This window comes from Streptomyces sp. NPDC005728, assembly GCF_040630895.1.
In the GTDB taxonomy this organism is placed as follows: domain Bacteria; phylum Actinomycetota; class Actinomycetes; order Streptomycetales; family Streptomycetaceae; genus Streptomyces.
Genome location: NZ_JBEXYL010000002.1, coordinates 273,310 through 317,636, shown reverse-complemented (window position 1 = coordinate 317,636; position 44,327 = coordinate 273,310). Strand labels below are relative to the sequence as shown.

General features: G+C 69.3%; 34 protein-coding genes. 14 read left to right on the top strand and 20 right to left on the bottom strand.

What is annotated here, in order from left to right:
* Window positions 1–291: 291 nt before the first annotated feature.
* The 3 genes from ABZ471_RS03160 to thyX all read right to left on the bottom strand — a co-directional run bounded on the left by ABZ471_RS03160 (window position 292) and on the right by thyX (window position 3,985).
* Window positions 292–1,977: a ribonuclease J gene (locus ABZ471_RS03160; protein ID WP_359061788.1), complete on the bottom strand. Its 1,686-nt coding sequence runs from the start codon at window positions 1,975–1,977 to the stop codon at window positions 292–294.
* 156 nt (window positions 1,978–2,133) lie between these two features.
* A complete protein-coding gene (gene dapA / locus ABZ471_RS03155) occupies window positions 2,134–3,033 on the bottom strand; it encodes a 4-hydroxy-tetrahydrodipicolinate synthase (RefSeq protein ID WP_359061786.1) in 900 nt (299 codons plus the stop codon).
* Window positions 3,034–3,244: 211 nt separating this feature from the next.
* Entirely contained in the window at window positions 3,245–3,985 is a 741-nt protein-coding gene (gene thyX, locus ABZ471_RS03150) for an FAD-dependent thymidylate synthase (protein ID WP_359061784.1), read from the bottom strand.
* A 176-nt stretch (window positions 3,986–4,161) separates the two neighbouring features.
* Here thyX and ABZ471_RS03145 point away from each other — a divergent pair, with 176 nt between their 5' ends.
* A complete protein-coding gene (locus tag ABZ471_RS03145) occupies window positions 4,162–4,398 on the top strand; it encodes a hypothetical protein (RefSeq protein ID WP_359061782.1) in 237 nt (78 codons plus the stop codon).
* A 90-nt stretch (window positions 4,399–4,488) separates the two neighbouring features.
* Window positions 4,489–5,043: a hypothetical protein gene (locus ABZ471_RS03140; RefSeq protein WP_359061780.1), complete on the top strand. Its 555-nt coding sequence runs from the start codon at window positions 4,489–4,491 to the stop codon at window positions 5,041–5,043.
* 70 nt (window positions 5,044–5,113) lie between these two features.
* On the opposite strand, the gene ABZ471_RS03135 is transcribed toward ABZ471_RS03140, so the two are convergent.
* From ABZ471_RS03135 to rpsO, 5 genes are all read right to left on the bottom strand, one after another.
* Window positions 5,114–5,566, bottom strand: coding sequence for a hypothetical protein (locus ABZ471_RS03135; RefSeq protein WP_359061778.1), 453 nt, complete (start codon window positions 5,564–5,566; stop codon window positions 5,114–5,116).
* Between the two features lie 13 nt (window positions 5,567–5,579).
* The gene (dapB, locus tag ABZ471_RS03130) at window positions 5,580–6,332 is read right to left on the bottom strand and encodes a 4-hydroxy-tetrahydrodipicolinate reductase (protein WP_359061776.1); all 753 of its coding nucleotides are present in this window, start codon (window positions 6,330–6,332) and stop codon (window positions 5,580–5,582) included.
* Between the two features lie 26 nt (window positions 6,333–6,358).
* Window positions 6,359–7,738 (bottom strand): pitrilysin family protein, encoded by a 1,380-nt coding sequence (locus tag ABZ471_RS03125; RefSeq protein ID WP_359061774.1) that lies wholly within the window; start codon window positions 7,736–7,738, stop codon window positions 6,359–6,361.
* Window positions 7,735–9,957 (bottom strand): polyribonucleotide nucleotidyltransferase, encoded by a 2,223-nt coding sequence (locus ABZ471_RS03120; protein ID WP_359061772.1) that lies wholly within the window; start codon window positions 9,955–9,957, stop codon window positions 7,735–7,737. Before ABZ471_RS03120 ends, ABZ471_RS03125 begins: the two co-directional genes overlap by 4 nt.
* A 347-nt stretch (window positions 9,958–10,304) precedes the next feature.
* Window positions 10,305–10,592 carry a 30S ribosomal protein S15 gene (gene rpsO, locus ABZ471_RS03115; protein ID WP_089098391.1) on the bottom strand — a complete coding sequence of 96 codons (288 nt, stop codon included), beginning with the start codon at window positions 10,590–10,592 and terminating at the stop codon, window positions 10,305–10,307.
* Between the two features lie 272 nt (window positions 10,593–10,864).
* Between rpsO and ABZ471_RS03110 the strand changes: the two genes are divergently transcribed.
* A complete protein-coding gene (locus tag ABZ471_RS03110) occupies window positions 10,865–11,158 on the top strand; it encodes a DUF397 domain-containing protein (protein WP_359061769.1) in 294 nt (97 codons plus the stop codon).
* A 100-nt stretch (window positions 11,159–11,258) separates the two neighbouring features.
* Here ABZ471_RS03110 and eccD read toward each other — a convergent pair whose 3' ends face one another.
* Window positions 11,259–12,758, bottom strand: coding sequence for a type VII secretion integral membrane protein EccD (gene eccD, locus ABZ471_RS03105; protein WP_359061804.1), 1,500 nt, complete (start codon window positions 12,756–12,758; stop codon window positions 11,259–11,261).
* Between the two features lie 311 nt (window positions 12,759–13,069).
* Here eccD and eccCa point away from each other — a divergent pair, with 311 nt between their 5' ends.
* On the top strand, window positions 13,070–17,035 hold the full coding sequence (eccCa, locus tag ABZ471_RS03100; RefSeq protein WP_359061767.1) for a type VII secretion protein EccCa: 3,966 nt from the start codon (window positions 13,070–13,072) through the stop codon (window positions 17,033–17,035).
* An 82-nt stretch (window positions 17,036–17,117) separates the two neighbouring features.
* Here the strand turns inward: eccCa and ABZ471_RS03095 are convergent, their stop codons facing one another.
* The 8 genes from ABZ471_RS03095 to ABZ471_RS03060 all read right to left on the bottom strand — a co-directional run bounded on the left by ABZ471_RS03095 (window position 17,118) and on the right by ABZ471_RS03060 (window position 26,933).
* The gene (locus ABZ471_RS03095) at window positions 17,118–19,211 is read right to left on the bottom strand and encodes a PQQ-binding-like beta-propeller repeat protein (RefSeq protein WP_359061765.1); all 2,094 of its coding nucleotides are present in this window, start codon (window positions 19,209–19,211) and stop codon (window positions 17,118–17,120) included.
* 62 nt (window positions 19,212–19,273) lie between these two features.
* Window positions 19,274–21,502 (bottom strand): serine/threonine-protein kinase, encoded by a 2,229-nt coding sequence (locus tag ABZ471_RS03090; protein WP_359061763.1) that lies wholly within the window; start codon window positions 21,500–21,502, stop codon window positions 19,274–19,276.
* Between the two features lie 8 nt (window positions 21,503–21,510).
* Window positions 21,511–22,461 carry a serine/threonine protein kinase gene (locus ABZ471_RS03085; protein WP_359061760.1) on the bottom strand — a complete coding sequence of 317 codons (951 nt, stop codon included), beginning with the start codon at window positions 22,459–22,461 and terminating at the stop codon, window positions 21,511–21,513.
* Window positions 22,462–22,572: 111 nt separating this feature from the next.
* Entirely contained in the window at window positions 22,573–22,875 is a 303-nt protein-coding gene (locus ABZ471_RS03080; RefSeq protein WP_359061758.1) for a WXG100 family type VII secretion target, read from the bottom strand.
* A 38-nt stretch (window positions 22,876–22,913) separates the two neighbouring features.
* Window positions 22,914–23,255 (bottom strand): WXG100 family type VII secretion target, encoded by a 342-nt coding sequence (locus tag ABZ471_RS03075; RefSeq protein ID WP_359061756.1) that lies wholly within the window; start codon window positions 23,253–23,255, stop codon window positions 22,914–22,916.
* 110 nt (window positions 23,256–23,365) lie between these two features.
* On the bottom strand, window positions 23,366–24,463 hold the full coding sequence (locus ABZ471_RS03070; protein ID WP_359061802.1) for a S8 family serine peptidase: 1,098 nt from the start codon (window positions 24,461–24,463) through the stop codon (window positions 23,366–23,368).
* Window positions 24,464–24,657: 194 nt separating this feature from the next.
* A complete protein-coding gene (locus tag ABZ471_RS03065; protein ID WP_359061754.1) occupies window positions 24,658–26,481 on the bottom strand; it encodes a hypothetical protein in 1,824 nt (607 codons plus the stop codon).
* Window positions 26,478–26,933: a hypothetical protein gene (locus ABZ471_RS03060; protein ID WP_359061752.1), complete on the bottom strand. Its 456-nt coding sequence runs from the start codon at window positions 26,931–26,933 to the stop codon at window positions 26,478–26,480. The genes ABZ471_RS03065 and ABZ471_RS03060 overlap by 4 nt, the downstream gene beginning before the upstream one ends.
* Window positions 26,934–27,441: 508 nt before the next feature.
* Between ABZ471_RS03060 and ABZ471_RS03055 the strand changes: the two genes are divergently transcribed.
* The 7 genes from ABZ471_RS03055 (at window position 27,442) to ABZ471_RS03025 (ending at window position 35,067) form a co-directional block, all read left to right on the top strand.
* Window positions 27,442–27,912 (top strand): hypothetical protein, encoded by a 471-nt coding sequence (locus tag ABZ471_RS03055; RefSeq protein WP_359061750.1) that lies wholly within the window; start codon window positions 27,442–27,444, stop codon window positions 27,910–27,912.
* Window positions 27,913–27,923: 11 nt separating this feature from the next.
* Window positions 27,924–30,185 (top strand): DUF6571 family protein, encoded by a 2,262-nt coding sequence (locus ABZ471_RS03050; protein WP_359061748.1) that lies wholly within the window; start codon window positions 27,924–27,926, stop codon window positions 30,183–30,185.
* A 3-nt stretch (window positions 30,186–30,188) separates the two neighbouring features.
* Complete coding sequence (locus tag ABZ471_RS03045) at window positions 30,189–30,815, top strand: hypothetical protein (protein ID WP_359061746.1); 627 nt, start codon at window positions 30,189–30,191, stop codon at window positions 30,813–30,815.
* Window positions 30,816–30,997: 182 nt separating this feature from the next.
* Window positions 30,998–31,507, top strand: coding sequence for a hypothetical protein (locus ABZ471_RS03040; protein WP_359061744.1), 510 nt, complete (start codon window positions 30,998–31,000; stop codon window positions 31,505–31,507).
* A gap of 76 nt (window positions 31,508–31,583) precedes the next feature.
* On the top strand, window positions 31,584–33,884 hold the full coding sequence (locus ABZ471_RS03035; RefSeq protein WP_359061742.1) for a hypothetical protein: 2,301 nt from the start codon (window positions 31,584–31,586) through the stop codon (window positions 33,882–33,884).
* 36 nt (window positions 33,885–33,920) lie between these two features.
* Window positions 33,921–34,442, top strand: a complete 522-nt coding sequence (locus tag ABZ471_RS03030; RefSeq protein ID WP_359061740.1) for a hypothetical protein — start codon at window positions 33,921–33,923, stop codon at window positions 34,440–34,442.
* On the top strand, window positions 34,429–35,067 hold the full coding sequence (locus tag ABZ471_RS03025) for a hypothetical protein (protein WP_359061738.1): 639 nt from the start codon (window positions 34,429–34,431) through the stop codon (window positions 35,065–35,067). Before ABZ471_RS03030 ends, ABZ471_RS03025 begins: the two co-directional genes overlap by 14 nt.
* A 7-nt stretch (window positions 35,068–35,074) precedes the next feature.
* Here ABZ471_RS03025 and ABZ471_RS03020 read toward each other — a convergent pair whose 3' ends face one another.
* The 3 genes from ABZ471_RS03020 to eccB are packed head-to-tail and all read right to left on the bottom strand — an operon-like array spanning window position 35,075 to window position 38,480.
* Window positions 35,075–35,674 (bottom strand): hypothetical protein, encoded by a 600-nt coding sequence (locus ABZ471_RS03020; protein WP_359061736.1) that lies wholly within the window; start codon window positions 35,672–35,674, stop codon window positions 35,075–35,077.
* Window positions 35,671–36,939, bottom strand: coding sequence for a type VII secretion-associated serine protease mycosin (gene mycP / locus ABZ471_RS03015; RefSeq protein WP_359061734.1), 1,269 nt, complete (start codon window positions 36,937–36,939; stop codon window positions 35,671–35,673). Before mycP ends, ABZ471_RS03020 begins: the two co-directional genes overlap by 4 nt.
* Window positions 36,940–36,950: 11 nt before the next feature.
* A complete protein-coding gene (eccB, locus tag ABZ471_RS03010; protein WP_359061732.1) occupies window positions 36,951–38,480 on the bottom strand; it encodes a type VII secretion protein EccB in 1,530 nt (509 codons plus the stop codon).
* Between the two features lie 197 nt (window positions 38,481–38,677).
* Here eccB and eccE point away from each other — a divergent pair, with 197 nt between their 5' ends.
* From eccE to ABZ471_RS02995, 3 genes are all read left to right on the top strand, one after another.
* Window positions 38,678–40,015 carry a type VII secretion protein EccE gene (eccE, locus tag ABZ471_RS03005; protein WP_359061730.1) on the top strand — a complete coding sequence of 446 codons (1,338 nt, stop codon included), beginning with the start codon at window positions 38,678–38,680 and terminating at the stop codon, window positions 40,013–40,015.
* A gap of 14 nt (window positions 40,016–40,029) precedes the next feature.
* On the top strand, window positions 40,030–40,794 hold the full coding sequence (locus tag ABZ471_RS03000; RefSeq protein ID WP_359061728.1) for a hypothetical protein: 765 nt from the start codon (window positions 40,030–40,032) through the stop codon (window positions 40,792–40,794).
* Window positions 40,795–41,129: 335 nt separating this feature from the next.
* Window positions 41,130–44,327 (top strand): SCO5717 family growth-regulating ATPase (locus tag ABZ471_RS02995; protein WP_359061800.1); only part of this gene is annotated, 3,198 nt, incomplete at its 3' end.

Below are 44,327 nucleotides of genomic sequence, written 5' to 3'. Positions count from 1 at the left end.
ACTCACCCTCTCGGGCTTTCCTCCGGGCTTCCCTTCGGTGTTTCCGACTCTATCAGATCTTTTCTCGATCCGATTTCCTCGGTGCTTTCCAGGTTTTCGCTTTCGCGCTTCCCTTTCCGGCGGTTCCGACTTTATCAGAAGTTCTGAGCCGGATTTCCCACCCGCTCCGGGGACCGTCGTCCAGCGTATGAAGCACTGGGGTTCCCGGTTGGGCGGAGCCGTAAACGTACTGGAGCGGGGCGCCCCGATGCAAATCGAGGTGCCCCGCTCCCAGTTCGCGCGGACGAGGTGTCAGACCTCCACCACGACCGGCAGGATCATCGGCCTGCGGCGATACGTGTCGGAGACCCACTTGCCGAGCGTACGCCGAATGAGTTGCTGCAGCTGGTGGGGTTCCACCACGCCGTCCTGGGCCGAGCGCTCCAGGACCTCCGTGATCCTCGGGATGACGTCGGCGAAGGCCGCGTCCTCGATGCCGGAACCCCGGGCCTGGACGTGCGGGCCGCCCGTGATCTTGCCGGTCGAGGAGTCCACGACCACGAAGACCGAGATGATGCCCTCGTCACCGAGGATCTTGCGGTCCTTCAGAGCCGGCTCGCCCACATCGCCGACGGAGAGGCCGTCGACGTAGACGTAACCCGCCTGGACCTTGCCCGAGATCTTCGCCTTGCCCTCGATCAGGTCGACCACCACGCCGTCCTCGGCGATGACGATCCGGTCGTGCGGGACACCCGTCATCGCGCCCAGCTCGGCGTTGGCGCGCAGATGGCGCCATTCACCGTGGACCGGCATCAGGTTCCTCGGGCGGCAGATGTTGTAGAAGTACAGCAGCTCGCCCGCGGAGGCGTGTCCGGAGACATGCACCTTGGCGTTGCCCTTGTGGACGACATTGGCGCCCCAGCGGGTCAGGCCGTTGATCACGCGGTAGACCGCGTTCTCGTTTCCGGGGATGAGTGACGAGGCCAGGATGACCGTGTCGCCGTCGACGATGCGGATCTGGTGGTCGCGGTTGGCCATGCGGGACAGGGCCGCCATCGGCTCGCCCTGGGAACCCGTGCAGACCAGGACCACCTCGCTGTCCGGCAGGTCGTCCAGCGTCTTGACGTCGACCACCAGGCCCGGCGGGACCTTCAGGTAGCCGAGGTCGCGGGCGATGCCCATGTTGCGGACCATGGAGCGGCCGACGAAGGCGACCCGGCGGCCGTACTCGTGCGCCGCGTCCAGGATCTGCTGGATGCGGTGGACGTGGCTGGCGAAGCTCGCCACGATGATCCGCTTGCGGGCGCCGGCGAAGACCTGGCGCAGGACGTTGGAGATGTCGCGCTCGGGCGGGACGAAGCCCGGGACCTCGGCGTTCGTCGAGTCGGCGAGAAGGAGGTCGATGCCCTCCTCGCTCAGCCGCGCGAACGCGTGCAGGTCGGTGAGGCGGTTGTCCAGCGGGAGCTGATCCATCTTGAAGTCGCCGGTGTGTACCGCCATGCCGGCCGGGGTGCGGATGGCGACCGCCAGGGCGTCCGGGATGGAGTGGTTGACCGCGACGAACTCGCAGTCGAAGGGGCCGATGCGCTCGCGGTTCCCCTCGGCCACCTCCAGGGTGTACGGGCGGATCCGGTGCTCCTGGAGCTTGGCCTCGATGAGGGCGAGGGTCAGCTTGGAGCCGATCAGCGGGATGTCCGGCTTCTCGCGGAGCAGGAACGGGACGCCGCCGATGTGGTCCTCGTGGCCGTGCGTGAGGACGATGCCCTCGATGTCGTCGAGACGGTCCCGGATGGACGAGAAGTCCGGCAGGATCAGGTCGATTCCGGGCTGCTCCTCCTCGGGGAAGAGCACTCCGCAGTCGACGATCAGCAGGCGGCCTCCGTACTCGAAGACCGTCATGTTCCGGCCGATCTCGCCGAGACCGCCGAGCGGGGTGACCCTCAGGCCGCCTTCGGGGAGCGGCGGGGGCGAGCCGAGTTCAGGATGCGGATGACTCAAAAGACTCTCCTCACCATGCACGCCACGTACCGGTCGGGCACGTGGCGCGCATGACGTTCGTGCAGAAGCAATTGTCGTTGTGGGGTGCGGGCACCGGTGGCCCGCATATGCAGTTGTCTGTTCAGTTGTGAAGCTCGGGTGGTGCCAAGTCTGTTGTCAGAGCTGTACCCCGCCGGCGGCAAGATCGATCTTGAGCTGGGCGATCTCCTCCGGCGAGCACTCGACCATGGGGGCGCGCAGGGGGCCTGCGGGCAGGCCCTGGAGGGCGAGGGCGGCCTTGGTGGTCATGACGCCCTGGGTGCGGAACATGCCGGTGTAGACCGGGAGCAGCTTCTGGTGGATCTCGGTGGCCTTGACGACGTCGCCCGAGGTGTACGCGTCGACGAGGGCGCGCAGGTCGGGGGTGACGACGTGGCCGACGACCGAGACGAAGCCGACCGCGCCCACGGAGAGCAGGGGCAGGTTCAGCATGTCGTCGCCGGAGTACCAGGCGAGGCCGGACCGGGCGATGGCCCAGCTGGCGCGGCCCAGGTCGCCCTTGGCGTCCTTGTTGGCGACGATCCGGGGGTGCTCGGCGAGGCGGACGAGCGTCTCGGTGTTGATCGGAACGCCGCTGCGGCCGGGGATGTCGTAGAGCATGACCGGCAGCCCGGTGGCGTCCGCGACGGTCGTGAAGTGCCGGTACAGGCCCTCCTGCGGGGGCTTGTTGTAGTACGGCGTGACGACCAGCAGGCCGTGTGCGCCGACGCGCTCGGCTTCGCGGGCCAGCTCGGTGCTGTGGTGCGTGTCGTTGGTGCCGACTCCGGCCACGATGTGGGCGCGGTCGCCGACCGCCTCCAGTACGGCTCGTACGAGGTCCGATTTCTCCGCGTCACTGGTGGTGGGGGACTCGCCGGTGGTGCCGTTGATGATCAGGCCGTCGTTGCCTGCGTCCACCAGGTGGGCGGCGAGCCGCTGCGCGCCGTCGAGGTCGAGTGCGCCGTCCGCCGTGAAGGGCGTGACCATGGCGGTGAGGACCCGCCCGAAGGGGGTCTGCGGAGTCGAGGTCGGAGCCATGGGTAACACGCTACTCGGTGCTCCATACGTGGTCTGCCCTCGGGGTGCCGGGAAAGTCTGGACAAATATGGATCCCGGCACTGCCTGCTCGGGGGTTCAGGCAGTGCCGGGTCCGTTTGATCAGGCTAGATGAACTTCTCTAAATGCCGCAATACGGACACTTCGCCTGGCTGATGCGTACATCCGTTCCGCGCGGGCGAACAGGCCTTCGTTACGGGGCCACACGGCCGTTCGCATTGAAGGCTGCGTAGGTGAGCGGCATGAGCCGAGCCCACTCCTCCTCCATCCGCTCCCCGACCATCTCGATCTCCCGCTGCGGGAAGGACGGCACCCTGGCCAGCTCGTGCTGGGTGCGCAGGCCGAGGAAGTGCATCAGGGAGCGGGCGTTGCAGGTGGCGTACATCGACGAGTAGAGGCCGACGGGGAGCACGGAACGGGCGACCTCGCGGGCGACACCGGCGCCCAGCATCTCCTGGTACGCCTGGTAGGCCTGCAGGTACGAGTCCTCCATGACGCGGCCGACCAGCTCCTGCTGGGCCTGGGTGCCTTCGACGAAGACGTACTTGCCGGGGCGGCCCTCCTGGACCAGCTTGCGGGACTCGTCCGGGACGTAGAAGACCGGCTGAAGCTCCCGGTAGCGACCCGACTCCTCGTTGTAGGACCAGCCGACCCTGTGCCGCATGAACTCGCGGAAGACGAAGATCGGGGCGCTGATGAAGAAGGTCATCGAATTGTGCTCGAACGGGCTGCCGTGCCGGTCGCGCATCAGGTAGTTGATCAGGCCCTTGGAACGCTCCGGATCCTTGTTCAGCTCGTCAAGGGACTGCTCCCCGACCGTCGACACACGGGCCGCGAAGAGGACGTCGGAGTCCGCTGCGCTGTGTTTGACCAGTTCGACGGTGACATCACTACGCAAGTCGATCTTGAACTCGTCGTCGGGGGTGGGGGTCACGATGCGGCGGGTCCTTCCCAATCTCGTCTCTTGGCGACGCCACTCTACGGCCCACCAAACGGGGCGTTCACCGTCGTGCCCGAATGAAATCGGTGAAACCGGGCACCGATTGCGACGTTCGTACGTCTGTGTTGGTGAGACACACCCACTCGATCCCCGAAGGGAGACCTACCCCCATGTTCCGTCGGCGTGAGCCCGTGCCCTTCGCCTTCCTGGCCGAGGCTGACAGGTTCCGCAGCAATGTCACTCCCCCGCCCCGTCGGCGTGCGTCCGCCGGTCAGATAGCCGGGCGCTGGCTGCTCGGCCTCACCGTCGTCGCCGGGCTCGTCGGCTCGGTGATCCTCGGCATGCCCGCGCTGTCCACGCCGTCCAGTACGCCGGCCCAGCAGTCCCAGGCTTCGCAGGGGCACTGACTCTTCCGGCCGCCCTAGGGTGGTGAGCCGGAATCCGGCCGGATAGCCTCACCGGGCACAGCCCACGCAAGGATTGAGTGAGGACCAGCCGTGCCCCTGCCCTTCCTGACGGCCGACCGCACCTTCGACGCGGCATCCGAGAGCCCTCTGCCCTACGACGACCTGGAGCGCTGGCGGCGCCCCTACCGGCCCGGGCCCTGGCGGGTGGGCGGAGCGGCGCTGGGGCTGCTGCTCTCCTCGTTCGTGCTGTTCGCGGCCGTCCTCATCGCCCTGACCGGCAAGGTGTCCTCCGCCGGTGTCGTCTTCGGCCTGGCGCTCGCGGTCATCGTCAGCGCGCTGCGGATGCTGCGCATGGGTGTGTGGGTGAGCGCGCACGGGATGCGCCAGGTGGGCTTCCTGCAGACGCGTACAGTGCCTTGGGCGCGGGTGCTCTCGGTGCGCACGGCACAGCAGCCGGTGCGCTGGCTCGGCCTGCCGCGCACGGTGCAGGGACAGGCCCTGGCGCTCGTCCGCAAGGACCGGGCCCCCGAGGACACGCCGCCGCTGCTGACCACGCACGGCCTGGACTTCCTGAACCGTCCGGTGGCCTTCGACCGGGCTGCGGACACGGTGGAGGCGTGGGCCGCGGAGTACCGGCGCGGCTGATCGCCGTAGGCAAGCCGAAGGGGCCGGTCCGCTGGGACCGGCCCCTTCGTCGTACCGGCTCGGGCGCGGCTCAGGCCTGGACGGGCCTGCCGTCGTGCAGCGCAATGGCCCGTTGCATCGCCTTGCGGGCGCGCGGGGTGTCCCGGGCGTCGTGGTAGGCGACGGCGAGCCGGAACCAGCTGCGCCAGTCGTCCGGGGCCGCCTCCGTCTCGGCCTTGCGCTTGGCGAACACCTCGTCCGCCGAGTCGCGGTCGATACGGCCGCCCGGGGTGCGCTTCAGCTCGTCGACGGGCAGGCCGCCCTCGGCGTCGAGCTCGGTGGCGAGCTGGTTGGCCTTGCGGACGAACTGGGTGTTCTTCCAGAGGAACCACAGGCCGATGACCGGCAGGATGAGCACCGCGACCCCGAAGGTGACGGTGAGGAGCGTGCCGGACTGGATGAGCATGACGCCGCGGCTGCCGACCAGGACGAAGTAGAAGACCAGGACGGCGGCCGTGACGAGGTAGGTGATCTTCGCGCGCATGACGTCTTCCGGCTCAGCTCAGGTCCAGGAAGTGCTCCAGGCCGAAGGTCAGGCCCGGAGTGGACACCACGCGGCGGGCGCCGAGCAGGATGCCCGGCATGAAGCTGCTGTGGTGCAGGGAGTCGTGGCGGATGGTGAGGGTCTCGCCCTCGCCGCCGAGCAGCACCTCCTGGTGGGCCAGGAGGCCGCGCAGGCGGACGGCGTGGACGGGGACGCCGTCCACGTCCGCCCCGCGGGCGCCGTCCAGGGCGGTGACCGTCGCGTCCGGCGCCGGGGCCGTGCCGGCCTGGCGGCGGGCCTCGGCGATGAGCTGGGCGGTGCGCGTGGCAGTGCCGGACGGGGCGTCCACCTTGTTCGGGTGGTGCAGCTCGACGACCTCGACCGACTCGAAGTACGGCGCGGCGATCTGCGCGAACTTCATGGTCAGCACGGCGCCGATGGAGAAGTTCGGGGCGATGAGCACGCCCGTCTCCGGGGACTGGGCCAGCCAGCCCTTCAGTTGCGCGAGGCGCTCGTCGGTCCAGCCCGTCGTACCGACGACCGCGTGGATGCCGTGGCGCACGCAGAAGTCGAGGTTGCCCATGACGGAGGCCGGGGTGGTCAGCTCGACGGCGACCTGGGCGCCGGTCTCCGCCAGGGACTCCAGCTTGTCGCCCCGGCCGAGGGCGGCGACCAGTTCCAGGTCCTCGGCGGCCTCGACCGCCCGTACCGCCTCGGACCCGATCCGGCCCTTGGCGCCGAGGACCGCCACGCGCAGCTTGCTCATGTTCCTGCTTCCTAACCGGTGGTGTTTCAGGCGACGGCGTCGTGCAGCCGGGCGGCCTGCTTGTCCTTGAGCGGGCCGATGACCGACAGCGACGGGCGCTGTCCCAGGATGTCGCGGGCGACCGAGCGGACCTCGTCCGGGGTGACCGCCGCTATCCGGGCCAGCATGTCGTCGACGGACATCTGCTCGCCCCAGCACAGTTCGCTCTTGCCGATACGGTTCATCAGCGCGCCCGTGTCCTCGAGTCCCAGGACGGTGGAGCCCTGGAGCTGGCCGACGGCGCGGCCGATCTCGTCGTCGGTGAGGCCGTTGGCCGCAACGTGGTCGAGCTCGTCCCGGCAGATCTTCAGCACGTCGTGCACCTGGCTGGGGCGGCAGCCGGCGTAGACGCCGAAGAGGCCGCAGTCGGCGAAGCCGGAGGTGTACGAGTACACGCTGTAGGCGAGGCCGCGCTTCTCCCGGACCTCCTGGAAGAGGCGGGACGACATGCCGCCGCCGAGGGCGGTGTTGAGCACGCCCATGGCCCAGCGCCGGTCGTCCGTGCGGGCCAGGCCCGGCATGCCGAGGACGACGTGCGCCTGCTCGGTCTTGCGGGCGAGCAGCTCCACCTTGCCGGCCGTGCGGATCGTACGTCGCCCGTCGCGCGGGGCGATGGGCTGCGCGTCGAGGTTCTTGAAGGCGTCCGCCTTCTCGAAGGCCGCCCGGACCTGTCGTACGACCTTGTTGTGGTCGATGTTGCCGGCGCAGGCGACCACGAGGTGGGTCGGGTCGTAGTGCTTCCTGTAGAACCGGCGGATCCGGTCGGCGGTGAGGGCGTTGACCGTGTCGACCGTGCCGAGGACGGGGCGGCCGAGGGCGTTGTCGCCGAACATCGTGTGCGCGAACAGGTCGTGCACGCAGTCGCCCGGGTCGTCCTCGGTCATCGCGATCTCTTCGAGGATCGCGCCGCGCTCGACGTTGACGTCCTCTTCGAGGATCAGCGAGCCGGTCAGCATGTCGCAGACCACGTCGATGGCGAGCGGCAGGTCGGTGTCGAGCACGCGCGCGTAGTAGCACGTGTACTCCTTGGCCGTGAACGCGTTCATCTCGCCGCCGACCGCGTCGACGGCGGAGGAGATGTCCAGCGCCGACCTGCGGTCGGTGCCCTTGAAGAGCAGGTGCTCCAGGTAGTGCGTGGCGCCGTTCAGGGCCGGCGTCTCGTCGCGGGAGCCGACGTGCGCCCAGATGCCGAAGGTCGCCGAGCGCACGGAGGGCAGGGTCTCGGTGACGATGCGCAGACCGCCCGGGAGGGTGGTCTTGCGGACCGTACCGATGCCGCCCGTGCCCTTGACGAGGGTTTGGGTACGGGCAACGGCCCGCGCCTCCGAAGAGGTGCGGGCCGTCGCCTTGGAGCTACGGGACGTCACTGTTCGGCGTCGTCCTTCTGCGTCTCGTCAGAGCCTTCCTCGCCCTCGATCACGGGGATCAGGGAGAGCTTGCCGCGCGAGTCGATCTCGGCGATCTCGACCTGGACCTTCTGGCCCACGCCGACGACGTCCTCGACGTTCTCCACGCGCTTGCCGCCGGCCAGCTTGCGGATCTGCGAGATGTGCAGCAGACCGTCCTTGCCGGGCAGCAGGGAGACGAACGCACCGAAGGTGGTCGTCTTCACGACCGTACCGAGGTAGCGCTCGCCGACCTCGGGCATCGTCGGGTTGGCGATGCTGTTGATCGTGGCGCGGGCGGCCTCGGCGGACGGGCCGTCGGCGGCACCGATGTAGATCGTGCCGTCGTCCTCGATGGTGATCTCGGCGCCCGTGTCCTCCTGGATCTGGTTGATCATCTTGCCCTTGGGGCCGATGACCTCACCGATCTTGTCGACCGGGATCTTCACGGTGATGATCCGCGGCGCGTTGGGGGACATCTCGTCCGGGGTGTCGATCGCTTCCATCATCACGTCGAGGATGTGGAGGCGGGCGTCACGGGCCTGCTTGAGGGCCGCGGCCAGGACGGAGGCCGGGATGCCGTCCAGCTTGGTGTCGAGCTGGAGCGCGGTCACGAACTCCTTCGTACCGGCGACCTTGAAGTCCATGTCACCGAAGGCGTCCTCCGCACCGAGGATGTCGGTGAGGGTGACGTAGTGCGTCTCGCCGTCGATCTCCTGGGAGATCAGGCCCATGGCGATACCGGCGACCGGGGCCTTCAGAGGCACACCGGCGTTCAGCAGCGACATGGTGGAGGCGCAGACCGAGCCCATGGACGTCGAGCCGTTCGAGCTGAGCGCCTCGGAGACCTGGCGGATCGCGTAGGGGAACTCCTCGCGGGTCGGCAGGACCGGGACCAGGGCGCGCTCGGCGAGGGCGCCGTGGCCGATCTCGCGGCGCTTCGGGGAGCCGACGCGGCCGGTCTCGCCGGTGGAGTACGGCGGGAAGTTGTAGTTGTGCATGTAGCGCTTGCGGGTCACCGGGGAGAGGGTGTCCAGCTGCTGCTCCATGCGGAGCATGTTGAGGGTGGTGACGCCCAGGATCTGGGTCTCGCCACGCTCGAACACGGCGGAACCGTGCACCCGCGGGATGGCCTCGACCTCGGCGGCGAGCGTACGGATGTCCGTGACGCCGCGGCCGTCGATGCGCTTCTTCTCCTTGATGACGCGCTCACGGACCAGGGTCTTGGTCAGCGAGCGGTACGCGGCGGAGATCTCCTTCTCGCGGCCCTCGAACTCCGGCAGGAGCTTCTCGGCGGCCAGACCCTTGACGCGGTCCAGCTCGGCCTCGCGCTCCTGCTTGCCCGCGATGGTCAGCGCGGAGGCCAGCTCCGGGCGGACGGCGGCGGTCAGCGCCTCCAGGACGTCGTCCTGGTAGTCGAGGAAGATCGGGAACTCGCCGGTCGGCTTGGCGGCCTTCGAAGCGAGGTCGGCCTGAGCCTTGCACAGGACCTTGATGAAGGGCTTCGCGGCCTCCAGACCGGCGGCGACGACCTCCTCGGTCGGCGCCTCGGAACCGCCCTTGACCAGCTGGATGGTCTTGTCGGTGGCCTCGGCCTCGACCATCATGATCGCGACGTCGCCGTCCTCCAGGACGCGACCGGCGACGACCATGTCGAAGACGGCGTCCTCGAGCTCGGTGTGCGTCGGGAACGCGACCCACTGGCCGTTGATCAGCGCGACGCGGACGCCGCCGATCGGGCCGGAGAAGGGCAGACCGGCCAGCTGCGTGGACGCGGACGCGGCGTTGATCGCCACGACGTCGTACAGGTGGTCGGGGTTGAGCGCCATGATCGTCGCGACGACCTGGATCTCGTTGCGCAGGCCCTTCTTGAAGGACGGGCGCAGCGGGCGGTCGATCAGACGGCAGGTGAGGATGGCGTCCTCGGAGGGACGGCCCTCACGGCGGAAGAAGCTGCCGGGGATCTTGCCGGCGGCGTACATCCGCTCCTCGACGTCCACCGTCAGGGGGAAGAAGTCGAGCTGGTCCTTGGGGTTCTTGGAGGCGGTGGTGGCCGACAGCACCATGGTGTCGTCGTCCAGGTACGCCACGGCGGAGCCGGCGGCCTGCTTGGCCAGGCGGCCCGTCTCGAAGCGGATGGTACGGGTGCCGAAGGCGCCGTTGTCGATGACGGCCTCGGCGTAGTGGGTCTCGTTCTCCACTAGCGTTTTCTCCTCGTCTTCGTCCCTCGGCTGCCCGTGTGGCAGGGGGACGGTTGTGGAGAAGCGCGCCGTGCGGTGCGGGCCGGTCTTCGATCGAAGCACCCGGGGCTCGCTTCCCCCCGGGGGCCACTACCGAGGACCGGCGGCGGCTAGGTGCACCTCTCCTCGTTCTTTGTCGTGCTGTGTCGTCCGTAATGCGTTGTGCTACCACACTACAAAGCGTGAGTGACACTCCGCACGTTTCCGCACGGACGACGAGGGCTTCCCCGCATAGGGCGGGGCTTCCCTGAATACGGCAAAGGGAGCGGTCCCCGAGTCCTCCCGGGAACCGCTCCCCTCACGGCGTCCTACTTGGCGCCCGCCGCACCGCGGCGGATGCCCAGGCGGTCGACCAGCGCACGGAAGCGCTGGATGTCCTTCTTCGCCAGGTACTGCAGCAGGCGACGGCGCTGACCGACCAGGATCAGCAGACCACGGCGGGAGTGGTGGTCGTGCTTGTGGACCTTGAGGTGCTCCGTCAGGTCGGAGATCCGACGCGACAGCATGGCGACCTGGACCTCGGGGGAGCCGGTGTCGCCCTCCTTGGTACCGAACTCGGTGATGATCTGCTTCTTCGTAGCGGCGTCGAGCGACACGCGTACTCCTCGTAGTCTCTGAGTGGCCACCGAGTGCCCCCGGTCTTTGTCTCGGGGGAGCTTCCGTTACTCGGGAGGCGGGGATCCGCTGGGCGCGGCCACCAGAGCCCTGTCGCAGGGTTCCGGGGGTGCGTACACAAACGGCCGTCACACAGCGTACCAGGCAGTGGCGGGCGCCCTCTCCCGGGTTCCGGAACACCCCGGGCCCGGGAAAGGCAGCCACTAGGGTGAACGTGCTGATCGCAGGTACGTCGGGAAGGGGTCGCTGCGGGATGGCGGAGACGGAAGCGGAGATCAAGGCGCGCAAGGAGCGGGAGCGCGACGAGCTGTACGGGCTCGACATCTCGGGCGTCGAGTGGCACTGCGCGCCGGGCACCGAGGAGCACGAGGAGCGGGTCGAGATCGCGTACCTCCCGGAAGGGGCGGTGGCGATGCGGTCCTCCCTCGACCCGGACACGGTGCTGCGGTACACGGAGGCGGAGTGGCGGGCCTTCGTGCTGGGGGCGCGGGACGGGGAGTTCGATCTGAAGCCCATGCCGCACAACGGAGGGCTTGACGGGCAGTGAGCGATGACTGAGCCCCGGCTCCGCGTGGAGCCGGGGCTCAGTCGTGCCCGAGCGGGTCACTTGCTCACCCGAGTGGGTTACCTGGTCTTACCCGAGTGGGTTACTTGCTGGTCATCGCCCGCGCAGTCGCGTACACGTCGAACACGGCGAGGGTCAGCGGGATCAGCGTCAGCAGCACGAAGCCCTCGCAGATCTCCAGGAAGCGGCCCCAGAAGGGGGTCAGGCCGCCACGCGGCAGGATCAGACCCAGCGCCGTGACCAGGGTGGTGGCCGCAGCGATCACGACGATCAGCCAGATGGTCCGGATGTCCAGGTCGGTGCGGTCGCCGGCCAGTGCCGCGCGCATCACCGACTGAGGCGGGTTGAGGGCGAGGCCGAGACCAAGCAGCACCAGGGCGCCGAGGCCCGCCGCCAGGACGGAGGCGACCTGGGCGGTGTAACGGAACAGGGTTGCCCGCATGAGCATCGCCACGCCGGTGGCGAGGGCGAGCAACTGGGCCCAGATGTCGTCGGAGAAGCCGAGCACCGCCGCGGCGCCGCCGGCGAGGAGGGCGCAGCCGCCGACGAGGCCGACGAGAAGTTCGTGGCCGCGTCGGGCCTGCGCCTCGATGCGCTCGGTGTCCACGGGCTCCGGTGCCGCGGAGTCGGTGCCGTAGCCGGAACGGGGGGCGCTGCTCGGGGCCTCGAAGCCGATCGGCAGCCTGGCGAAGCGCATCGACATCCCCGGCAGGAAGGCAAGGCCGCCGACGGCGATGGGGGCGCACAGGCCGGCCATCTCGGTCGGGGCCCAGTGGACCAGGGTCGCGACGAAGACGACGACCACGGCGACGGCCGAGGCGAACACGAACGCGACGAACGGGCCGTCGCCGTGCGGGGAGCACAGGGCGAGGATCAGGGCAGCGACGAGGACGGCCGCACAGGCCAGCAGGAACTGGAGTCTGCCGATGCCCTGTCCGTCGGTCAGCGGCAGCAGTCCGCTGCCGGCGACGCCCACGTTGGGCAGTGCCCCGAGGCCGAGGGCGACGGCCGAGCCGCGGTCGTCGTACACGCGCGCCCGGACCGCGGACAGCACGACCAGGAGGACGCCGGTGACGGCGGCGAGGATGCCGGCCAGGCCGTGCATGTCGTGGCGCGGGTCGGCGGTCCAGGCGACGAACGCGAGCAGGGCCGGAAGCACCCCGCCGCCGACGAGGCCCGCGGCCCGGGTCAGGTCGCCGCTCCACAGCGTGTGCTGCTTGGTGACGGCGGACGCGACGGCCTCGGCGACGTCGTCGAAGACGGCCGGTGGCAGGGAGTCCGCGAAGGGGCGCAGGGTGAGGAGTTCACCGTCGAGAATGCGCTGGGCGGCGAACGAACGGGAGCTGTCCAGCACGGTGCCGTCGGTGCGGACCAGGTGGTAGCCGACCGGGGCGCCCGCGTCGGGACTCTGCTGGGACAGCCGGAGGATCTCCGGGTAGAGGTCGGCGACCGGGACATCGTCGGGCAGTGCCACGTCGATACGGCTGTCCGGCGCGACGATGGTCACCCGGCAGAAACCGAGTCCCGTACCGGATCCGGAAGGGGCTCCCGTCCCGGGTCCGCCGGTGGCGGTGGCCGTCATGCTCACCTGCTGCTCCCCCTCAGTGGTGGTGGTGCGTCTACTTCGTGAAGGTCTCGTGCCGGTGCACTCCGCGCCCTCCACAACGGCGGCGGCACGGGTGCCGTACGGCCGGATTTCGGGGTCGTTCCGCTCCCGCATGGGGTGGGTCGTCCCGTTATTTCCAGCCTGTTCGGCATGTGCTCACGCGAACATCCGGCACCCTACCGCTCACCCGTGCCCCGTGAACTCAGTAGGATCACGCGGCGGCCTGCGCTCGCCGGACACGGGGCGGTGGGCGGAACGCCTGGGTCGGGCAAGGAAATTGGTGAGCTGTGAGCCAGATTGTCGTCAAGCGCCCCCCTCGGGCACTTCCCTCCGAAGTGCCCACGGAAGAGGTCGCTGTCCAGCCCCCGCCCGAACTGCCTCGGGGGCATCAGGAGAGCGTGCTGATGCAGTTGCTGCCCACGCTCGGCATGGGCGGCTCCGTGGTCTTCTTCTTCACGAACGGTCAGCCGTTCATGAAGATCATGGGCATGATCATGATCGCCTCGACGGTGGGGATGTCCATCGCGATGGTGGTCCGCTTCCGCCGTGGCTCCCAGGGGCAGCTGGCCGACATGCGCCGCGACTACCTCAGCTATCTCTCGCAGGCGCGCAAGTCCGCCATGGAGACGGCGAGGACGCAGCGCGACGCGCAGTACTACCTGCACCCCTCCCCCGAACAGCTGTGGGCGCTCGTCGCCGAGGGCAGCCGGGTGTGGGAACGGCGGCCCGGGGACGAGGACTTCGCGCATGTGCGCATCGGGCTCGGCCCGCAGCCGTTGGCGACACCGTTGGTCGCCCCGGAGACGGGGCCCGTCGAGCAGCTGGAGCCGCTGACCGCGGGTGCGATGCAGCGTTTCCTCGCCACGCACAGCACGCTCAGCGATCTGCCGATGGCGGTCTCGCTGCGCGCCTTCTACCACGTCTCGGTCAGCGGTGAGCCGCAGTCGGTACGTGCCACCGCCCGGGCCCTGGTCGGCTCGCTCGCCTCGCTGCACTCCCCCCAGGACCTCCTCATCGCGGTCGCCGCCGGGCGCGAGGCGCTGCCGCACTGGGACTGGGCCAAGTGGCTGCCACACGTACAGGCGCCCGGCGCCCTGGACGGTGCGGGCACCCGCCGGCTGATCAGCTCCGACACCCGCGAGCTGGAGGACCTGCTGGCCGCCCGGCTGACGGGTCGCCCGCGCTTCCACCCCGGCGCGGCACCGCTGCTGGACGAACCGCACATCGTGCTCGTCCTCGACGACCTGTCGCTGCTGCCCGACTCCTTGCTCGCCAATCCGGAGGGCCTGCAGGGCGTCACCGTGGTGGAGGTGGTGCCGGGCGAACTGACGACCGCCGGCGGCGACCTGTCCGTCGTCGTACAGCCGGGGTACCTGAGCCTCGAGTCCGGGCACGGCGAGGTCTACGAGGGCACCCCCGACACGATGTCCCACGAGTCGGCCGAGGCCCTGGCCCGGCAACTGGCGCCACTGCGGATGGCGTCCGGCGGCGACGACGACGAACCACTGCTCGCCAACCTGGAGTTCACCGACCTGCTGGGCCTCGGCGACGCGGCCTCCGTCGACACCAAGCGGACCTGGCGGCCGCGCGCGCTGGCGGAGCGCCTGCGGGTGCCGATCGGTCTCGGCGAGGACGGCCGTCCCGTGATGCTGGACCTCAAGGAGGCCGCCCAGGAGGGCATGGGCCCGCACGGCCTGTGCGTCGGCGCGACCGGTTCCGGAAAGTCCGAGCTGCTGCGCACCCTGGTGCTGGGCCTCGCCGTCACGCACTCCTCGGAGACCCTGAACTTCGTCCTCGCCGACTTCAAGGGCGGTGCCACCTTCGCCGGCATGGCGCAGATGCCGCACGTCGCGGCCGTGATCACCAACCTGGCGGACGACCTGACGCTGGTCGACCGCATGGGCGACTCGATCCGCGGTGAGCTGAACCGGCGCCAGGAGATGCTGCGCGACGCCGGAAACTACGCCAACATCCACGACTACGAGAAGGCCCGCGCGGCCGGCGCCCCGCTGCAGCCGATCCCGTCCCTCGTCCTGGTGATCGACGAGTTCAGCGAGCTGCTGACCGCCAAGCCGGACTTCATCGAGATGTTCGTCCAGATCGGCCGTATCGGCCGTTCGCTGGGCGTGCACCTGCTGCTGGCGTCGCAGCGCCTGGAAGAAGGCCGGCTCCGCGGCCTGGAGACGTACCTCTCCTACCGGATCGGTCTGCGCACCTTCTCCGCGGCCGAGTCGCGCGCGGCCCTGGGCGTCCCCGACGCCTACGAACTCCCCAACGTCCCCGGCTCGGGCTTCCTGAAGTTCGGCACGGACGAGATGGTCCGGTTCAAGGCGGCGTACGTCTCCGGCGTCTACCGCACGGGCTCGCAGCGGTCGGCGCTCGTGGGCGGACCGCTTCCGGTGGACCGGCGCCCCGTGCTGTTCACGGCCGCGGAGGTGCCCGTGCAGTACACCTCCGTGCCGCAGCAGCGCACCGAGTCCGCGCCGGACGTGGACGACGCGCTCGCCGACACGGTCCTCGACGTGATCGTGCGCCGGCTGGAGGCCCAGGGCCCGGCGGCGCACCAGGTGTGGCTGCCGCCGCTGGAGAGCCCGCCGTCGCTGGACGCCCTGCTGCCCGGCCTCGCGGCGGTGCAGGGCCGCGGCCTGACCCAGCCCGGCTACGAGGGCGCGGGACGTCTGGTCGTACCGGTCGGCCTGGTCGACAAGCCGTACGAGCAGCGCCGCGACCGTCTGCTGCTCGACTTCTCGGGCGCGGCGGGCCACATGCAGATCATCGGCGGCCCGCAGTCCGGCAAGTCCACCTTCCTGCGGTCTCTGATCTGCTCCTTCGCGCTCACGCACACCCCGTACGAGGTGCAGATCTACGGCCTCGACTTCGGTGGCGGCGGTATGGCCGCGGTGGCCGACCTGCCGCACGTCGGCGGCATCGCGTCCCGTCTCGACCCGGAACGGGTACGCCGCACGGTCTCCGAGGTCTACGGCGTCATGACGCGCCGCGAGGAGTACTTCCGCTCGGCCGGGATCGCGTCCATCGCCGACTTCCGCGCCCGCCGGGCGCGCGGCGACATCTCCGTCACCGACCAGCCGTGGGGTGACGTCTTCCTCGTCGTCGACGGCTGGGGCAACTTCCGCACCGACTACGAGGGTCTGGAGTCGGCCGTCCTGGACATCGCCGCCCGGGGTCTCGGCTACGGCATCCACGTGGTCATCACCGCGTCGCGCTCGATGGAGGTCCGGGCGAACCTGAAGGACCACCTCATGAACCGCCTGGAACTGCGGCTCGGTGACGTGATGGACTCCGAGATCGACCGCAAGGTGGCGGCGAACGTCCCCTCCGGCGTCCCCGGCCGCGGTCTGTCCCCCCAGAAGCTGCACTTCATGGCGGCGGTGCCACGGATCGACGGCCTGACCTCCGACACGGACCTCGCCGAGGCGACGGCCGCGCTGACCACCGAGGTCGTCAGGCACTGGCAGGCACCGGGCGCGCCGAAGGTACGACTGCTGCCGCGCCAGCTGGAGGCCGTCGAACTCCCGCCGGGCGACCGCTTCCCGAAGCGGGGCATCTCCTTCGCGCTCGACGAGGAGAACCTGGAGCCGGTGTTCGTCGACTTCGACCAGGACCCGTTCTTCCTGATCTTCGGCGAGAGCGAGTCCGGCAAGTCCAACCTGCTGCGGCTGCTCATCAAGCAGCTGACGCTCCGCTACGGCGGCGACGAGGCGAAGTTCTTCGTGGTGGACAACCGGCGGTCACTGCTGGACATCACGCCGGCGTCGCACCTGGCCGAGTACATCCCGATGTCGAGCCAGATGGACCACCACATGGCGGCTCTTGCGGACCTGATGCAGCGCCGGACGCCGACGGCCGAGGTCACCGCGCAGCAGCTGCGGGAGCGGAGCTGGTGGCGGGGCCCCCAGGTGTTCGTGGTCATCGACGACTACGACCTCGTCTCGACGTCCAGCGGCAACCCGCTGAGCGGTCTGACCGACTTCCTCCCCTTCGCCCGGGACGTCGGCGTCCGCTTCATCATCGCCCGCTCCTCCGCGGGCGCGGGCCGGGCCTCGTACGAGCCGTTCATGCAGCGGATGAAGGAACTGGGCGCCCAGGGCCTGATCCTGGCGGGCGACCCCGGTGAAGGGGATGTCATGAGCGGGGTGCGGCCGCGTCCGATGCCGGCCGGACGGGGCGTCTTCGTTTCGCGGAAGCGGGGGAAGCCGCTGGTCCAGACGGGGTTGGTGGATGTGGAGTACTGAGGAAGCGTCGGCCCCTGCAGCGTGAGACTCCCGGCGGGGTGGTGGCGGCCCGCCACCACCACCCGTCACCCCTGACTCCTCGTCAGAACACCGGGAGCGCGTACAGGGAATCGTCGGCCCTGACGAAGGCTCGGCTGCCGGCGGTCGCGAGGCTGAGGTCGTTGCCGCCCACCGGGAGCTCGTAGGACCAGACCTCGTCGCCGTTCCTCAGGCTCACGGTGTGCACGGTGGTTCCGTCGTGGTCGTCGATCACCCATGCGCCGCTGCCCTGAACGAGGACGGGAGACTCCTGTCCGCCCTCGATCGCGAACCACACCTGGCGGCCGTTGCGGATGTCGAGCCGTACGACATTGCCGCCGACGCAGGCGTACACCGAGTCGCCGAAGACGCTCGGGCGACTGTATTCCGGTGGATCGGCGTACTGGTCCGCCTCCTGCCACAGTTCCTTGCCGTCCGAGATCCTGCGCGCGGACAGCGTCTTGCCGTTGAGGTACACGACGCCGTCCCGTGCCGCCGGGACGAGAGCGCGCTTCTTCGCCTGGTTGTCCACCGTCCACGCAACGCGTCCGGTCCACGTGTTCACGGCGAGGGCGTGCCCTGTGGTGGTCGCGACGACGAGCATGCCGTGGTCGGCCACGGCGCCCCGCGGGAACACGGTGGTCCGGAAGTCCTCCGGCAGGGACGCGGTCCAGCGGATCTTCGCGTCGGAGCGGCCCACCGCGCGCAGCCGATGGTCCTTCGTCCAGACGTACACCGCCGCAGTGTCCGCGGCCAGCAGCGCCTTGGCGTCGGCCTTCGCCGTCCACTTGGGCTCACCGGTGGACGGGACGAAGGTGTGCAGCGTCCCGTCCTTGTCGGCGGCCACGACCAGACGGTCGGAGAGCGAGAGGTAGCGGCTCGTCATCTGCATGCCCGCGACGGCCCAGCGGCGCTTGCCGTCGACCACGTTGAAGGCCGCTATGCCGCCGGACACGGCGCCGGCGACGATGACGTCCCGGATCGGGAGCGGAGCCGGCGACCCCTTTCCCACCAGACCGTCGTGGACCCAGAGCGGCTTCGGAGAGCCGCCGACGATGAAGTCACCGTCGTCGGCGGACAGGACACGAGCCGCCGGCGTCTTCACGGCGGGCGGGACGGTGAACAGGTCCTTCCGCCCCCGGCCGCCCCCGCTGCCGCGCAGCAGCCACCACCCCGTGCCGCCTCCTCCCGCGGCGAGAAGCACACCACCGGCGGCGATGCCGGTGAACAGCCCGCGCCGGGACGGCCCCGTCCCGGTCTGCGTCGTCAGCAGCGGCGCGGACAGCGCCCGCACCTCGCGCTCCCGCTCCTTGACCGCGTCCGCAACGGGCCCGCGCTGCCACACCGCGTGGGGCTTCCTGGGCCCGGCGAACACGGTGGCGATCTGTTCCGGAGCGGGCCGGACCGCCGCGTCCTTGGCCAGGCAGGGCGCGATCAGCGCATGCTGCTCGGGGGTGAGCCCTTGCCAGTTGGGCTCGCCGTGGACCACCTCGTACTGGACGGCGGCCACGTGCGTGCCCTCGAACGCCCGGTGCCCGGTGGCCGCATAGACGAGGACGGCACCGAGCGAGAAGACGTCGGCGGCAGGAGTGACGCGCCGGCCGAGCACCTGCTCGGGTGCGCCGTACCCCGGGGTGACCGGGATCTGGCCGGTGGTGGTGAGGGTGAGGCCGTGTTCGGGGCGTGCGATGCCGAAGTCGATGATCCTCGGGCCGGCCGAGGTGAGCACGATGTTCGGCGGCTTGAGGTCGCGGTGGACGAAACCGGCGGCATGGATGTCGCGCAGGGTACGGGCGACCGACGCGGCCAGGGCATGCAGCATCGCGCCGTCGAACGGTCCGTGCCGGTCCACGATCTGGTCGAGGGTCGGCCCGGCGAGGAACTCGGTGGCGATCCACGGCCGCCCGCCCTCGGTCTGGGCTCCCAGCACCGCCGCCACGCCGGGACTGCGGACCGCCTGCGCCGCCAGAGCCTCACGCACGAACCGCTGGGCGAGGCCGGCGTCGTGCGCGAGTTCCGGGCGGAGCACCTTCACGGCAGCGACGGTGCGGGCGTGGTCCTGGCCGACGTACACCTTGCCCATGCCGCCCTCGCCCAGCACGCCGAGCAGCCGGTACGGGCCCAGACGAATCGGGTCACCGGTCCCCAGGGGTCTCATCGCTGATCGCTTTCTCTTCTCATCACCGGACGGCCGTCACCGTACGGCCGTCACCGGACGGCTCACTGCAGCGGGAAGGCGGCGAGGAAATGGCCGCCCAGCGCGATGGTCAGCTTTGCCTTTTCGTGCGCCATGAAGCGGTCGCCGGTGGTCCGGTAGGCACGGTCCGGGGTGCGGGTGGACAGATCGACGGCCCACAGCCGCGACCCGCGCTTGCTGTAGGCGTAGTCGGTGCCGATGACGGGCGCGGCGTTCAGATCCGCCTTCGTGCCCTGGCCGCCCTTCTCCTGCCACTTGACGCGGCCGTTCGACGGGTCGAAGGCTACGAGCCCGAGCCCCTTCTCCACCGCGTACACCGTGCCGTCCTTGGCCGCCGGGAGGCCGTAGGTACGGCCCGGACGCACGGACTTGGAGTCCCAGACCGTCGCACCGTCACTGAGCCGCAGAGCTACGAGCCGGCCGGCGCCGACATAGAGGTGCTGCCCGTCGGCGGCCAGCGGCCGGCGCACCCGGTCCGGCTTGACCCCGTCGAGCTTGTGGTCCCAGCGGACGGCGCCGGTGCGGTTGTCGCGTACGACCGCGTGCACGCTGCCGTCGTTCGCCTCCTGGAGCGCCACGAGGTGATGCCCTACGACGCCCGCCGTGACGAAGTACAGATTCCGGGCTCCCTGACGGCGTGCGGGCAGCGGCTTCTTCCACAGCCGCTTGCCGGTGTCGATGTCCACGGCGAGGAGGTACCAGGACTGGGAGGCGAGGAAGCCGTCGAGAGTGAACTTGCCCGTGCCTGCCACCACATAGGCGACCCCGTCGGCGACACAGACCATCTGGGTCTCGGTGAGGGCCCCGTTGAGGTCGCCCAGTTGCACGAAGGGATCCCTGGCCTCGCCGGTCAGGAGATCGACCACGGACAGGGCCAGGGGATACACCTTCGCGTCCTTGTAGGGGACGCCGTCGAGAATGGACGCCACCCGGATGAGGCGATCTCCGTCGGAGGCCGTCTGCCAGACCACTTCGTTCGTGTCCGACGCCCACTCGGTCCTGCCCGTCTGCGCCAGGACACCGGTCAGGCCCTCCCCCACCACCAGCGCCACCACGTTCTCGGCAGCGTGCAGTTGTGCAGGGAGGTAGCCCAACGGCCACTGGATGAAGCCGGGGTCCGGGTCCGCGACCTGGATCTGCCAGAGGGAGTCCAACTGCTTCTTCGGGAGCAGGCTGTTGCTGGGTGCGGCGTGCGGTTGTGTCGTCCCGCCTGCGGCCACCTCGTACAGGCCCCACGCTCCGGCCCCTGCGCTCGCAACCGCCACTGCCGCGCCCGCTCCGGTGAGCAGCAACCGCCGCCGCGACCACCGCGCGCGCACCGCTGTCGGCGCCGTCTCCGGCACGTCGACCGGAGCCGGCAGCCGTTGTGGCGCGACCTGCCAGACCTCGGTTGCCCGCCGCGCGATGTCGGCCAGCAGCGCGTCCGGCAGATGATCGGCGAACTCTCCCGCACCGTCATGCAGTTGAGCAGCGAGCCAGCCGGTCGTCGGCCGCCGGAAGGGGTTCTTGTCCAGGCACTGCGCGAGGACGGGCACCAGGCCGTCGGGGACGCCGGTCAGGTCGGGCTCGGCGTACTGCACCCGGTAGAGCAGGTCGGCCGCCTGCCCGTGGCCGAAGGGCGGGTGCCCGGTGGCCGCGAAGACGAGCAGCCCGGCGAGCGCGAACACGTCACCCGCCGCCGAGTGCTCCTGCCCGCCCGCCTGCTCCGGCGACATGAAGGCGGGGGTGCCGACCGCAACCCCGACCCGGGTGAGGTGCTCGTCCCCGGCCGCACGGGCGATACCGAAGTCGATGACCTTCGGTCCGTAGGCCGTGATGAGGATGTTGGAGGGCTTGAGGTCCCGATGGACGACGTCGGACGCGTGCAACTGCCCCAGTGCCCCGCACAGCGCCGCGCCCAGCGCCCGTACGGATGGTTCGGGCAGCGGACCGGACAGCTCGACGGCCTCGTCGAGGGGCGGCCCGAGCACGTACTCCGTGGCCAGCCAGGGCGTCTCGGCCCGTGGGTCCGCGTCCACGACCCCGGCGCCGTACCGCTCTCCCACGACCCGCGCGGCGTCGGTCTCCAGCCGGAACCGGGTGCGGAAGGCCGGGTCGGACGCCATACGGGCGTGCATCGTCTTCAGCGCGACGGTACGGCCACCTGCGGTACGGGCCAGGTAGACGGTGCCCATACCGCCGCTGCCGAGGCGGGCGACGGGCAGGTAGGGGCCGATCGTCCGGGGGTCGTCATGGGTGAGAGGGGAAGGCATGGTCGTCGTCAGTTCGGGTGGGGTGCGGGGTTGGGGGTGGCCTCGACAGGGATCTCCGCTGCGAGAACGGCCGCTGACTGGTGCGTGAGGGCGGCGATCACTCGCCCGGGGAGCCATCCGGGGGCGAGGAGAGAGGCCGAGCGGCTTTCCGGCGCGGGAGCTGCGTCTGCGGCCAACGCATCGACCAGCTCGGCGAGTTGAGGTCGGGCGCCGGGGTCGCGGGCGAGACACCGGGAGATGACGGCACGAAAGGCGGCCGGGAGTTCGTCCCGCTCCGGAGTCGTATGGCCCGTGGCGGCGTACGCAAGCGTCGCTCCGAGGGCGTACACGTCCCCCAAGGGGCGCGGACGCCCGCCGGACGCCTGTTCCGGCGGCAGGCTGCCCCCTTCGAGGCCCGGCAGCCCGGAGCGAGGCGTGCCGTCCGGCGCGGCGGCCCGTACGGCGCCGAAGCAGGAGAGGCGAGGGCCGTCGGCGGCGAGCAGGACGGCCGCCGGGGACACGCCCGCGAAGGTCAGGCCCTGCCCGTGAAGGACGGCCAGGGTCTCGGCGAGAGCCACGCCGAGCGCGCGTACCGTCCGCTCGGGCAGCGGACCGCCCTGTACGGCGAGGACGGTCGGCAACGGGAGGACGGGCAGGTAGGGGTGGGCGTACCACGCGGGCTCGCCAGGGGCGCCGAGGGCAGTGGCCGGCGTGGCGCAGGGGCCGAGGAGGTAACGGGAGCCTTCGGCTTCCGCGCGGAAGCGCTGAGGATCGCCGCCGGGGTGCGGGAGGGACAGCAGGACGGTGTGCTGACCGTCGGCGCTGCGGGCGATGTACCGGCGCTCGGGGACGGGGACCTTGGTACGGGGGTCGTCCACGGCGGTGATCAGGGTGTACGGGCCCACTCGCCGCCGCGAGGCGGCGGCTCTGGCCGGTCCTCCCCCGGCGGCCACGCTCGTGGCACCCTCAGTGGTGTTCATGCCCTGCCCCGGTCTCGTACGTTCTGCTGGGCCCGTCCGGCACGACAGAGGGTGGGCACCTCCCGTGCGTGCCCACCCCGCTGCCATGATGTGCCGGTCGGTCCGGCCGACTTACATGAAGTAGCTGGCGGCCTTCCGGTCGCCACCCTGGTAGTCACCGCCGGCCGCGTGCACGACCTTGCCGATGGCCATCAGGGCCTCGTGGATGCCCTTGGCCTCGCGGTCCCAGGCGGCCTGCTGCTCGGTGTACGCGTTGTGGGCCTCGCCCTCCCACATGCTGGCGACACCGGCCACCTTGTGCTTGATGGCCTCGAGGCTCTCCTCGAGCCGCTTGGCGTGGTTGGCGAGCTGCGTGGCGGTCTCGTCGAGACCGGAGTAAGTGACCTCGAGCTCGCCGCTGTTGTTGACGCCCATGTTTGCTCCGTTGCTGAGAAGTTGTGGCCTGGCGGGGATCAGTAGCTGGACAGCGCGGAGTGCGCGCCACCGAGGTCCACGTCGATGGACTGGACCTGGGCGCGGACGTCGTCTTCCGTGCCGTCCTTGATCTTCCGGGTGCTGGACATGGCCTCGATGAACTTGGCCAGGATGTTGCCGATGCGGACCATGCGCTCGTTGATCTCGGTCTGCTTGGTGTTGAACGCGCCGGCGCCGATGCCCTTCCAGTGGCCTTCCAGGCTGTCGATGACGGCCTGGAGTTCCTTCAGCTGGCCCTTGATGCCCTCGAATCGGTGCAGAAGCTCCTTTTCGAGGAGGACAATGTCCTTGTCACTTACCTTCTGGCGCCCAGATGCCATTGCGATGCCTTTCTTTGTGAACTGACCTTGCCAGGCGCTGAATCAGTGTCAGCACTGATGGCAAGCGGACCCCTGCTCGCTCGGCGAGCGAACAGGTACGGGGAAAGCACTCAGGAGTTACGCCGCGCCCGCAGCACGGCGAAACCGGCGCCTCCGATGACCAGTACGGCTGCTGCGGCGCCGATGATCAACCAGGTCTGGGTGTTGCTGCTGGAGTTGGAGTCCTTTGCGGCGGCGGAGGTGGGGCCGCTGGCAGAGCCGGTGTTCTTGGTCGGCTTGCCGGACGGGCTTTCGGCCGAGCGGCTGGCGGTCGCCGACGTCCCGTCGTAGTTCTCGGAGGCGAGGGGGTCGACGTCGGCCTTACCGGGGTTGATGTCCTTGTTGATGAGCACCCGTCGAGGGCGGACGCCGCCGTAGCCCAGGTACTTGCTGGGCTCGTCCTTCGACCAGGAACGGGCGGCGGTATCGATGAGGGTCCTCAGGACCTGGTTGCCCGTCCAGTCCGGGTGGGCGGACCAGACCAGGGCGGCGGACGCGGAGGCGATGGCGGAGGCGGGGCTGGTGCCCTGGCTGTCGCAGTACTCGGTGAATGTACCGTCACACCAGGAGGGGATGCTCACGCCCGGAGCTGCAAGGTCAACGTAGTTCCCGTGCGTGGAAAATTTTCCCACGGTTCCGGATTTGTTGATCGCAGCCACACCGATCACGCCGGGGTAGTTGGCCGGATAGGACGCCCCGTTCCCCTTGTCCCCAGTATTTCCGATGGACGCAAAAAGCAACTTACCCTTGGAAACCGCGTACTTCACAGCGGCTTCCACCTCGTCGCCCGACGGTCCACCCTCGTAGGACATATTGATGATTTTTGCGTCACTGTCGGCGGCTGCCCGAATCGCTTCGGCCTCATCCGGCGTCCTACTGATTTCCTCAGCACCGCGCAGGTCCCCACCGTCGATACGGAAGGGAATGATCTTGGCACTCGGAGCAAGGCCCTTGATGCCGCCGCCGGCTCCCGTGCCCGCGATGATCTCGGCCATGGAGGTGCCGTGCCCTGCCTTGTCGTGGGTGACGTGATAGGACACGGACTTGGGCACTTCATCGACAAGCACTTGGCCCTTGAGTGAAGAAGTCGCCGGATTGACCCCACTGTCGATCACAGCGACTTTCACCCCTTCGCCGGTGCTGATCTTCCAGATGTCGTCCGCACCCATCGCGTCCAGGTACCACTCCTTGGACTGGACGTCGACGGCGGCGGCTTCCGGAGCAAGCGTCGCCGACGTGGCGACGAGCGCGCCGAGCGCGGAACACACGGCAGACAGACGCCGCGCATTGCGCCTCGTCAGGAGGGGCATCTTCGTGCCGCGTCGGCCGGTCCCTGGCTTCATGCCTGTGTACGTCCTCGTGTTCAGTCGCTCGTCTTCGGCACATCGCGTCGCTGCTGCGACGGGTGGCGCTGTTCCTTATCGGCAGTCCCACCGGTACGACCGGCCTCGCCACCCGAGCCCTGACGGCCGCCCAGGGCACCGCGGCCGATTCCGGCACCGCTCGATTCGGAGCCCTTCACGGAGCCGCGGGGGGCACCAATGGCACCCTCGGGGTTGCTCGCCGAGCGCAGCACCGCCTGTCCCGCCCCGGGTTCGGCTTTCGCCGTGGGGGCGCCGACGACGCCGCGCTGTCCGATGGCGCCCTTCTGCGGCGTGGAGGAGGCCGGTTCCTCGGCGCCGACGACCATACCGTGCGGGACACGGGGATTGGTCGGCCCTCCGGACGTACGGCCCGTGACGGGCTTGCCGCCCACCACACCGTTGCGCGCCGGCCCGATGGGACCGGTTGTCCCGGTACGTCCGCCGGGCGTGTTGGTGGCCTTCGGGATTCCGCCGGTGACAGGGCGTCCCATCGGCGAACGACCGGCCTGAACAGGTCCCCGTGCACCCGGCTGGCCCGTCGGGGCGGTACGCCCCATGGCACGGGCGGCCTGTCCCATCGGGCCCTGCGGCGCTCGACCGCCAGGGACGGAACGTCCCGCCTGGCCCACAGGGCCCTGCGGAACACGCCCACCGGCGACCGTACGCCCCGGCTGGCCGGTGGGTCCCTGCGGCACTCGCCCGCTTCCGGTGCTCGAAGGGCCGGTGCGCCCCTGCGCGGTCACGGGGGGCCGGCCGGCCGGCCCGTAGCCGGGGGTGCGACCCGACGTCGGTGTGACGGGAGGCGCCATCGGCCCCGGGGGCAGCGGGGGCATCTGCCCACCGCCTCCACCAGTTGTCGGCAGAGTGGGCACCTGAGACGTAGGCGGTGTGGCGGGCGCCTGCGGAGGCAGAGTGGTTGTGGTGTTGATTTCCGTGCCGACATCGTGGCCCGTAGGCGTGCTGGGCTCGTGCACTTCCTTGACGGGCGGAACAACGTGCCCGTGAACCACAGTCCCGGTCGACGTGGCCGTACCGGCGTGACCTTCCCCGAGGTCCCCCCGGGGCGTGGCCGTCGGCGCCGCCGACGGCGACCCCGAACCGTACCGTTGCTTCTGGTCGTCAGCCCATTGTCTCGGCACTCCGACGTCCGTGATCGGCTTGACCGGTTCCGGCTCCTTCTGCTTGCCCAGGTCCGTCGCCGCGACCTTGTAGTACGAGGCCAACCGGTTCATCTGGTTGATGGCCTCTTGCCGGTTCTTCTCGACCTTCAACGCGGCCGCATAGTCCGGGTTGCCGTCGACCTGCTTTGCCTTGGGCAGCTGGGTGGGCAGCTTCTGCTCGGCTGCCGGCCGGGTGTCCCTGGGGGGCATGGAAATGCGGGCGGAGGCGAGTCCGGTAGCCGCCACGGAGATGTGAGTGCCGGCTTCGTCGGCGTATCCCGCGAGGCCGTGGGTGTACTTGATGAGCTGCTGTGTGTAGTCGTGGAAGGACTCGGCGCCCTTGCCCTCCCAATCGACCTTGAGGTGCTGTTCCAGGTCCGTCGCGGCCTTGCGAATGGACTTGCCGGCGTCGAACAGGGACTTACTGGTCAGTTCGAGGTGCTCGGGATTGGCATGCTCGACGAGGTCGATCATGTCGTTGAGGTCGTGATCCTCGAAGTTCGTCGATCCGACGAGGTTGACCCGGACGCCACCACCGAAGAACGGCATGTGTGCCAGTACGTTCTGCGCGGTCGTAATGGGGGTGACCTGCTGGTCGACTTCCTTGTCGACCCCCTGCGCAGCGGACTTGTACTCGGGTTTCTGCTTCCAGTCGTCGCTCACTTGAGGTCCGTCTTCCCCGTCGCCTCGTCGTCGCCCTTGTGTCCCGCCCCCTGCTTGTCCGCGGGAGCACCCTTCTTCACTTCCTCCTGGTACTGCGCGTCGATCTGCGCCCGGATCTGCCAGAACCGCCGCCGGACTTCGTCCTCGGTCCCGTCGTAGGTGACGTCGGCAGCATGCGATGCGAGCTTCAGAGCCTCGATGTGCAGCCCCAGGGTCTTCGACAGGTGGGTGAGGCGCGAGTGGACGGTCTCGTACGCCGTGTGCAGGTCGCCGGCCTCGTCGAACGGTGCGGTGGTGCCGCCGAACGACGATCGGTTGAGTGACTGTTGCGCGATCTTGGACGGGCCTCCGTGCCCGCCCTCGAAGTCCGACAGCGCGTCGTCGAGTTTGCCCTTGAACTCCTGCAGCGCATCGACACCGCGCCTCATGCCCGAGCCGCCACCGTTGGCCACTGCGACCCCTTCCCCGTCTCCCCGTTGGTACAGCCGAACAGACCGAGCGGCACTCAGCCGCATCCCGATCTATCCCCGACCACTGTAGTCACTGTGTAAATCGAGGCCAACTGAACTCTGCGACGGTTCAGTTGCAGTGGTGTCCCGAAGTGACCGACTTCAGATCACGCAAGACCGGCAACCGGGCCAATCAGGACACGTACATCCCGACATCCGTGCAGAACTTTCACATCCGCCCGGTAGTCCAGACGCTCCGGTCCACCACAACCAGAACTTTGCAACCACAAAACCTCACACTGAGGAAGCAGACCCGTGTTGCCGAACCACTCGGTCGCTCTCGAGGGGGCAGGCAACCGGGACCGCTCTACGGGCGACTGGGCAAGGGCACGCCCCCTGAAATTTCAGGCCAGGCAAGTCACCCATGAGTGGCAAGGGACAGATTTTGCTCGACTCGGGTTGCTACTTTGACCCGGCACTGACGCATGCACGCGGGGGAAGGAGCCCTTCCATGGCATGGGACGAGTGGGAGCACCTCAAAGCCCAGGCGAGCGGACAGCAAGCGACTCACATGCGCCTCAACCAGCTTCCGGCGGACGGTGGCGGCGGAAGCGGGGACCTGGTGGTTCACCAGGACGACCTGGGCGCCGTCGGACACGAAGCCAACATCCTGTACCACGACGTCAAGAGCCGGGCCGACATCGCCGCCGCTGGGTCCGGTCGCGGCTCTGCCGGCTCGACGATGCAGGCCGCGGCCAGTCTGAAGTCGCACGGGTTCCGGACAGGCAGCGCCCTGGAGACAACCGTGGAGATGTGGACCTCGCAGGTCAAGTCGGTACTGCAGGCCTGCGCACACATCTCCGACCACCTCGACTACACCCAGAAACGTCACGCGGAGGACGACGCCGAGATCGGTGCCGTGCTCCGCGGCCGTGATGGCTCGGCCGTGCCCGTGTCCCAGCTCAACGAGTACTTCAAGTAGGAGGTCCTCCGATGGCTCTGACGTTCACAGACCTCGTTGAGGTGGACCTCGACAAGCTTTCCGCTGCCGTGGGGGACTGGAAGAAGGCCGTCGACGGCCTCAGGAAGTCGGCGGACAGCGCCCGTAAGGGGATGCAGACCAAGTCGGACTCCGCCCAGTGGGCCGGCGTCAATGCGACGGTGACAAGGGAGTTCATCACCAAGACGGTCAAGGAGGTCTCGGACCTCCACACCGAGGCGAACAGCATCTATCAGGTTCTCGAGGACGGGCACGCTGAACTCGTCTCACTGCAGAAGCAGATGAAGACGGCCGTCGAGGTGGACGCTGCGAATCTGGGTATCCGCGTCGAGGACATCGGCGACGGCAGGGTCCGCTGTTTCTTCCCCCATGTCCGCGGTGACTCCGACGAGCGCACACAGAAGCAACTCGACGCCAGGCAGGAGCTGGAGGACCGGATCAACCGGATCCTCGCCCACGCAGCCGAGATCGACGCCACGGTCGCCCGGGCGCTCGCGAAGAGCCACGGCAACGACCCCTACAACGCAGGCCACAGCAAGTACGGCTCCCTGAACGACGCCGAGGTCGAGCGGGCCGTGGAGCTGGCACGCAAAGGCCACAAGATGTCCGACGCGGAGCTGCGCGAACTCAACCAGTTGCTGCGGTTCAACTCCGGTGAAAAGGACGGTGAGTTCGCCACCGAGTTCTACCAGGGTCTCGGCGGGCCGGAGGAGGCGCTGCAGTTCTACGCCGAGATGTCGATCGACGGCACCAGCGGCGACGCGACCAAGACCCGGCTCAACGAAGTGCAGGACCTGCAGAGAGTCATGGGGTACACGCTCGCCAACGCCACGGACCCGGACCACAAGCATCACCTGTCCGACAACTGGGGCGCTGACCTCCGACGCCTCGGCACCCAGCAGATCGGCTGGGAGAAAGGTCAGTGGAACAAGCCGTACGGCTACCAGGTGCTCGGCGGCCTGCTGCGTTACGGCAACTACGACTCCCGGTTCCTCAACCCCATCGCGGAGCACATCACCCAGCTCCACAAGAAGGACCCGTACTTCTTCCTGTCGAACAAGCCGACCGGCAACCCGGACATCTACGGCTTCAATCCCTCCGGCGATCTCGGCACTGGCAACGAACCGCTCAACAGCGTCCTGGAAGCGCTGGGGAACAGCCCCGAGGCTTCGGAGAAGTTCTTCACCCAGCCGCCGACCGCATACAACGAGGACGGCACGGTCAAGAAGGACGGCAAGTTGGGCTTCGACTCGTATTTCGACCTGTTCACCGACAAGGACTTCGAGTGGACGATGGATACGAACAGCGCGAACGTCCTTGCAGACGAGGACAAGGCCAAGGCGGTCATGGGCTACGGCCCTGACGCCCTCGGCCACGCCTTGGAGGCGGCGACCACCGGCCTGCCCTACGGCAGCGAAGCCGTGTCACCTCCGCATTCCAAGGAGGCGGCCGACATCTTCCACAAACTCGTCGAGCGCTACGGCGCCAACCCCGAGGATCTGGACGACTCACCCCTGCGGGACAGTCTGGGAAACATCACCGCCGACTACATGCGGGATGTGCAGGGGGCCTTCATGGGGGACGGGGGGACCGTGGTGGGGACCCACGGGGCTGGCGCGCATCTCGGGGACTTCGACGTCAAGACCGATCCCGAGGGTCTTTCACCCGGTGTGCTCAAGAACTTCCTGGGGGCGGTCGGGAAGGATCCCGATGCCTACGGTGCCATCATTACCTCTCAGGAGTCGGTGACCACGGACCTCGTCAACGACGCGTTCCATCACGCGGACAGATACAAGGAACTGGCTCCGGAGATCGCCAACCGGATCGCCCCTGGAGGCGAGATCGCCGGCATCATGGCAGAGTCCCGCACACAGACAGTCGTTGACGAAAAAATCGCCGAGGACGCGGAATTCAATGAGGGTGTCGCCACGGCAGACAAATGGGCCGGACGCATCATTGGTATGGGTATCGGCAAGATTCCGGTGGGCGGTGAGGTGGCTGGCTGGGTGGTGGAGGACATCCAGGAATCGGTCGTGTCGAACTTCACCAGGGATTCCAGTCCTGAGGCCCTGCAAAATCGGGACAAGTTCCTGGAAGATCAGCGAGGCAGCTCAGCGCAGTCGATCTACGACGCCACGTACACCGCAGCCAAGGAAGCCGGCTACGACGAGACCAATGCAAAGAGTCAGGCCTTGGCCGCCAAGCGAGAGATCGAGGATTCCTACGGTCTGGGTCGTCAGAGAATTGGGAAGTAGCTCGTGAATGCGACTGAAATGCAGAGCCGACGGTTCACGATGTGGATCACTCTTGCTGTCGTGGGGGTCCTCGCTGTCGCCGGAGCGTTGACCTGGAAGCTGTGGCCGTCCGAAGAGCCCTCCGTCGCGGTACCGGCGCGTGTGTGCGACAACGCGCTTCCAGGAGTGGACGTGAAGGCACTCCTGCCTGAGAAGGGCGAACCGTTCACGGAATGGCATACCGGCAGCTTCAACCCAATGGGAGGTTACGCCGCAAAGGTGCCCGGGACGTGCAAAGTGTACGGCGGGGGGAAGGCGGTAACGATCAAGCACAGCCTCTACGTCGGGTCTGACTACACCATGAAGGACGTAGCACGCGACGCAAGTGTCGCTGCCACTCGGATCGCTTTCGGTGAGGCCAAGGGGTTCCACGAGGGAGACACCGCCTACCTCTTTACCAACTGCTCATCCGCACAGGACAAAACGAAGGCACTGGTCGAGGTCGACGTCACGTACGAGAAGACGACAGATCGGGCCGTAATCCGGAAGGTTGCTTCACTCGCAGCGGACACCCTCCGACTGGAGTCCCAGAAGCTGTGGACTTGTGACGGTGCGGACGATCTGCCGAAGGGCAGCCCGCAGGTCGGCTGAGCCGCAGTTCAGTAGCTCTGCGGCTCCTCGCCGCGGCCTCACCGGTCGATCGCAGGTGCACATGTTCTCCGAACTTTCACACGAGACAAACGATACATTTCAGACATGACCTACTCTTTCCTTTGGCGGGGTTGCTAATTTGACCGAGCACCGGAACGTCGGCACGGGGGAAGGGTCCTTCCATGGCTTGGGACGAGTGGGAGCAGCTCAAGGCACAGGCAGCCGAGGGTCAGTCGGCGCACATGCAGCTGAACCAGGTCGACGGTGGGGGCGGCTACACCGCACAGCCCAGTCAGACCGGTGACCTCAAAGTCGGGCACGGCGATCTGGTGAAGATCGGCGGCGCTGCGCACCACCTGTACAACCAGCTGTGGGACAAGGCCCGCGTCGCCGTTCCCAGCAGTGACTCCGCGGCCGGTGACCTCTCGAAGCAGGGCTTCTCACTCGGGGCGGGGCTCCAGCACGTGTCGAACCGGTGGGACGACCAGTTGAAGTCCCTGATGGACGCATGCGCCCAGATCTCGAACCACATGCAGGTCACCAAGAGCATCCACGCGAACGACGACAACTACATCCAGCGGCAGATGAGCAGCATCGATGCGCTGGACGCCGGGTTCGACGAGCGGGTCGGGGCTCCGGGCGAGAAGAACCCCGTCTACGGGGAGAAGGACAAGAGCAAGAAGAAGGAGTAGCGGCGCCCGGGAGCAGACGACGACATCGCCCGCCCGCACCGGCTGACATCGCTACCCCAGGGGACGAAGACAACCAATGGACTTCAACGCTCTGTTCCACGCCAACTTCAAGCTGCTCGACGACGCCGTCACCGACTGGTCGACGCTCGTGAAGCACCTGGTCGAACTGAAGAAGGACGCCGAGGACAGTCTGCACAAGGCCGCGAACAAGGCCGACTGGGTCGGCATCAACGCGCAGGTGTCCAAGGAGTTCATCGGCAAGACCGCCGGCGAGTTCACCGACGCCCACACGCAGGCCACCACCATCCACAACATCCTGAGTGACACCCGGGACGAGTTGAAGGAATACCACCGGCAGCTGACCGAGGCGGTTTCACGGGGGCAGGGGAAGAACCTCACCGTGGTCGACACCGGCAACGGCGGCTTCACGGTCACCGGCAACACCCGCCCCGACTGGCAGTCGGACCCCAGCGGCAACACGAGCACGACCAACCAGAAGGACGTCGACGACCTCCGCGACGAGATCCAGGGCATCCTCAGCAAGGCCGGCCAGAGCGACAACACGGCCAAGGACGTCCTGACGGCGATCGCGGACCAGAGCGCGATGGGCTTCTCCGACGCCAGCTACAAGAACCGGGACGAAGCCGCGGAGGCCGTCAAGGCTGCCGACGAGATGGCCAAGCTCGCGAAGCAGGATCCCGACGACCTGTCGGTCGAGGACTTCGACCGGCTGAACGCGGGGCTGAAGAAGTACCACGACGACCCGCTGTTCTCCGAGCGCTTCGCGAAGGACCTCGGCCCGGAGAAGACGCTGTCCTTCTGGGCCAACGTCGCCGATCCGCAGGTCAGCCCCGACATCACCAGGGAGCGGCGCGAGCAGCTCGGCGAGCTGCAGAAGAACCTCGGCCTCACCCTCGCCACCGCCAGCCAGAGCGACACGGCCGACATGACCGAGTGGAAGCGGCAGATGGTCGACCTCGGCGACCAGCCTGTCAACGGCAAGCGCGGCAACATTCTCGGGTTCCAGGTCATGAGCAACCTCATGCGCGCCGGCAACTACGACGACGACTTCATGACGCAGTACGGCAAGAGCCTCATGGAGACCGAGCGCAAGTTCACGGACGACGGCAAGCACACCGCATGGCAGCGGCTCGGCTTCGACCCGTACCTCAACCACATGTCGGGCGACTCCGGCTGGGATCCCATGTCGGGTTACCTCAAGGGGCTCTCCAACAGCCCTGATGCCGCAACGGAGTTCTTCAACGACGACTTCCTCCCGAAGGACGAAGACCACAAGAACGCCGTCTCCAACTTCAAGTACCTCTTCGAGGACCGGCACTGGCCGCACGAGAGCAACAGCGATCTCAGCCAGGGCGAGAGCATCGACGGCCGCAACAATCTCGCTGCGGCCCTGGAGGCGGCGACCACCGGGCATCCCGCCGGAGAACTGCCCACATTGGACACCCCCGCCCACAACCCGGGGCAGACCAAGCTGTTCGAGAACATCGTGTCCTCGATCTCGGACGACAACGGGCGCCTCACGGATCACAGTTTCATGTCGGACAGCATGGGTCAGATCGCCTCCGAGTACCTGCCCGACATCGACCGCGCGACAACCGACGTGGACCAGCATCCGGACAAGGGCGACGAGGACGGCCAGGCGGCCTGGGACCGCGCCCAGAAGCTCTATCCCGTCGACGGCGCGGCGGCCGATCTGGACCACCGTGAGGTCTCCCGGTTCCTCTTCGCCGTCGGTCAGGACCCCGACGGCTATGCGGCCGTCGAAGTGGGCCAGAAGCGGTACATGGGCAAGCTGATGGAATACCACCTGAACCCGGATCTGCCGGCGAGCGAGCGGCCGAATGACGACATGGAACTCACCATCCGGGACATCGCACGCCACTCGGGTCAGGTATCGGGGACCCTGGCCATGGGCCGGAACGAAGCGGTCGCGGGCCCGGCCGACGTCAAGGACAAGGAATTCGACCACTCGGTGTCCCAGTGGAAGAACGTCCTGTCCGGAGGCGTCGGCACCGGCGTGGGCGTCGGTACGTCCTTCATCGCGTCCCCCGCGGTCGGTGCCGGAGTGGGCGGCGCTGCCGGAACCGCGACCAGCGTGATTCTGGAAGAGCTGTTCAAGGACGCCGAAGGCAGCGCCAAGGACGACGCCGGTGCCAAGATGGGCGAGAACTGGCAGAACGGCTCCGTGAACAATCAGAAATACACCCGGAGGGCCGCTTTCGAGGCAGCTCAGGCCTACCATCTCGCCCACCATGGCGATATAGCCACGTGGGCAGAGGATTCCTCCTCTCAGGGGTTCCTGGAGGGCGGCACCTACATGGAGCGAGTCGGACCCGAGCTCGTCACCGACATCTGACATCCGGGTTACCCGGACAAGGAGGATTGGCATTTGATGTCTCGGCGAGTCGTGGAAACGACAGTGATGCTGGCGGTGTTCGGCATGCTCGTCGGCTGCTCGGGGTCCGACGGGAAGAAGGCCTACACCGTGCCCGCAGAGTTGTGCGGCGTCTCGGTCGACCCGGACCTGATCTCCCCCTTCCTTCCCTCGGGCAAGGAGGTCGGGGTTCGGGGTACGCATCCGGTACCCGGCCGGCGACTCTGCCGGGTCGACGTCGACGGCAAGTGGGCACTGACGGCGAATCAGGAGTGGTGGGAGGAGAACGTGTCCATCGCCACGGTGGCCTCCGGCAATCCTCAACTGGGTTCGGCCGAAATGTCCGACGACGGCACCTCCCTCTACAGCGGGACCGGCGCCGTGACGCGCATCAAGGACTGCCACAACCCTGATCACTCCCAGCACGTGCTGTACACGTCGTTCGGGGTCCGGGCCTCCGATCTCGCTGATACGGCTGCCATGAAGAAGCTGGCCGCTGCATACACGAAGGCCGTGGAGAAATCCGATGAGTGTTCGTAAGACCGCTGTGGCCGCCGGTGCCTCGCTCGCTCTCCTGAGCGGGTGCAGCGGCGGGACAGGAGAAGCGGTCACTCTCGACGAGACACGGACCGAGGGAATGCTCCCGGATGCCCGTGTGCTCCCAGGATGGAAGGTCTCGCTGGAGCCGACCGCCTACTCGCTGCAGAAGGCCCGGTCGATGGGTATGGGCCGTTGTTACGGAGAAGCGCCGGATTCCTGCGCGCGTGTCCGCTTCCACGGAGCCTCGGCCTTCCACCAGCAGGGGAGGCCCGACCTTTCCTTCATCGTCCAGACGTACCAGGACTCGGCGACCGCGAAATCGGCATACAAGGCCGTCTGGACGGCCTGGAAGGCGCAAGTCCCCTCGTCACGACACGTGAATGTCGGCGAGGTCGGTGAACAGCGTGATGCCGTGGCCGGTTTGGGTGCTTCCATGGCGAAGGGCTCGAAGGGATTGCTGGTTCAGGTACGTGTCGGCAGCGTCATCATGTTGAGCATGGCCGAATCCGTTCCCCGCGTCGAGATGACGGATTCGTTCCTGACCAAGTTCGCGTCTGTCTTCGCGCAGCGGGCTGGAGAGGTTCAGGACGGCAGGAAGCCGTCGGCTGTGCTGAAGGACGCCTGAGAACCCTTCAGCACTCCCCGGCCCGGCTGGTCACAGCGAACACGAACTTCGGCACTGTGACCGTCCTCCCGGCGATCCCCGGCTCCTCGCGGTCGCCTTCCTTGTCCCGCCTGCGCTCGACGTGCATGCAGAAGGTCGAACCCGCTCCGTCGGCCGTGATGAGGTAGTAGGCCTCGTTCGGCTTCTCGGGACCGCTGAGGGCGGCGTCCACGCCGAACCCGGGGGCGTCACCGCCGCCCTGTTCCGCGATTTCGTCCTCGATCTTCGTGGCGTATTCGCCTTCGAAGTCGGTGGATGTGTCGTCCTTGTAGGCACCGTAGGTGAAGTCACCGTCCAGCGCGTCCGTGGCACCTCGTACCGCGCTGGTCAGTTCGCCGTCGCTCCACTGCGCCCTGTCGTCGGTGTCCAGACCCTGGACACCGACGAAGACCCCGAGCGCGGCCATCACGAGCAGCACGACGCGGGCCACGGCGAAAGCGGAGTCCGGGATGTCGGGAGCCGAGGGGTTGAGGCTCTCGCGCCAGGCACGTACCCGGTCCGCCTTGATGCAGGCCATCGCGATCAGCCCGGCGGACCCGAGGAAGACCGCGACAGACATCGAGGTCATGCCTGGCCTTCCAGCCCCCGGCGCCTCCTGCGCGCGTCCCGCAACGCCACCGCTCCCCCGCCGAGCCCCGCCACCAACGCCGCGACGCCGACCGCGACATACGTGGCCAGGCGGGCGTTGTACTCCTCCGGGGTCTCGCCCATGGTGAGTTTCGCGGGGGTGGGTGCCTCCGCATGGGTGAGGCCCGCGTCGGGGTGCGGGGACTCGATCGGGTGGTCGTCCTCCGTGAGGGCGCGGACCGGGTCGACCACACCCCAGCCGACCAGGCGGTCGTGCCCGGCGATGGAGCGTTCGGCCGTCTGCTCGATCTGGGCCACGACCTCGCGGGCCGTCCAGGTGGGGTGCTTGGCCTTGATGAGGGCGGCCACGCCGGCCACGTACGGTGCGGAGAAGCTCGTGCCGTTGTCCGAGCAGTGGCCGCCCATGGGAACCGTGGAGATCATGTCGACGCCGGGGGCTGCGACACCGACGAAGTCGCCGGACTGGGAGAACGCCGCGCGTTCGTTGTTGCGGTCCGAGGCCGCGACGGCGAGGACTCCGTCGAACGACGCCGGGTACGTCTTCTTGACGTTGCCGCCGACGCCGTCGTTTCCCGCGGAGGCGACGACCACGATCTTGGCGGCGAGGGCCTCGTTGACCGCCCGCTGCAGGTCCGGGTCCGGCTTGACCGCGTTCGCGGTGTCCTGGGAGATGTTGATGACCTGGGCCTTGGCCTTGATCGCGTGCCGGATGGCGGCGGCCAGCGTCGCGGCCGTTCCGTGGCCCTCCGCGTCGTTCTGCTTGATCGGGATGATGGTGGCCCGGGGGGCCAGCCCGACGAAGCCCGTGCCCTTCGCGGGGCGGGCCGCGATGATGCCCGCCACGCGGGTGCCATGGCCCACCGTGTCCGTCGTGGGCTTGGACTTGGCGCCTTCGACCGGCTGTCCCTTGCCGTCCTTCGTGGGCAGGAGGTTTTTGCCCAGGGACCCGTCCACCGCGTGGGTGAGCTGTGGGTTGGCCGTGTCGACGCCCGTGTCGATCACGGCCACCTTGACGTTCTTGCCCTTCGACTGGCTCCACAGCGCGTCCAGGTTGACCCGCTGCAGGGCCCAGGGCGTCCCTGTGTACTTGTGGTTCGTCTTGGAGAAGGTGCACTGGTCGGAGCCGGAGTCGGCGGCCGCCTGCGGTGCCGCCAGCAGGGTGCAGGCGGCGGCCGTGGCGAGGGACGCGGCCAGGGTCGTACGGATACGGAGCCCGGGCAGCGGAGTGATGTGGGTGGAGGGCATCGTCGTACCTCTCACGAACCCTGCGGCTGGCGTGCCGCGGCCGTCGACAGCCGGGGGCCCGTCGGCAGGAACTTCGACCAGGCAGCGGGGATCGGCGCGGGATCCACGTCGGCGTACCCGAGGTGGGTCTGGGCCAGCTTGGCCTCCTGCTGGAGTTGCTGGCGCTGCTTGGCCGTCGTGCCGATGCCGGCGTCGTCCGTGGCGCTGTCGTCGTTGGACTGGAGGGCGTAGCGCAGGCCGGTGTCGGTGACCAGGAAGACCGGGCCCGCCTTGGTCTCCGTGCCCTGGAACTGGCGGTAGAGCTGGCCGGAGCCCGCGGTCACGTACGCGCTGGAGGAACCAGTGGGCAGAACCGCGGGGAAGTCGGCGCCCGCCCAGGTGCTCAGCGTCGTCTCGCCGTTCTTGCCGTTGACGTCACGCAGCACGTTGCAGACGGTGTTGCGGCTGCCGCTGGAGGTGGAGGCCTCGTTGACGGCGGTGGGCGATGCGGTGGGCCACTTGTGCTCGGCGCCGAACGGCTGCCCCTGCTCGAAGGCGCCCGAGCTGACCTCCTGTGCGTGCCCGGCCTGGCCGAGCTTCACGAGGTTCTCGCTGGCCAGGAGCAACTGGGCGACGAAGTCGGAGATCGGGGCGACCCGGCCCTGCAGGACGACGTAGAACTGCTCCTTGCCGTTGACGGGGGCCCTGAGCACCATGCCGACGCGGTTCGCCCTGCTGTCGAGCTGGCCGGAGACACCCGCCGCCGCGCCCGGCGTGCCGGTGATCGGGGGAAAGCTGATCTCGTCGCCCTGGTGCAGGGTGTCGATCCACTCCCGGGTCACGTGCTCGGGTTCACGATTGGCGCCCACGAGGGTCTGCAGCAGCAGGCTGTCCGTGCTGGCCACCTTGTACGCCCAGCCCTGCGCGTCCACGATGTACCGGACTTTTTCGGGTGTGACGACGTAGAGCAGTTCGCCGCCGTGCAGCTTCTGCCCGGCGCCCTCGGTCCGGTCCAGGTCGCGGGCGGCCAGGACGAACGCGGCCTTCTGGATGGAGTCGCCGCTGCCGCTCGGGCGTTCGCAGACGGCCCAGCGCTTGGCGGCGCCCGCCTCACTGCCGGAGGGCAGACGGTCGGGCGCGTAGGGGATGCCGATGGTGACGCCGTGCGGGATCTTGCCGTTGTCGAGGATCGACTCGTCGACGGTCACGACGTCGACGTCGTTCTGGGTGTCGAGGACGAGCTTGGCGGAGGCCATGTTGAGCACCGGGTGGAGCTGGACCTTGCCCTTGGTCTTCAGCACCACGTACCGCGTGGTCGACTTGCTGGCGATGATCACCTTTTGTCCGGGGTCGTCCCATCCCTGCGGGGCCGTCGGCTTGAACATGCCCCAGGCCCCGAAGGCCGCGAGGACGACGACGGCGACGATCGCGCTGGGCAGGACGGCGCGCATCGGCCGGGGTGCTCCTTCGTCCGAGGCGTCCGGTGACGACTGGACGAAGGACGCGAGCATGCGGCGCTTCGCGAAGGTGTAGGCGTTGAGTTGGTCCCGCCGAGATGCCATCTGTGCCCGTTTCTCCCCGTGTCTCACGCGAGGTGCGCCCGGGGAACACGCTCCCCCGCCCTCCGTTGTCGGACCCGGCCCCTACTATGCCTGGTACGGGGCGAGTCCTGTGGAGCGGGTAGGGTACCTGGGCCCTCCAGGGTCGTGTGCAGGCGCCTGGTTCCAGCGAGTTGTGAGCAAATCGGGGGGATGGAGTGATGGCTTCCGGAACGCGGTCGCGATCGCGCGGCCGGTCGGCGGCTCGAGGGCGGGCAAATGCGTCCGCCTCGGCGGCGCGCGGGGCTTCCGCCCAGGGCGGTGCGCCGCGGCCGTCGGTCACGCTCGGCCTCAGGCCCCGACCGGGCCAGGCCAGTTCATTCCGTTTGCAACGGATCGTGCTCGTGGAAATCGCGGCCGCCGTCCTGCTCGTCGGCTGGGCCGTCGGTCCGCTGGCGATGGCGCCGGCCGCGGTCATCGCTCTGGCTCTGGTCCTGGTCGCCTTCGTCCGGCGGCGCGGCCGTTCGCTCCCGGAGTGGCTCGGCACCGCACGGGAGTTGAAGGCACGTCGGCGCAGCGCGGCGAGCACCCCGATACCGCCGGGCACCGAACCGGCCCTGGTGCCCGCCCTGGAGTGCGAGCCCGCCCTGCGGACCTACTCCTACGGGGCGCGTGACCGGCGGCCGGTCGGGATCGCCGGAGACGGGACCTTCGTCACCGCGGTACTCCAGGTGGAAGCGGACGCGACCGCGCTGCGGGCCGAGCGGAGCCGGCAGCCGCTGCCGCTGGGGCTGGTGCGGGACGCGCTCGAGGTGGACGGAATCCGGCTGGAGTCGGCGCAGATCGTGCTGCACACGCAGCCGGCGCCCGCGCTGCATCTGCCCCAGCAGTCCGTGGCCGTGGCCAACTACCTTCCGCTGCAGGAGCAGACGGGCGCTCCGGCGGTGCGCATCACCTGGATCGCGCTGAAGCTCGACCCCGAGCTGTGCACGGAGGCCGTGGCCGCGCGCGGGGGCGGGCTGGCCGGGGCACAGAAGTGTGTCGTGCGGGTCGCCGACCATCTTGCGAGCCGGCTGACCGGGGCCGGGTTCCGGGCCCGGGTGCTGGACGAGGAGGAGCTGATCGCCGCACTCGCCACCTCGGCCTGCGCCAACCCGCTGGTCACCGCCGAGGCGGGGCGCAGCGAGACGCGGGAGCGGCGCACGGAGGAGTCCGGGCGCAGCTGGAGGTGCGACAACCGGCGGCATACGACGTACTGGGTCAGGCGATGGCCCCAACTCGGCGGCGGCCGGGGCGAGTCGATGCCCCAGTTCGTCGCCCGGGTGACGGCCATCCCGGCGCTGGCCACGACCTTCAGCCTCACTCTCGCGCGCGGTGAGCGGCAGGAGGTGTCACTGTGCGGGCATCTGCGGGTGACCGGGCGCAGTGACGACGAACTTGTGGCCGCGCGCCGCGCCTTGGAGGCCGCAGCACGGCAGGCCGGGGCCGGGCTCGCCCGGCTCGACCGCGAGCAGCTTCCCGGCATGCTGGCCACGCTGCCCCTGGGAGGTGCGCGGTGACAACCGTTCCGACGATGACAGCGAGTTCTGCTGCCCCGGACGCCGCCTCGGCCTCCGGGCCGCGGCGCATGGGGGAGCGACTGCGGCACGGGCTCGGGCTGATCGGACCCCGGCACGGACGGCACGGACTGCCGGTGGAGCAACTGGACACGCTCGCCCTGCCCATCGGGGACGACGGCGTCGTGGCCGGAGTGGACGCCGAAGGACAGCCGGCCGTGCTGGGGGTCAACCGGCCCACGCCGTACGACGTCGTGCTGATCGGCGGTCTGTGGACCGCACAGGTGCTGGCGCTGCGTACGGCGGCCACGGGGGCGCGCGTCGCCGTGGAGACCGGGCGGCCGCAGGCCTGGATACAGATGGTGCACGCCATGGGCGGGGGACAGAACGGGCTCGCCGTGTACGACGTGGGGCGGGTGCCTCCGCAGGGTGCGTCGGCCGGTACGCCCGTGCTCGTGGTGCGGGACTGCGGTATGCGGCCGCCGCGCGGGCGTACGGTGGCGGGGCCCTGGCAGTCGGTGCTGACCCTGCTGCCGTATCTCAGCCCCGTCGCTCCGCGGCTGCTGCGCCAGGCCCGGCTCGCCGGCATCCAGCGGGTCTCTCCGGACGAGGCCGCGGAATTGGGCCGCACCATGGGGCTTGCCCGGACCGAGGTGGAGTCGCTGCCCGCGCTGCCCGACGGCGTGACACTGTGGTGCACCGACCGTGACCGGCAGTATGTGATGACCCAACCCACCGATGCCGAGATCGGATTGTTGGGTACACCGCGCCGGATGGACTGAACTGGCCCTCCTCGTCCCATTTGTTCAACGCTTCGTCGTTACTCCTGCGTGGTTTGTTCGACGTTTGTTCGCGGCTTGCGCCGTTGTGCGTGAGCCGAGAGGTGGGCGGGCCTGCCGAGGTGTGCCTCATGGTGATTAGGCTGGGAGCGGGCGCGATGCCAGACCCCGTGGACCAGACCCCGTGGACCAGGCTTCGTCGTCCCAGGGGGAGAGCCGGTGGATCGGACTGCCTCGAACGACTACGGACGACGTGAACGACACGACATGGTCGCCCCGGCACGACATGAGGGTGCTCGACCACACCAGGAGGAACTGTGAGCAGCGATCGGGACGGGATGCGCGGGGGCTGGGGCACACCCGACGATGACCAGCCCGACGCGGAGTCGGCCTTCGAGACCACCGGCGAGTTCACCATCGACTACGCCCCGCCCGCCTGGTACACGCAGAACGCGTCGGGGACGTCGGGGGCCTCCGGCCCCGCGAGCGGTGCGGCTCCGGCCGCCTCCGGCCCCGGTGGTGCGAGTGGCGCCGGTGACACGAACAGTTCCGGCATGCCGAGTGGTCCGGGTGGTGTCGGTGCCGCGCCGCCTCCGCCGTTCCCTCCGGGGGCACCTGTTCCGGGGCCGACCCCGCCGCCGCACGGGACTCCGGCGGGCGGTACGGCGGTGCCCGGGGGCCCGTACGCCCCACCTGTTCCGCCCGCTCCTGCCCCGCCCGCACCCGCACCCGCACCCGCACCGGGCATGCCCCCCTTCGCTCCGCCGGCTCCGGGTTCGGGTGCGCCGTTCTCTCAGCCCGCTCCCGCTGCCGGGGCTCCGTACGCCCCGCCTGCCCCCGCTCCAGGGGCCCCGTTCGCTCCCTCTGCACCGGCTGCCGGTCCCGGAGCGCCGTACGCTGCGCACACCCCGCCCGCCGGGAGCCCTGTTCCGGTGCCGAGGCTGCCCGAGGGGTTCGAGCCGCAGCAACAGCCGCAGGCGTACGCGCAGCAACAGCCTCAGCAGGCCGAGCCGTCCCAGCAGGAGCCCCCGGCTCCCGTCGCTCCGGTCGCTGCGCCCCCCGCAGCCGTCCCGCAGTCCGAGCCGGACAACGGTGACCTGGAGAGCGGGGCGACCATGAAGTTCTCCGCCGTCGCCCTGAAACGCGAGATGGCCGAGATCGCGGAGCGCGCGGCTGCCGCAGAGAAGGCGGCCGAGGCCGGGAACGGGCCTTCGGCAGAGGGCTCCCCCGAGAGTGCCGCCGACACCGAGGGCGTCCGTGCCGAGGCGGAGTCGGCCTCGCGGGACGACTCGGGTACCGACGACTCCGGCACGGACAGCCCCGAGCGAAGCGCCGAGGCCGACGGTTCCGGGGCCGCCGAGGCTTCCGAGGCTTCCGAGGCTTCCGAGGCTTCCGAGGCTTCCGAGGCTTCCGAGGCTTCCGAGGCTTCCGAGGCTTCCGAGGCCGAGGAGACCGATGCCGACCCGACGATGAACTCCGAGGTCGCCGGCAACGAGGCCGGAGCCGAGTCCGGCGCGGAGGAGGCGGCCGAGGCCGGGAGCGGGGCTTCCGCAGAGGACTCCCCCGAGGCTGCGGTCGCAGCGCCGGCCCAGGACAGCGCGGCCGCCGAAGCCGAGTCCGACGCACCGCAGTCCACGGACGCGGACGCCGTGTCGCAGGACGGGACGCCCGAGAGCGGCGCGCCCCAGGGCACCGCCCCGCAGAGCGTGATCCCGGCCGCCCCCGCGGGCCCCCAGGGCGCGCCGCCCGCCTGGGCTCCCCCGCCGGCACCGCAGAGCGGACTGCCCCCGCTGCCGCCGTCGTACCAGCCCGCCGCTCCCGCCCCGGCGGCCCAGTGGCCCGCACAGGGTGCGCAGGGCGGGCAGCAGCAGCCGGGCCCGATGCCCGGTCAGCCGCAGCCGGCCGCCGCGCAGGGGCCCGCGGGCGCGCCCGGACAGCAGCCGCCGTTCCAGCCGCAGGCACCGCAGCCCGCGCCCGCCGCCTGGAACCAGCCCGGCGCCCCCGCCCCGACGGCCGAACAGCCCGCAGCACCGGCACCGGCACCTCAGCCCACCCCCACCGGCCCCACCCCGCCCGGCGGTTACGGATTCCCGCAGCCTCCGGCGCCCCAACCGAACCCCGCCGGTCCCACACCGCAGTCCGGCTACGGCTTCCCGCAGCCGGGACAGCAGCCCGCCCCGACCGGCCCCACCCCGCCCAGCGGCTACGGCTTCCCACAGCCCGGCACCCCCAACCCCCCGGCCCAGCCCGGCGGTTACGGATTCCCGCAACCCGGACAGCAGCCCGCCCCGACCGGCCCCACCCCGCCCAGCGGCTACGGCTTCCCGCAGCCGGGACAGCAGCCGCTGCCCCCGCAGAGCCCCGAGTCCCCGCAGGCCGCAGCCGCCGACCCCCGTGCCGGTGCCGCCTGGCCGCAGCCCATGCAGCACGACCAGCGGCAGCCGACCAACCCCGGTGCCGCGCCGCTGGGTTACACCGCGGCGGTGGAGCTGTCCTCGGACCGGCTGCTCAACAACAAGCGGCAGAAGGCGAAGAGCGGCCGGCCCGCGGCTGCCGCGTCCCGCTTCAAGCTGGGCGGCAAGAAGGAGGAGGCGGAGCGGCAGCGGAAGCTGGACCTGATCCGCACGCCGGTGCTGTCCTGCTACCGCATCGCGGTCATCAGCCTCAAGGGCGGCGTCGGCAAGACGACCACCACCACCGCCCTCGGCGCCACCCTCGCCTCCGAGCGCCAGGACAAGATCCTCGCCATCGACGCCAACCCGGACGCCGGCACGCTGGGCCGACGGGTGCGCCGGGAGACGGGGGCCACCATCCGTGACCTCGTCCAGGCGATCCCGTACCTCAACTCGTACATGGACATCCGGCGGTTCACCTCCCAGGCGCCGTCCGGGCTGGAGATCATCGCCAACGACGTCGACCCGGCCGTCTCGACCACGTTCAACGACGAGGACTACCGGCGCGCCATCGACGTGCTCGGCAAGCAGTACCCGGTGATCCTCACCGACTCCGGTACGGGCCTGCTCTACAGCGCGATGCGCGGGGTGCTCGACCTCGCCGACCAGCTGATCATCATCTCGACGCCGTCGGTGGACGGTGCGAGCAGCGCCAGTACGACGCTGGACTGGCTGTCCGCGCACGGGTACGCCGACCTCGTCTCCCGGTCGATCACCGTCATCTCCGGGGTCCGCGAGACCGGCAAGATGATCAAGGTCGAGGACATCGTGACGCACTTCGAGACCCGCTGCCGCGGGGTGATCGTGGTGCCGTTCGACGAGCACCTCGCCGCCGGTGCCGAGGTCGACCTCGACATGATGCGGCCCAAGGTGCGGGAGGCCTACTTCAACCTCGCCGCCATGGTTGCCGAGGACCTGGTGCGGCACCAGCAGTCCCACGGGCTGTGGACCAACGACGGCAACCCGCCGCCGGTGGCCGCCCCGCCGATGCCGGGCCAGCCGTACCAGCAGCAGCCGGGCCAGCCATACCCGCAGGTCCCGGGTCAGCCGTACGCGCCGGGCCAGCAGCCGTACCCGCCCCAG

What these genes read in the sequence shown, in the direction of transcription:
- ABZ471_RS03090 (WP_359061763.1), bottom strand. Translation starts at nt 21,502, where the DNA reads ATGCCTTCCCCTCTCACCCATGACGACCCCCGGACGATCGGCCCCTAC.
- ABZ471_RS03000 (WP_359061728.1), top strand. Translation starts at nt 40,030, where the DNA reads ATGACAGCGAGTTCTGCTGCCCCGGACGCCGCCTCGGCCTCCGGGCCG.
- ABZ471_RS03080 (WP_359061758.1), bottom strand. Translation starts at nt 22,875, where the DNA reads ATGGGCGTCAACAACAGCGGCGAGCTCGAGGTCACTTACTCCGGTCTC.
- dapA (WP_359061786.1), bottom strand. Translation starts at nt 3,033, where the DNA reads ATGGCTCCGACCTCGACTCCGCAGACCCCCTTCGGGCGGGTCCTCACC.
- eccE (WP_359061730.1), top strand. Translation starts at nt 38,678, where the DNA reads ATGGCTTCCGGAACGCGGTCGCGATCGCGCGGCCGGTCGGCGGCTCGA.
- ABZ471_RS03070 (WP_359061802.1), bottom strand. Translation starts at nt 24,463, where the DNA reads ATGGGTGCGGACGACATCTGGAAGATCAGCACCGGCGAAGGGGTGAAA.
- ABZ471_RS03085 (WP_359061760.1), bottom strand. Translation starts at nt 22,461, where the DNA reads ATGAACACCACTGAGGGTGCCACGAGCGTGGCCGCCGGGGGAGGACCG.
- eccB (WP_359061732.1), bottom strand. Translation starts at nt 38,480, where the DNA reads ATGGCATCTCGGCGGGACCAACTCAACGCCTACACCTTCGCGAAGCGC.
- ABZ471_RS03110 (WP_359061769.1), top strand. Translation starts at nt 10,865, where the DNA reads ATGGCGGAGACGGAAGCGGAGATCAAGGCGCGCAAGGAGCGGGAGCGC.
- ABZ471_RS03145 (WP_359061782.1), top strand. Translation starts at nt 4,162, where the DNA reads ATGTTCCGTCGGCGTGAGCCCGTGCCCTTCGCCTTCCTGGCCGAGGCT.
- ABZ471_RS03135 (WP_359061778.1), bottom strand. Translation starts at nt 5,566, where the DNA reads ATGCGCGCGAAGATCACCTACCTCGTCACGGCCGCCGTCCTGGTCTTC.
- ABZ471_RS03075 (WP_359061756.1), bottom strand. Translation starts at nt 23,255, where the DNA reads ATGGCATCTGGGCGCCAGAAGGTAAGTGACAAGGACATTGTCCTCCTC.
- ABZ471_RS03025 (WP_359061738.1), top strand. Translation starts at nt 34,429, where the DNA reads ATGAGTGTTCGTAAGACCGCTGTGGCCGCCGGTGCCTCGCTCGCTCTC.
- ABZ471_RS03095 (WP_359061765.1), bottom strand. Translation starts at nt 19,211, where the DNA reads ATGAGACCCCTGGGGACCGGTGACCCGATTCGTCTGGGCCCGTACCGG.
- ABZ471_RS03020 (WP_359061736.1), bottom strand. Translation starts at nt 35,674, where the DNA reads ATGACCTCGATGTCTGTCGCGGTCTTCCTCGGGTCCGCCGGGCTGATC.
- ABZ471_RS03030 (WP_359061740.1), top strand. Translation starts at nt 33,921, where the DNA reads ATGTCTCGGCGAGTCGTGGAAACGACAGTGATGCTGGCGGTGTTCGGC.
- mycP (WP_359061734.1), bottom strand. Translation starts at nt 36,939, where the DNA reads ATGCCCTCCACCCACATCACTCCGCTGCCCGGGCTCCGTATCCGTACG.
- ABZ471_RS03040 (WP_359061744.1), top strand. Translation starts at nt 30,998, where the DNA reads ATGGCTTGGGACGAGTGGGAGCAGCTCAAGGCACAGGCAGCCGAGGGT.
- dapB (WP_359061776.1), bottom strand. Translation starts at nt 6,332, where the DNA reads ATGAGCAAGCTGCGCGTGGCGGTCCTCGGCGCCAAGGGCCGGATCGGG.
- ABZ471_RS03035 (WP_359061742.1), top strand. Translation starts at nt 31,584, where the DNA reads ATGGACTTCAACGCTCTGTTCCACGCCAACTTCAAGCTGCTCGACGAC.
- ABZ471_RS03055 (WP_359061750.1), top strand. Translation starts at nt 27,442, where the DNA reads ATGGCATGGGACGAGTGGGAGCACCTCAAAGCCCAGGCGAGCGGACAG.
- eccD (WP_359061804.1), bottom strand. Translation starts at nt 12,758, where the DNA reads ATGACGGCCACCGCCACCGGCGGACCCGGGACGGGAGCCCCTTCCGGA.
- ABZ471_RS03050 (WP_359061748.1), top strand. Translation starts at nt 27,924, where the DNA reads ATGGCTCTGACGTTCACAGACCTCGTTGAGGTGGACCTCGACAAGCTT.